Raw genomic sequence first — 57671 nt, forward strand, 5'->3', positions numbered from 1 at the left:
GGTAATTATGATCATCCAAACTACACTTATTCTTTAAATATAACTAATCATACTGGTGAAGAAATTAAGGGAGGATGGACTGTATCCTTTGATTTGCCAAAGTCTGCTTTATATAAGTCTTCATGGGGAGGTACTTATACTGTAGAAGATAATGGTGACTTTGCTAGAGTAACATTAACCTCAGGAGCATGGCAAAATATTTCTTCAGGGGCAACAGTTACAATACAAGGTATGATTGGATTATGTTTCTCAGGAGTAAGAAATATTACATTTAATGGAATGAACCCAATAGGTAATAATGAAGCACCAGTTATTTCAGGTGCTGAGGATATTACTATTAACTTAGGGGATACTTTTAATCCTTTAAATGGAGTTAAAGCATTAGATAGTGAAGATGGTGATTTAACAAGTAAAATTTCTATTAATGGTAAAGTAGATAATACTAAGGCAGGAGAGTATACTTTAACATACTCAGTTTCAGATAGCAAAGGTGCAGTAACTACAGTTACAAGAATTGTTACTGTTTTTGATAAGAATGCACCTATAGCAAACACAAATCCAGAAATTACTGGAGTTAAGGATCAAACTATAAAAGTTGGAGGCACCTTTAATCCATTAAGTGGAATAAAGGCAACAGATAAGGAAGATGGAGATTTAACTAGTGCTATTAAAGTAGTAGGTACTGTAGATACTTCAAAAGCAGGAGTATATAAATTAACCTACACTGTTGTGGATAAAGATGGTGGTAAAGCGGAAGCTTCCTGCAATATAACTGTTGAAGAACAAAAATATCCAACTTACGACTCTAATACAATTTATAACGGTGGAGACATAGTTATTTATAATGGAGAAACTTATAAATGTAAGTGGTGGACTCAAGGACAAGCACCAGGTGCTCAATGGGGACCATGGGAAAAAATATCATAATATAGGAGGATGATAATATGGCAAAGAGAAAGTTAAAAAAGAACTTAAAAACTTTTGTTGCATTTAGTGCTATTACTGCTTTATTGTTAACTAATGGTATTCCAATTAGTGCTTTAACTCAGTCTTCCAATACAACTGAGATTACTTCACAAGCTACTACAGGGTTACGTAATGTAATGTATTATGGTGACTGGTCTATTTGGGGAGGACAAGGTAATTTCTATCCAAAGGATATACCAGCAGATAAATTAACACATTTAAATTTTGCTTTTATGGATTTTAATGCTTCAGGTGAGTTGATTTATTGTGATAAAGATGCAGCTACAGGACATCCATTAGGAAACGCAGGTGTAACTTATGGTGATGTTAATGGTGGTATCTTAAATGCATTCCAAGTGTTAAAAGCAGAAAATCCTAACTTAAAGATAGGTGTATCTTTAGGTGGATGGTCTAAGTCTGGAGACTTCTCAACAATAGCTGCAAATGCTTCAACAAGAGCTAAGTTTGTAGAAAACGTTATGAAGTTTATTAAATATACAAATATGGATTTTGTTGATTTAGACTGGGAGTATCCTGGTGACTATAGAGAGCCTGATAAGACTGATAATACAAACGATGAAGGAACACCAAATGCAAGTCCACAAGACAAGGATAATTACATCTTGTTATTACAAGATTTAAAGAATGCCTTAAATAAACAAGGTAAAGAGCTTGGAAAAACTTATGAATTATCTGTAGCATTACCAGCAGGAGTATCTAAAATAGAGGCTGGTATAGATGTTGATAAGTTATTTGATATAGTAGATTTTGCTAATATAATGACTTATGATATGGCAGGAGCTTGGAGTACAACAAGCGGTCATCAAACTGCATTATATACAAATCCTAATGCTCCAGAAGAATATAAAGGGCTTTCAGTAGATGAAAGTATTAAGTATTATATATCTCAAGGTGCAGAAAGACAAAAAATAGTTATTGGAGCAGCATACTATACACGTGGATGGGAAAAAGTTTCAGATAAAGGCGTTGACCCAAAAAATCCAGGACTATTTGGAGAAGCTGCAGTAGTTAATAAGAATGCAGACCTTACACCAACACCAGGAGCACTTAATGAAGCTCCAATGAAGAATGGTGAAGGCGGAAGAGCTGGTGGAGTATGGGGATACAATGCCCTAGATAAGTTAAAGGCTAAGTACACTGGATTAAAAGAGTACTGGGATGATAGCGCTAAGGCTCCATATTTATACAACCCAGAAACAGGTGCATTCTTTACTTACGATAATGTAAGGTCAATTCAAGAAAAGGCTAAGTATGTTAAAGAAAATAATCTTGGTGGTATGATTGCTTGGATGGCATCACAAGATGCAACTACAACTTCTACTAAGAGAGATGAATTAACAAATGCTACTAAAGAAGCATTATTTGGTTCAGGTGAATTACCTAAGTACGATGTAAAATATACAAATCCTAATTTAACTTGTACAGTAACTCCAGTAACTCAAGCATGGGGAACTGGTGGAGTACTAAATGTATCAATAAAAAATAATGAAAAATTAAGTGAGTCTGGTGAAGTGTTATCAACAGTTGAAACCGCAGCTAAAACTGTTAAAAATATGAAGGTTTATATTAAGACTAATGGTGTAGCAATTACAGGTTCACAATATCCAGCAGGTCCAGTTTCAAAGGTAGGAGATTACTACGTTATAGACTTTGGCGGCATGTCAGATGGTAAGTTAATGAAACCAGGAACAGAATTTACTTTTGATTTAAATCTTGATAAAGCTATTGAAGATACTAGCAGTATTATAAGTGTTGAAGTATCACAAAGAATGTATCAAACATCTCCTGAAATTATGAAACAAACAATTTGGGGTGATACAAACTCAGCACCAGTTATATCTGGAGCTAATAATATTACTATAAACTTAGGTGATAAGTTTAATGCTTTAAGTGGTGTTACAGCTACTGATAAGGAAGATGGAGATTTAACTAGTGCCATTAAAGTAGCAGGAACTGTAGATACTTCAAAGGCAGGAGAATATACTTTAACTTATTCTGTTAAAGACAGTAGTGGTAAAGAAACAATAGTTACAAGAGTTGTTACTGTTTTTGATAAGGATGCTCCTGTAGTAAATACAAATCCTGAAATTACTGGAGTTAAAGATCAAACTATAAAGCTTGGCTCAACTTTCAATCCGTTAAGTGGGGTAAAGGCAACAGACAAGGAAGATGGAGATTTAACTAATGCTATTAAAGTGGCAGGAACTGTAGATACTTCTAAAACAGGAGTATATAAATTAACTTACACTGTTGTAGACAAAGATGGTGGTAAGGCAGAAGTTTCATGTAATATAACCGTTGAAGATCAAAAATATCCAACCTATGATTCTAAGACAGTATATAATGGTGGAGATATAGTTGTTTATAACGGAGAAACTTATAGATGTAAATGGTGGACACAAGGTGAAATACCGGGATCATCAGAATGGGGAGCATGGGAAAAAATTAGTTAGTATTTTATTAGGGGTAAATCAATTTGATTTACCCCTTTTTGTATAAAAAAATTCTTAAGTGTTTATTAATAATATTTAAGAATAAGTATTTGACATGAAATAAGTTATCTACTATAATCTATTCATAGTAAAATAGTATGAATTAAATTATTAGTTACAAAAGATAAGTGGAGGAAGTTTAAATGACGTTTAATATTGAATTAGTAGCAGCTATTGTATTTGCTATATTAGCCTTAGGTTTACTTTGGTACCTTAATAAAAGAAAAGTTTCATTTTCAGTAAGAACTTTAATTGGGTTAGGATTAGGACTTATTTTTGGATTAACTTTAAAGGAGAATTCACTAATTGTAGAACCTATAGGAAAGATATATATTTCATTAATTAGAATGGTTGTAATTCCTTTAGTTATGGTATCTATAATTAATAGTATATCTAATTTTGAGGATAGCAGTAAACTAAAATCTTTAGGAATTAGAGCTATGGGGATGCTTTTAGGAACAACAGCTATAGCTGGAATTGTTGGTATTATATTTGGAAACATTTTTTCTGTTGGTAAAGGTATAGTATTTGAAGGAGCAGAAAATTTTGTTCCTAAGGAAATTCCAAGCTTTATGGATGTATTTAATGATATGCTTCCAACAAACCCTATAAAATCAATGGCTGAAGGACAAATTATACCAGTTATAATTTTTGCATTATTTATAGCTTTTGCAATTATTATGGAAGATAAAAAGAATAAGGAAAAGGTAGTACCTTTTAAGGCTTTCATAAATTCATTTAGTACAATATTAATGAGAATAACTAGAATTGTACTAAGATTAACACCATTTGGAGTATTTGGTCTTATGACAGCTGTAGGAGCAAAAAATGGTGTAAGTACATTAATGCCACTTTTAACTTTTGTAGTAGCAATTTATTTAGCCCTAGCTTTTCAAATTCTTATAATACATAGCTTGTTTATATTAATTTTTAAAAGAAGAAGTCCTATTAAATTCTTTAAAGGAATATGGCCAGCACAAGTTGTTGCATTTACAACTCAAAGTAGTTTTGGAACACTTCCAGTAACTATAGAATCCTTAGAAAATAATATTGGGGTATCAAGTAGTACAGCAAGTTTTGTTGCTTCCTTAGGTTCCACAGTTGGTATGAATGGATGTGGAGGAGTATTCCCAGCTATAGTAGCTATATTTGTTGCAAATGTATTTGGAATTGAACTTACATTAACTCATTATATTTTAATGATTTTAACTATAGTTGTTGGTTCCGTAGGAATTGCAGGAGTTCCAGGTGCAGCTACAATGTCTACAACACTTATTTTAACAACATTAGGACTTCCAATAGAAGGTATGGCTATTATTTTAGGCGTAGATGCAATAATAGATATGGCAAGAACTCTTACGAATGTAACAGGAGCTGGACTTGCAGCTTACATAGTGGATAAAGAATGTAAATAGATTAAATTTAAGAACTATAACCAAGGTTTATAAATTGGTTGTAGTTCTTTTTTTAGTGAAGCTACAAGTTTGATGAAATAAACAGAGTATAGTAAAATATTACTAGTAAAAGGAGGGAAGATTATGTTAGAGGTAAAGGAATTAAGTAAAAAATTTAAAGACGCCGTGGTTGTAGACAAGCTTTCTTTTAATGTAAATAAAGGGGAGATAGTTGGTCTTCTTGGAGAGAATGGAGCAGGAAAGACAACTACTCTTAGAATGATATCAACAATGCTAAAAATTACTTCTGGAGAAGTTAAAGTAAATGACTATGATGCTTCAAAGGAACCTGAAAAGGTAAGAAGAGAAATTGGAATACTTTTTGGTGGTGATATTGGACTTTATGATAGACTTACAGGAAGAGAGAATATAAGATATTTTGCTAACCTTTTTGGAATTAAAAATGATGAGGCAAACAAAAGGATAGATGAACTTTCTAAGGATTTTGGTATGGAAGATTATATTGATAAAAAGGTTGGTAAATTTTCAAGAGGGATGAAACAAAAAGTATCTATATCTCGTTCAATAGTTCATAATCCATCAGTTATGTTATTTGATGAACCAAGTACAGGGTTAGATGTAAGAGCTACTAGGGTTGTTCACCAGTTTATAAAGAAGTGTAAAGAAGAAAATAAAACTATTCTATTTTCTAGCCATTCCATGGCTGAGGTAGAGAAACTATGTGATAGAGTTATTATTATTCATAAGGGCAAGCTTGTAGAGCAGGGGAGAATAAATGAACTTAAGGAAAAGTATAATACAGAGGATTTAGAAGAAGTTTTTGTATCTTTAATTGGAGGTGATAAGGATGAGTAATTTCTTAACAGTTTTAAAGAAAGAATTAACTGACATTATTAGAGATAGAAAAACCTTAGCCTTTACAATAATTCTACCTATTCTTATATATCCTTTAATGTTTAAGGTTATGTCAACAGCCATGACTAGTTCAACAACTGAAGCACAGAAGGAAAGTAGAATTGTACTTCAAGGTGACAAGGATTCAAGTATAGCAGCTCTATTAAAAAGTCAAGAAGGTATAATAATTGAAGAGGTGGAAAACCCATCAGAAGCCTTAAAAAGTGGGGATATACAATTAATAATTAATATACCTAATAATTTTGATGCAAATATAGCTAGTGGTAAAGTTACTAATGTAGAAATGTTAATGGATGACGAATCCAATAAATCAACAGCTGCAGCAGGAATTGTATCCTCTATTTATGAGGCATATAGCAAGCAAATAGTAACCTCAAGATTACAAGAACAAGGTATAGAAGAAGAAATTTTAATGCCTTTTAATCTTGAAATAAAATCTGGAGTAAGTAAAGATGGTAATATGAATCAATTAGGAAATTATATGACAGGAATGCTACCAAGCATGGTTGTATTACTTCTTTTATCTTTAACACTTGGACTTGCATCTGAACTTGGATCAGGAGAAAAAGAGAAAAATACTTTTGAACCTCTTTTATCTACATCAGGAAATAGAAGTTCAATACTTTGGGGGAAAATAGGTAGCCTTTGTATAATGGGAGTAATTACATTATGCTTTAGCATGATATCTTTATGGATTTCATTTAAACAATATATTTCTGAATTGTCAGGAGGAGGAGAGATAGCTCTTTCACTAAGTGGAAAGTCTATAGCCTTAACAATAGTTTTCTCATTATTACTTATAGTTATAATTTGTGCACTACAAATATGTATAAGCTTATTTGCTAGAAGTACGAAGGAAGCTAATACTTATCTTTCTGGATTAATGATGCCTATGATGATACTTTCATTTATTCCAATGTTTTTAGATGCAAAAAGTATTAATGAAGTTTTCTTTCACATACCAATAATAAATTCTGTATGTGTTATAAAGGAAGCTATGGTTGGAATTTTTAATACTCAGCATATTCTTTTTGTGTTAGGATGGCAAATAGTATATGTTATTGCTGCTGTTGTAGGTGCTAAAATAATGTTCTCAAGGGAAGAGGTTGTATTTAGAAGTTAGGATAAATAAAAGAATATAAAAACATATAAATATAAGAATATATAAATATTTAAATAGGAAAAACAGGAAGGTATCATCTTCCTGTTTTAAATTATTTACAGTAAATTTTCTTCAAGTAGCCATCTAATTCTTTCTTTTCATCATCATTTAAACAATCTTTTTTAGATTTCTTTAGTAGCTCTTTAAATTTTTCGTAATCTTTATCTCCTAACTTACATTTAGCTATTTTATTTTTTAATGATATTAATTTCTTAATTTGATCCTTTGAAAGATCATTATTTTCTTGTAAACACTTATTGATTTCTCCAAGTGCTTTTTTATCATCATCAGATAATAATTTTAGGTTTTCAGCTTTAGATAGCATCTTAATATCTTCAGCAGCACGTTCTTTTCCAAGCTTATGCTTATGATGTCTGCTTTCATCTTCCTTTTTTTCAGCATCCTTCTTTTCAGATTCTGTAGCTGTAACTGTTGTAGTTTCATTTGGATATTCTACAGCACTTGCTATTATAGCAGAAGATCCACTAACTAAAGCAAGAGATAATGCTATAGCACTTACATATCTTTTTATCATTTGTATTCACCTCTATATATAATTTTGAACAAAATTAGTATGTGACAAACAATTAATGAGTATTCACAGAGTTGTTGTACTTATTTCGTATATAAGCAATTTGAATACAAGAAGGCATTATTTGTTTGTATATTTCAGATTGAAAATCCGAGTATACTATTGAGTTTTTCTTAATTTCATCTAACAAACAGCTTTCTATTTTTTCTGTTGAATAATTAGAATTAAAATTTATCTTAAGTTTCTTACATATATCAATAAGCATATCTTTATAATAAACAGAGCCATTTAAGAAGTAATCTTGCAGGGAAGTTTCACCTAACCTTTGTATATCTTCAGCTATATAGATCCAAGGGGTATTCTTGTTTTTGTAATCTTTTAAGTTAAGATAGTTAGCTAGTTTTTCTAAGTCATCATTAGAACAATTTTGTAAAAATTCTAAATCAGGATCATATCTATAACTCATTTATATCCTCCTAAAAATACTTATAGTAATGTCTATAATATTATTTCCATTTTTATGATAAGTATAACTTTAGTTATATTGTAAAAAATATAATAAATAATTGAAACATAAGGAAAGATGATATTTATGACTAGATTTAAATGGAATGATATTTTAAATAAAAATAGAATTAAAGAATATAAATCGGCTAAAAAGAATTTTGATGGCAGAGATGAATTTGAAAATGACTATGATAGGATTCTTTTTAGTGCATCTTTTAGAAGACTTCAAGATAAGGCTCAAGTTTTTCCTCTTGAGAAATTAGATTTTGTTAGAACTAGGTTAACTCACTCCTTAGAGGTGTCTTCAATTGGAAAGTCCTTAGGAATGATTATAGGACTACAGTTAATTCCTCTAACTAAAGGAACAGATGACGAAATAAACTTTCAAATGGTAGAAGAAATAGGAAATGTGTTGTCCTGTGCAGGACTTATACATGATTTGGGAAATCCACCTTTTGGACATTTTGGGGAGGTTGCCATTAGAGAATGGTTTGCTTCTAAGTTAAAAAAAAATAAGGATGGAAGCTTCTATTTTAAATTTGAGGAATATGAATTTAAATTAGAAAGGCAAGAAGCCTTAGACCTTTTGAACTTTGAGGGGAATGCTCAAGGTCTTAGAATTTTGACTAAGTTACATTTTGTTATAGATAGATATGGAATGAATTTAACTACTGGAGTGCTAAATTCAATTATAAAGTATCCTATATCATCCTTGGAACTTGGGAATAAGAAGTTTGGTGGAAAGAAGATTGGATATTTTAAAGCAGAGGAGAATACCTTTAATTATATAGTTAATAGTACAAAGATAGGTAAAAATAGAAATCCATTAGTATATATATTAGAGGCTGCTGATGATATTGCATATCTCTTAGGTGATTTAGAAGATGCATTTAGCAAGAAAATATTCTCACATGAATTATTTAAAAATAAATATAGGGAGTTTATAAAGGAAGAAGGATATGAAGAGAAAACCCTTGAGGAAAGCTTATCTTTCTATCTTTCTAAGAACTATGATATTGCAAAAGAGGAATATGGATATGAAGATCCAGGGGAATATGCCCTAAAGTCATTTATAATAAAGTTAAATAGATATTTTAAAGACTGTGTTTCGGAAGAATTTATATCCTCTTATGATGAGATTATGAGGGGGGAATATAAGGGGAATCTTATAGAAAATTCTAAAGCTAATAAGGTATCATCATTTTTAAGAAGAATATCTAATGAATATGTATATAATAATGATAGAATTGTATCTAATGAAATTGTAGGGTATAAAATAATAGAATTTTTGTTAGATACCTTTATACCTGTTGCATTAAACAAGGATGTAAAACCCTATGAGGGGTATGATGGAAAACTATATTCACTTATTTCTAAAAATTATAGATTTGTATGTGAACATAGTATTGAACAAAAGGATTGTAGTGAAGAGTATTGTAGATTATTATTAGTTACTGACTTTATATGTGGAATGACAGATTCATATGCTGCTCATATTTATCATGAATTGTTGGGTATGAGAATTTAAAATATTAAATTTTTATTTTTATTCTAACAAAATACAAAATACATGGAAAAATACATAGAAAATTAAGTATATGATATGAAAAATTAAAAAGTAATAGTAATTTAATAATGAATTGTGGTATTATATTATTTATTGAGGAGGGATAATATGGAATTAAATTGGAGCTTGAAGGAAATATATCCTTCATTTGAAAGTGAAGAATTTAAAAATGATTTAGAAAAGTTAGACCAAAGTATAAAGTCCTTAAATACTTGGGCTGATGAAGTGGTTTGTGAGGAAGGCAATGTAAGGCCAAAGCTTGAAGAATATATAAAGAGATCTTCAAAATTATCTGAGCTAATTGGTAGGCTTGAGGCTTTTATTTCTCTTACATTAAGTGCAGATACTAAAAATTCAGAAGGGTTAAGATATTCTGATATATTAGATAGTAAACTCACTGAGATTGTTGAAGCAACTACAAAGCTTGAAAGATGGATTAGTAATATAAAAGATATCGATATCGTTATTAAGGGATCAGAAGTTTTAAAAGAGCATGAATTTTACATTAAAGAAATAATAGAAAAGAGTAAATATCTTCTTTCAGATAGGGAAGAATCTATAATTTCTAAAATGAAGAATACAGGATCAAATGCTTGGCTAAAATTAAAGGATAATTTAATATCTAACTTAAAGGTGGACATAGAAATAGATGGTGAAATGAAAGAACTACCTTTAACAGTAGTATTAAATATGGCTTATGATCCAAATGGAGAATTAAGAAGAAAAGCTTATTTTGCTGAAATTGAATCATATAAAAAAGTTGAAGAGGGTGTAGCAGCAGCCTTAAATGGAATTAAAGGTGAGGTTTTAACAGTATGTGATTTAAGAGGATATAAATCACCTCTTGATATGACTCTTGTTAATTCTAGAATGGATGAAGAATCATTAGATGCAATGCTTGAAGCTATGAAGGAAAGTATGCCTTTATTTAGAAAGTATTTAAGAAGAAAAGGTGAACTTTTAGGATACAAAAATGGATTACCATTCTATGAAATGTATGCACCTGTTTCAGAAGCTGAAATGAAATTCACTTATGAAGAAGCTGCAAAGTATGTAGAAAAGAACTTTAGAACTTTCAGTGACCATTTAGCTGATTTTGCTAAAACTGCAGTTGAAAAAAGCTGGATAGATGTATTCCCTAAAGAAGGTAAGGTTGGGGGAGCATTCTGTCATAACCTTCATTTCTTAGGTGAAAGTAGATTTTTACTAAACTATGGAGAACAGTTTGGTGATGTTGTAACTATGGCACATGAGCTTGGACATGGATTCCATGGAGAGTGTTTAAAGAATGAAAAGATATTAAACTCTGATTATCCAATGCCAATTGCAGAAACAGCTTCTACATTCTGTGAAACTATTATTAAAAAAGCTGCTATAAAAGATGCAACTAAGGAAGAGGCTTTAGCTATTCTAGAAAATGAAATATCAGATTGTACACAAGTTATTGTAGATATATATTCTAGATTTTTATTTGAGAAGGCTTTCTTTGAAAAGAGAAGAGAAAGTGCTTTATCAGTAGAAGAGATAAAAGAATTAATGTTAAATGCTCAAAGAGAAGCATATGGTGATGGATTAGACCCAGAATACTTACATCCATATATGTGGACATGGAAGCCACACTACTATTATGCAGACTCTAACTTCTATAACTTCCCATATGCATTTGGATTATTATTTGCTAAGGGATTATATGCTGAATATTTAAAGAAGGGTAAGGAATTTACTACTGAATATGAAAATCTTCTTTCAATTACAGGTAAAAATGCTATAGCCGATATAACTAAGGTTGTAGGAATTGATATTCATAATAAGGAATTCTGGAAGAATTCTCTAAAGACTATAGAAGAAGATATAGAGCAATTTATAGAGTTAACTAAATAGATAGAAAAGGGATGTATCAAAAAATACTTATGATACATCTCTTTCTTTTTTTGGAAGAAGTATTATTAACTTGTTAGTTATAACTATTTGACTTATAATACTTAGATAAAGGATAGATTTTACTATATAGATAGGATGATATAAATGAAGTATGATGAAGCAATGGATTATATACATAAGGTAGGTAATTTTGGCTCTAATTATGGCCTTGAAAGAACCTATAGACTACTAGAAATCCTTGGTAATCCCCAAGAAGGATTAAAATTAATACACATAGCAGGAACAAATGGTAAAGGTTCAACCACATCTATAATAACTTCTTTACTTATGGAGAAGGGGTTTAAGGTTGGCATGTATACATCTCCTTTTTTAGAGGAGTTTGAAGAAAGAATACAAATTAATAGAAATAATATTCCTAAGGATACTTTAGGTAGACTAATGGATGTTTTAAAAGTTTCTGTTAACCAGGTTATTTTAGAGGGATATAATCATCCAACAGAGTTTGAAATAATTACTTGTTTAATGCTTTTATATTTTAAAGAGGAAAATATAGATTATGGAGTTATTGAAGTAGGTTTAGGTGGAAGGCTTGATTCTACCAATGTTATAACTCCAATACTTAGTATAATTACCTCTATAAGCTTAGATCATACTAACCTTTTGGGAAGTACTTTAGAGGAGATTGCAGGTGAAAAGGCTGGTATTATAAAAAAAGCTATACCTGTAATAAGTTATCCTCAGGAAGAGGAAGCAAAGGTGGTTATTGAAAAGGTATGTAAGGAAAATAACTCTTCTTTATATATAGTAGATAAAAGCAAAGGTCACTTTTTAAGTGTTGTTAATAAGGATAAGATATATCAAAAAGTAGAAGTAGAATTTAAGAATAAAAAAATAGATTTAGATTTTGCTCTTCTTGGAGAACATCAAATTACTAACTTATTAGTAGCATTAAATGGAATAAGTGTACTTGAGGAAATTGAAAATATTAAGTTTACCATAGATGATATAAAAGAGGGGGTAAAAAAGGTACAATGGAAAGGTAGACTAGAGGTTATGAAAAATAACCCTTTAGTTGTTATTGATGGGGCTCATAATATTCAAGGTATAAAAACATTAAATGAAAATGTACATAAGTATTTTACTTATAAGAATATATATTTATTATTAGGGATATTAGCTGATAAACAAGTTGAAGATATGGTGAAAGTTATTACACCAGAGGCTAAAAAGGTGTATGCGCTAACACCTCATAGCAATAGAGCAGAATTATCAAAAGATTTAAAGAAGGTTATAGACAAGTACAATTCAAATTGTGTTGCTCTAGATAGCTACGAAGAAGGATTAGCTTTAGCTTTATCAGAGGCAAATGAAGAAGATTTGATTTTAATAAGTGGGTCACTATATATGATAGGTGATATGAGAGGCATTATTAGAAGGAAATTCAATAAATAAAATATGCTAGAGGGTGGGGATTTTATGACCTGTGAAGAAAAGGATATATGCTACAAGGACTTAAAAACATTTTATGAGGAAAATAAGGGCCAGGTATACACAAACCAAAACTTTGAAGAAGCAGGAAAAGATGAGATAAACTCAATTTTTATGGGTAATGATTTACCTACCTTTGATATGATTGGAAATTCAAAAAGGTTATTAAGAATTATTGACTTAATAATTGAAGATGAATCTAATATTAGTGAAGCAATATCTTTCATAGAAGAACATCCTTTAATAAAGTATTATGGGGAGTTTATAGAATTAATTAATGGAAGAATTGAATCTAATATTATTAACAAAAGGGATATAATAAAGGTTGGAAGATTAATGGCTTTTAAAGGTAACTCAAAAGAAGAAATAAAGCTTGGATTAACTCTTTTGTTTTTTGATGAAATTGAAGAAATAAAGGAAAAGCTTTTAGTTTTAGCTTTATATAATGAGTATTCTTTTTATGTTGCTAAATTATTTTTAAAGTTAAAGGGTTCTGATGAGATATTATTTGATTTAGCTAAAGTATCTCAGGCAGCAGGAAGGGTGATTTATGCAAATTATATAGATGTACTTAATAAAGATATGAAAGAGTGGATGGTCTGTGAAGGCTGGAAAGGGGAATATTTCAAGAATTTTCTTTGGAATACCACTATAATTAAGGTGGGGTATGATTACTTTCTAAATAATGACAATATTAATGAGAAGACTTTTAAAGCTTTTGGAGAAGTAGTAAGCAATATATTTGTATACTATAATTATGAAAAGTTATCTATATTTAAAAGGTTAGTAAAAAGATATATTGATTTATTTGAGAAGTATGATAAAGATGTTAAAAGTTGTTTAACCTTAGGAAATGTGTATAGATATATAGTTGATGAATCAGTCATGGAAGATGAATATTATAAAAAAACTCAAAAGCTCTATTTAAAAATAGATTGGACAAGAGTATTTAATGATGCTATAAAAGATGAAACTGTTGATTCACCATTATTATTTCAATTAGCTGTTGAAATGGATGAAGATTTAACTGTAGAGGAGTTAAATATGCTCTTAAAAAGGAATCCTAGAGATTATGTTTGGTATAAGTATATAGAAATGTTAAATGAAACATCATACTCCGATCTATTAATAAGTACAGTTAAGAAATCTCTAAATTTAAAGGAAATATTTATAGGTCCAAAGGATTTGTCAAAGGAAGTTTATGTTGAGGATAGTAGTGATTATTCATTACTTTTAATAGCTTTAGAGTCACTAACAAGAGAGAGCATAATTAAAAATCAAGATTTCCTTGTAGAATGCTTAAATGCTGATTTAATAGATATAAGATTATCAGCAATTGAAAAGCTATGGTCTATAGAAGATCGATGGACAAGAAAAACCCTATCTTCACTTGAGGAGGCAATTAAAAATGAAGTTGTTGATTGGATAAGAAAAAAAATAATTTTCATTATATATGAAAATAACAATAATTTTATAATTACTGATATTAACAATCCAGAAGAGGAGATTGATGGGGAAGATATATTTTTAACTAATATAATTATACCTACAGTTACTGTCAACAAGCTTAAATATAACAATGAGCTAGTAAAAGAAGGAGATGTATTGACTCTTTTAAATGGTCTAGATGGTTATAAAGAGGATAGAATATTTATTACTACTAGCTTTGGGTTAGTTATTGGAGAGTTAAGCAGTAGGGAAGGAGAAATTATTAGAAATCTTATTATGGCAGGAGAAAGAATTGCAGGTAAGATTGAGAAATATGATGATAATATAGATTTTATGTATATAAGTCTATATAAAAAGGGAGATTACTTAATTAAAGAGTTAAGTAATATAATAAATGAAAAATTCAAATTTCTTATAGAAGATTAAAAATTCAAGTATTTAAACAGCCCCTTGTCAAGTAGACAAGGGGCTTTCTTTCTATTTATTTTCTTTCCACTCTTTAAGAGCTTTAGCAAGTTGGTCTGGGCAAGAAGTACCTTTCCCTCTGCAGTCTATACCTTGTAATTTATTTATTGCATCTTCAATATTCATGCCTTCTACTAATCTAGATATACCTTGAAGGTTACCTTCACAACCTCTTAAGAAGTTAACCTCTTTAATAATATCATTTTCTATTGAAAAAGTAATTTCTGTAGAACATGTCCCCTTTGTCTTGTATGAATACATGAACATACCTCCCTGTAATTTTATTTATAACAAATTATATTATATATGGTAAGGGCGTAGAAATAAAGGAAAAAATATGGTGAAAGTTGTCCCATTAGAGATAAAGACACATATATTATAAGTACAATAAGGTTTCCTAAAGGGGTTGTTTTTAATGAATTCTATAGCAATTTGCAATACATCCAGTGATAATTTAAGCTTAATAGATATAGAGAGTTATTCAGTAGATCATATCCCCTTAGATTTAGGAGAAAAACCTGTTGGACCTCATGGTATAGAGTATGAAAATAATACTATAATCACATCAAATAATTATAGCAATAGCATATCTTTAATAGATATGCATTCAAAGAAAGAGGTAAACAATCTATATGTTGGAGCACATCCTAATGATGTTAAGCTTTATGAAAATAAGGCTTATATTGCCTGTGGAGAAAGTAATTCATTATTAGTAATGGATATGGCAAGTAAGAAAATAGCATTTGATATAAAACTTGAATCATATCCCCATAGCATTGCATTAGATAAAGATAAGGGAATAATGTACATTAGTAATATGGATGGACACTCTGTATCTATTATAGATTGTTTGAATAATAAGGTGATTGGAAGAATTAAAGCACCAGAGTATCCAACAAAGATTTTACTATCTAAGGATGAAAAAAAGATTTACCTATGTGAAAGTTATTTAGGTTATGACATTGAAGGTTATATAGATATAATTTCTACAGAAAATTATAAAAGTATTGGAAGAATAAAGGTAGGTATTACACCAGTTGATATGTATGAATATGGAGAAGAATTATATGTATCTAATTTTACTGAAGGATCTATTAGTGTTGTAGATATAAAAAGATTAAGAGAGACTAGAAAAATATACGTAGGTGGAATGCCAAGAGGAATTATAAAACAAAAAGATTATATATATATAGGAGATTATATGGGGGGAAAATTAAGAATTATAGACTTTAGTGAACAAAAGGTAAAGACCATACCTATAGGTAATGAACCTAACGGTATGATCCTTATTAATTAGTTTCTTCAAATAAAATATTAATTATTTTATTATAAATTTCAGAAGGGTTTTCTTGCCACTTACTACAAAGCAAGGAAGCTTGTTTTTTAGTAGGAACAGATACTTTTAAATCAATTAAAGGTAATTTATCCTCGATTGCTGTTAGTTCTACTAAGAAGTTATCATTTTTAGCTAAAGTGTAATCACTTTGAATAGTTAATTCTTTTTTTATTAACTCTATTTTTTCGTTAATATAATTGTTTATTATAGATATTTTTGAAGGGGAAATTCTGTCCTTAAAAAAGGATAGAACATTTTCTCCTTTTTTTGTTAGTACTATTAACTTTTTTTCATTTATGTCTTCATATCTTATGAACTCGCTAGAATCAAGTTCACTTATATATTGTTGAAGTGTAAAGTAGTTAATAAGATTGTTTTCCAGCACTATTTCTGTAAGCTGAGTATTTGATATAGGCCTGTTTAATTCTTTTAAAATATGTAAAAGTAATAGCTTATTTTCAGCTAATTCTGCTGTATTTTCAAACATAATAAAACCTCCATCTCCACTGAAAGTATAGATTTATTATATCATAAATTATTATTAAGTGAATATAAATTTAGAGATAGAAATGATAGGGGTAAGAAGTTTGGAGTGGAAAAAGGTTAGAATTGGTTTATCCTTGTTACTAATAGTTATTTTAATAGGTGGATCTTTTTTGCTTAATGGAAAGACTAAAAGTACTTTTGGGGAAGTGGTAGAAGTACCAATTTATTCAGTAGATAAGGAAGAAAAAGAAATAGCACTAACTTTCGATATCAATTGGGCGGAAAATGATTACATTTATAGCATATTAGATACATTGGATAAATATAATGTAAAGGGAACATTCTTCGTAATGGGGGGATGGGTAAATTATAGTGATGAAAATGTGGAAAAGTTAAAGAAGATTAACGAGAGGGGGCATGAGATAGGGAATCATAGTTATAAGCACCCTATCTTTAGCAAGATAGGAGAAGAAAGAATTAAAGAGGAACTTAGAAAAACAGATGAGGTTGTTGAAAAATACACAGGAAAAAAGCCAATGGTTTTTAGATTTCCAAGTGGAGATTATAATGCACAATCATATAGGACTGTAACATCTTTAGGATATAAATGTATTCAATGGGATGCAGATTCTGTAGATTGGAAGGAACAAGGTGAAGAAGTAGAATATAACAAAGTCATGAAGAAGGTAAAAGCAGGATCTATTCTTTTATATCACAATAATGCAAAATATACTCCAAATAATTTGAATAGGATAATACCTGAACTACAAAAGCAAGGGTATAAATTTGTCACTGTAGGAGAATTAATTTATAAAGAAGATGCTTATGTTGACAAAGATGGAGTACAACATAGAAAATAATTCTATTTAATATTGAAAATGGAATGTGGAATGTATTATAATGGAAATAGGTGCTTGTGGGATCTTCTTTATTTACAATTTTATTACTAAGGGAGAGAGGGGTTACAATGGATAATTTAATGTTAAATAACAAAATCTATCTTGAAGGTAAGATAGTATCTGAGCTAGAATTCAGTCATGAAATGTATGGGGAAGGGTTCTATAGTTTTAATTTGGAGGTTATGAGACTTAGTGATTCAGTAGACATGTTAAATATTACTGTATCAGAAAGACTTTTAACTGGGATAGATATTACTATAGGAAAAGATATAATTGTTGAAGGTCAACTAAGATCCTACAATAAATTTATGGATGGTACTAATAAATTAATATTAACTGTTTTTGCTAGAAATATAGAGCCTTGTATAGAAAGAAGTAAGAATCCAAATGAAATTTTCTTAGATGGATATATATGCAAGGAACCTGTATATAGAACAACACCATTTGGAAGAGAAATAGCTGATGTTTTATTAGCTGTAAATAGAGCTTACAATAAGTCAGATTATATTCCAACTATAGCTTGGGGAAGAAATTCTAGATTTTGTCAAACTTTAAGTGTTGGTGACAATATTAGGGTGTGGGGAAGATTACAAAGTAGAGAATATCAAAAGAAGATAACAGAAACAGAAGCAATAAAGAAAATAGCATATGAAGTTTCTATTTCTAAGATGGAGAAGGTAAGTAAAGAAGAAAGTGCTTCACAAGATGAAGAAGGAGCAGTGTAAATTAAGATTTTAACATATTTAGATAAATATAAGAAAAACCACAAGAAAATTATAAAGTAAGATATAAAGCAGTCTATGAAAGACTGCTTTTTTAATGTATATGAAAATATAATATGTATCACTTTCTTAAATCATCAAGTAACTTAGTTTTATATCTTGTTTGTTCATCAACATTTTTTATAATCTTAGCAGGAGAACCAGCTACAACAACACCTTCTGGAACATCAGTTGTAACTACTGAACCAGCTGCTACAACGGACCCAGAGCCTATCTTTACTCCTTCTAAAATAACTGAATTGGCTCCAATCATTACATCATCCTCTATAACACAAGGAGACATACTAGGTGGTTCTAAGACACCAGCAATAATTGCACCTGCACCTACATGAACCCTTTTGCCAATCTTTCCACGTGCTCCAATAACTGAGTTCATATCTATCATAGAGGCTTCTCCTATTTCAGCACCTATATTTATAACAGCACCCATCATTATAACAGCATTTCTGCCTATCTTAACCTTGCTTCTAATTATAGCGCCAGGTTCAATTCTTGCATCTTGTTCTAGTAAGTTCAGCATAGGTACTGCAGAATTTCTTCTATCATTTTCTATTCTAAAATGTTTAATTATATCTTTGTTATCAAGAATTATATTAGTAATTATATTTGACTCTCCAAATAATATATAAAAATTATTAAATCCATACCATTCAGTTTGTTCAAGGTCCACCTTAGAAAGGTCACCATTAACATATACTTGTACAGGTGTGGATTTTTTTGATTGTTTGATAAATCTGGCTAATTCGTAGGGATCAGTAAAATTATATTCCATATTTAAGCTCCTAAAATTACTCTTAGTATTATAATTATGATTAAGAGTAGTAATATTTGCAGAAATTATAAAATTTTTTGGTTATAATATATATGAATTAGAAATGAGGTGGATGTATGATACAAATATATACAGGTAATGGAAAAGGGAAAACAACTGCTTCTATAGGCCAAGGAGTTAGAGCAGCTGGTAGAGGATTTAAGGTATATATGGTGCAATTTCTTAAGGGTACCCCTACAGGAGAGTTAGAGTCTTTAAGGAAAATAGATAACTTTAAAGTTTTTAGATTTGAAGAGAAAAGGGATTTTGTTTGGAATTTAAATGCAGAAGAAATTGAAGAACTAAAAAAAGAAGTTATTAAAGCATATAATTTTATTTTAGAAGTTGTGGAAAATAAAGAATGTGATCTTTTAATAATGGATGAAATTATGGGAGTATTAAAGAATGGTTTTTTATCAGTAGAAGATATTGTAGAAATAATTAATAGAAATAACCATGATATAGAAATTATTATGACAGGAAGAGATGTGCCTAAGGAACTGGCAGATAGGGCAGATTTAATTACAGAGATGAAAATGGTAAAACATTATTATGAAAAAGGTGTACCTGCTAGAGAGGGAATAGAGTATTAAAAAAACATGTGGCTAGTAATAGTCACATGTTTTTCTATGTCAAAAATGCGTAAGGAGATATATTCAATATCACAAGGATATCTTTTGTAAAAAACAAAGAAAATATACTTGCTAATTTATATGATCGCTTTGGAAGCCTTCTCTTTTTACGGAATGTTTCTTTCGAGTTCTATTATTATTCTTTCCTTCTTCACTAGTTATTGGAGTTTGGTAGTTACATTTCTCCATTCTAGCGTGTTTATTATCAGGTTGGCTATCTTTTGTCAAGTTAATCACTCCTTGTTACTTTTATCTACTAATTTAGTATGTATAACTAATATTACTCTTATACCGTGAAATTTAATAATTATTAAAAATATAAAAGAAGCTATTATAGATAGAAATTTTCTACCTATAATAGCTTAATTTACTGTTATTTATTTTCTATAACATTTTCCATATTATATAAGCCTGCCTCAGTTACTTTGCTCATATATTGGCAAGCCTTTAAAGCGCCAACAGCAAAAACTTCTCTAGAGATTGCTTTGTGAGTTAATTCTATAACTTCGCCAGTTCCAACAAAAATTACATCATGATCCCCAACAATGGAGCCACCTCTAACAGCATGTATACCTATTTCATTATCTTTTCTCTTTGAATTTCCTTCTCTTCCATAAATATATTCTGTTTCATATGGAATAGAATCTTTTATTGTATCTGCTAGTAGAATAGCTGTTCCACTAGGAGCATCTACTTTTTGGTTATGATGTTTTTCTATAATTTCAATATCATAGTTTTCATATAATAATGGAACTACCTTCTTTAATAGAGAATTTATTAGATTAATTCCAAGAGACATATTAGCTGATTTAAATAATGGAAGAGTTTTACTCTTTTCATTTATTAAATCTAAATCTTCTTTAGAATATCCAGTTGAGCATAAAACTAAAGGTTTTTTAGTTTTTTCTGTTAACTCAAGAAGATTTGATAAAGCATCAGCTCTTGAAAAATCTAAAAGTACATCATAATCTATATTTACATCATGAACATTCTTGAAAATAGGAAAGCTAGTTTCAGAAGGAAATTTATCTATTCCAGCTACAATTTCAATATCATCGAAATTTTTAGCAGATTCAATAACCATTTTTCCCATTTTTCCTGAGCATCCATTTAAAATTACTTTTGTCATATGGTCACTCCCTAAAGTAAATTATATTCTTTTAATGTGTCCTTTAATTTCATTAAGTTACTATCACTCATTTCATAAAGTGGTAGTCTTAAAGGACCAACATCCTTACCTATTAAATTTAAGGCAGTTTTAATAGGAATAGGATTTGTTTCTATAAATAAGGTGCTAGATAGTTTTAGATTTTCTAATTGAAGGTCTAAAGCTTTTTTTACATCTCCATTTAAATAAGACTTTATCATGGTGTGCACAGCATTAGGAATAATATTGGCTAGCACTGATATAACTCCCTTGCCACCTAAAGATAATATAGGTATAGCTTGGTCATCATTTCCTGAATAAATATCTATTTTATCACCACATAAAGCTTTCATTTGTACTACTTGACCAATATTCCCACTAGCTTCTTTAATAGCAACTACATTTGAAAGGGTAGATAGTTCCTTTAAGTTTTCAGGAGTAATGTTAACTCCAGTTCTACTAGGAACATTATATAAAATAATTGGTGTATTTACAGAATTATTTATTGCCTCAAAATGTTTTATTAAACCTCTTGAATTTGTCTTGTTATAATAAGGTGTAATTACTAAAAGTCCGTCTACACCAACACTTTCAGCATATTTGCTCATTTCTATAGATGATAGAGTGTTATTTGAACCTGTACCTGCTATAACTGGGATTCTTTTATTTACAACATCAACGGTAAATTTTATTGTAAGTTTTTTTTCTTCCTCGCTCATAGTTGTAGCTTCACCGGTTGTTCCACAAATAATAATGGCATCAGTACCTTCTTTGATGTGCCACTCTAATAATTCTTTAAGCTTTTTATAATTTACTCCATTATCATTAAAAGGAGTAACTATAGCAACACCAGAACCTTCAAAAATTGACATTAGAAATCCTCCAATCTTACTTTTTATCGATCATAAGCTCTGCAATTTGAATTGCATTTAATGCAGCACCCTTTCTAATGTTATCAGCAACCACCCATAAATTTAAACCGTTGTCCACACTAAAGTCTCTTCTAATTCTTCCTACATAGATATCATCTTTTCCTGTTACAAATAAAGGTGTAGGGTACTTCAATTCTTTAGTATTATCATATACAACTACGCCTTCAGTGTTGCTTAATAAGTTAACTATATCATCTAATTCAAATTCATTTTGAAGTTCTAAGTTGATGCTTTCACTATGAGAATTTAAAACAGCAACTCTAGCAGTTGTAGCAGTTATTTTTAATGTGTCATCATGAAGAATTTTTCTTGTTTCATTAATCATCTTCATTTCTTCCTTAGTGTATCCATTTTCTTCGAATACATCAATGTGTGGTAATACATTACCTGTTATTGGATAAGGGAATTTCTTAGGTTCAATTCCTTTATAACCATCCTCTAAGTCTTTTATTCCTTGAATTCCAGCCCCTGATACCGCTTGGTAAGTTGAATATACAATTCTCTTGATTCCATACTTCTTATGAATAGCGTTTAGTACAGGCATAGCTTGAATAGTAGAACAATTTGGATTCGCTATTATTCCATTATGCCACTTTATATCTTCAGGATTAACTTCAGGTACTACTAGTGGTACCTTCGGGTCCATTCTCCAAGCACTACTATTATCAATAGCAACAGCACCGATTTTAGCAAACTTAGGTGCAAACTCTAAACTTACACCTCCCCCTGCTGAAAATAAAGCAAAATCAATTTTCTTATTTACTATATTTTCATCGCAAGTCTCCTCAACAATGAAGTCCTTTCCTTTAAATTGTAATGTTGTACCTGCGGATCTTTTAGATGCGAAAAGATACAAATTCTTTACTGGAAAATCTCTTTGCTCCAATATTTCTAAAAATTTTCTACCTACATTTCCAGTAGCCCCAACAATTGCAACGTTATACAAAAGTATCCCTCCTAAATATTATTAATATAATTTCTTATATACAATTAATATAGTTAAAGTATTGGGAAATATCAATAGTATTGGTAAAAATAATACAAATTTCTTGTATTTACAAGAGGGAATAAATATAAGCTATGGGGGAATAATAAGGTTGAAATTTAAGAGGGAGTGAAAGTTTTGAGTAAGACACCATTAAAAAAAGTGATAAAAGCAAAATTAAAAGGAAATAAAGAATTAACACCTGAAGAGGAGTTAAGAGAAAAAATAAAATACGAAATAGCAGAGGAACTTGGATTAAAGGATAAGGTGGATGCCTTTGGTTGGGGTGGACTAACAGCAGAAGAAACTGGTAGAATTGGAGGAATTATGACAAAAAGAAAAAAAGATCTTCATATACCTACCAATAATGAAATTCTTGGTAGAAAATAAATTGACTTAATGAAGGAATAGCTTTAATATATTTGTAGTAATTATAAAACTACTGGGGGAAAAGTTATGGCCTATGGCGAATTTGCAAAGATTTATGATGAGTTAATAAATGAAGATATTAACTATGATTCAATGGTAGTAAGATTGAAAGAAATAATTGATAAATATCAAAGTAATCCAGTTGATTATTTAGATTTAGCCTGTGGAACAGGTAATATTGGCGTAAGAATGGCTAAATATTTTAAGTCTACATATGCAGTTGATTTATCTGAAGATATGTTAAGAGAGGCTTTTGATAAATTTAAAGCTGAGAGGATTAAAGCTAAAATTATATGTCAAGATATGAGAGAGCTTTCCTTAAATCATAAATTTGATGTAATAACATGTGTATTAGATTCAACTAATTATCTTATAGAAGATGGCGATTTAGAAAAATACTTCACAGGAGTATATGAACATCTTAAAGATGGAGGATTATTTATTTTTGATATCAATTCTTTTTATAAATTAACCAATATTTTAGGAAACAATATTTACACATACAGTTCTGAGGATGTTTTTTATACATGGGAAAATACAATTGAAGATAATGTTGTAAATATGTTTTTAACTTTTTTTGTTAAAGAGAAAAATGAACTTTATGAAAGATTTGAAGAAGAGCATTTTGAGAGAGCTTATGAAGAAAGTGAAATTGAAGAAGTTTTAAATCAAGTAGGATTTACTTTGTTAGGTAAATTTGATGGATACAATATAGATGAAGTACAACAAGAAAGTGAAAGAATTTTATATGTTGTAGGAAAGAATATGGAGGTATAGTATGAAAGATAAAGTTATAAGAGCAACTGCTAAGGATGGTATGGTTAGAATACTTGGTGGTATCACAACTAATATGGTTAATGATGGAACTAGCGTTCATGAATGTACACCTTTAGCATCTGCAGCATTAGGTAGAATGTTAACGGCAGCAGCTTTAATGGGAAGAACATTAAAATCAGATGATGAAGTTGTAACTATAAAGATAAATGGCGGAGGAATAGCTAAGGGAGTAACAGTTACAGGATATCAAAATGCATCAGTTAAAGGATTTATAGGTAATCCATATATAGAATTGCCGCTAAATGCTAAGGGTAAATTAGATGTAGGTGGAGCAATAGGTAAGGATGGCTTATTATATGTAATAAAGGACTTAGGGTTAAAAGAACCATATGTAGGTCAAGTTCCAATACAAACTGGAGAAATCGCTGAAGATTTAACATATTATTTTACTGTTTCTGAGCAAACTCCTTCAGCAGTATCTTTAGGGGTGCTTGTAGATAAGGACTATTCAATAAAAGCTGCAGGTGGATTTGTAATTCAAATGATGCCAGGTGCAGATCCATTATTAGCAGATTTATTAATGTATAGATTAGAAGAGGTACCTTCAATAACAACAATGATAAGTGAAGGTAAAACAATTGAAGAAATATTAGAGTTCATTTTTGATGGAATGGATTTAAAGATATTAGATGAAGTTGAACCTAAGTATGTTTGTGATTGTTCAAGAGAAAGAATAGAAAAGGCCCTAATTAGTATAGGTGAAAAAGATTTAAGAGAAATATATGAAGATGGTAAAGAAGAAGAAGTTGTTTGTCACTTCTGTAATAGAAAATATAAGTTTACTAATGAAGATATAAAAGATTTATTAGAAAAAGCTACGAATAAATAAGGAACCTTATTTTCTATTGCCAGGACTATATTCTATATTCAAAAAAATATAAGTTCTTAAGTTTTTAAAAACTTAAGAACTTAAGAAGCTATAGTAAAAATGCCATGGTTAAAAAAACTGCTACAGAATAAAAATATTTTGTAGCAGTCTTTTTTTTATGGAGGCGCCGCCCAGATTTGAACTGGGGAATAAAGGTTTTGCAGACCTCTGCCTTACCACTTGGCTACAGCGCCAAAGCTTATATTAATAATGTATACATTAACCTTAGATTTGATACTACTTTTATAAAGATTGATTTATAATAAAGTGGACAAAAGGAAATACTAGTTGTAATAGGAGGTGATACTTGTGAAATTACAAGAGAAATTTAATGAAATTGAAAAACATTTATTAGAAGATGAGAAGCCTTCCATATATTTAAATGAATTAAAAACTTCAGGAGAACTATCTGTTGAACCTTTTAAGTGGTTAATAAGTCTAGAAAAAATAGAACAATCACCTAAACATCATCCAGAAGGAGATGTATGGATTCATACTATGATGGTTGTTGATAAAGGGAGTTCTTATAGAGAGTATGTAGAAGATAAAAAGGTCTTTATGTGGGCGTTATTATTGCATGACTTAGGGAAGAGAAGTACAACTAAGCTAAGAAAAGGAAGATGGACTTCATATGATCATGATAAGGTTGGAAGAAAAGATTCCTATGATTTTTTAAGTTATTTTAAATTGGATGAAGAATTTAAAAGTAAGGTTTCTATATTGGTGAGATATCACATGCATTTGTTATTTATAATGAATAAATTGCCTTATGGAGATATAAAGGGAATGAAAAAAGAAGCTAATCTACATGATTTATCATATGTATTTTTAAGTGATAGGTTAGGTAGAGGAGGAATGGATAAAGAAGAGATAGAGAAGGTAGAAAAGGAAGTAGAGTCATTTAGAAATAAGTTTTTGAAACAATAAAAAATGTGGAATGGATATTTATTTTTGCTTGTTCCGTTGCAAACTCCAAGTCACAGAAAAATAAATATCTATTCCCTTAGTATTTAAGGTAAGGAAACTATAAAATTATTATTCTTGATTTTATAGTTTTTTAATATGAAAATGTAACAATACCTTTGATTTATAGCAAATTAAAACTTTATATTTTCTTATATAAATAGGATTAAGCTTTAAAACTTAATCCTATTTTTAATTATTTAAAGGTAAATAATTTTCATAGAAACATTTTTATAACTCCTACGTAATATATATGGAAAGCTAGATGTATAAGAGACTTCCGCGGTCTATGAGCTTTCCTTTTTTTAATGCTATTGGCTCTATATCATGCTTATAAAGAAATTTATAAACTTCTTTACCATAAGCATAACAATTTAATTCGCCAAATAAGGCTAATCTATTTTCAGATATCATTCCGCCAACTCCTCCTATGAATCCATAATTCAAAGAGGGTAATAGTATGTCCCCAGGGGGAATAAGAAGTACGTCTAAGTCTTCTTGAATTAGTTTTTTATAAATTCCTTTATCACTTGTAATGTATGCATTTTTTCCTGTTGGTAATACGGAACATTTGGTATATCCTTGTTTAACATTAATTGTCTTTTTGCTATCCTGAAATTTAAGGAGGTTTGGATCTGTATAATTTAAGTTGTGTACAAAAAGATTGTCAGTAATTAGTGCGTTTATAATTATATTTTCTGGGTAATTAGTTCCTAATGAATTCTCAGAGAGTATATAATTAATTCCTTTAGAGGATAATAAGTTTAAAAAATCCTTAGAAATATCCTTTTGTACAATAACTTTCTTATTCCTTTTATCAAGGATGTTAAGTTGGATATCAACATGTCCATTTATAGCTTCATAAACCTTTGGACATTTTGGTATTAAAATAGGTTCTATATTTAAATTTATTATATTATTTAATTCTTCATTACTAATTTTGTAGTCTAAAAAACAATACATGATAAAAACTCCTAATTATTTATATAAGAATACATTACTATATCGTGTAAACAAAAATCAATATGTACAAAGGGGTAAAAATAAATTCCGTATATTGAAGAGGTTTTAATACATACTATTACTATGGAAGGGAGTGAAACCCATGCTTGTACTACAGTTAGCTTATTCGGGTGAACTAGATTTTGTTGAAGAACTTCAAGAGCTAAAGGAACTATTGAAAAAGAAGCACATAATAATAGGTGTGGTTGAAAGTTTAGAAGGGAAGACACATGTAATAAAAGTTATGTGTGATGATTCGAATTATAGTGATAGAACAGGTAATATAATTAATTTATATATTAGTAATATCCTTTATAAAATTGTTATTACAAAGTATAAAGAAAAAGAACTTTTTGAGTATTTGACAGACACATACTTTTTCTTGAAGCGAGATGAAATGTTAGAAGTAGAAGAAGAAATAATGAAGGTTCTATATTGTGAGGAAGGCGTTCATGACTCTAATTTTATATTCTATTCTAATAAAACAAACGCAATTATAGATAAAATAAAAGAATGTATTGAAGAAAATAATGAGATTAATATTAATGGATTCATTACTTTTAGGATGCGAGAGTTAAGAAAAGATATTGAAGATGTTGTAGATAAAGTAGTTGAAAGATATATGGTTGAAAAAGAATATAAAGAATTTATACGACTGTTAAAATACTTTGTTGAAATTCAAGAGTGTAGAGTTGAGGAAATTAACTTGACAGCCTTACCATCAGGAGGATATATAGTGACAGATGGATATGGAGAAGATATATTTCCTACATTTTTAAATGAATTATCAGACTGTAAAATAGGAATTGATGCCAATGTTGAAGATATAGTTATAAGTGGCTTGATAACTAATGCTCCTCAAAAGATAGTAATACACAAAAGAGAGGAATGTAAAAATAAAGAGTTTATAGAAACTATAATAAATGTCTTTGGTGAAAGAGTAGTATTTTGTGATGGATGTAAATTATGTTCAAAAACTAATATAAAAATGTAAAAAGATGTTGACAATGTATATAAGCAATGATAAAATAACATTTGTTAAGAAGAAACAGCCGTTTCTCACCATGCAACAATTGAGTTAGCTTGGTTATTTATCTAGATTATTTATGTGAAGTAATTACGATAATAGAAAACGGCGTTCAACGCCGTTTTTTTTATATTATAAAGTTTGCTTTAATTTTTTCGGAGGTGAAAACTATTAATAAAAATTATATAGTGAATGAGGATATTAGAGACAAGGAAATCAGAGCTATTGGTGCTGATGGTTCTCAATTAGGTATCTTACAAACAAAAGAAGTCCTTAAGATGGCTGAAGAAGCGGAGTTAGATTTAGTGATGATATCACCAAATGCTAAGCCTCCAGTTTGTAAAATAATGGACTTAGGAAAGTTCATTTATGAGCAATCAAAAAAGGAAAAAGAAGCTAAGAAGAAGCAAAAAGTTGTTAGTATTAAAGAGGTAAGAGTTAGTCTTACAATAGAAGAGCACGATATCGAAATTAAAGCTAAAAATGCTAGAAAGTTCTTATTAGACGGAGACAAAGTTAAAATCACTGTTAGATTCAGAGGAAGAGAAATGGAACTTAGTCACTTAGGTGCAAAGATTCTTGAAAACTTCGCTAACAAATTGGCTGATGTAGGTAATATAGAAAAGCCAATTAAAAAAGAAGGAAGAAATATGACAGTGGTTATTGGCCCTAAAAAGGCATAAACTGAGAGGAGGAAATTTATCATGCCAAAAATGAAAACTCATAGAGGTGCAGCAAAAAGATTCAAGAAGACAGGTACAGGAAAGCTAAAGAGAGCTAAGGCTTTCAAGAGCCATATCTTAACTAAGAAGAGCTCAAAAAGAAAGAGAAATCTTAGAAAGACAGGATATGTTTCAACTACTCAAGAAAAAGCAATGAAGAAATTATTACCATATCTATAAGAATTGGTACAGGAGGTTTAAAGAATGGCAAGAGTAAAAAGAGCGGTTAATTCTCGTAAGAATCATAAAAAAGTTTTAAAGCTTGCAAAAGGATACTACGGTGGAAAGAGCAAGTTATTTAAGACTGCTAACGAATCAGTTATTAGAGCATTAAGAAATGCTTATGTTGGAAGAAGATTAAAGAAGAGAGATTTCAGAAGATTATGGATAGCTAGAATAAATGCTGCTACAAGAATGAATGGTCTTTCTTATTCAAAGTTCATGAATGGAATCAAGTTAGCTGGAGTTGACATAAACAGAAAGATGTTATCTGAAATAGCTATCAACGATCCAAAAGCATTTGCAGATTTAGTTGAATTAGCTAAGAAGCAATTAAACGCTTAATATAAGAATGCGGCCTAAGGTCGCATTTTCTTTTAATATTAATAAAGTAGGAAAATGCTTTACTATCTAAAGAAAAAAGTTACTTAGGGTATATTATATCTTGTTCAGTTTGATAATACTATTAGGCAAGATATTATATACTCTTACTTTTATATAAATATAGAAACAAAAAATGGTATATAAAGAGATATAATAAAGCATGAACTTTTGGAGTGATTTTATGCAAAAATTAAAGAGGATTAATAAATATAAATTAAATGGTGTACAGACGCTAGCCCTTGGTTTCATTGCTGTAATTATTATTGGAGGCTTGATACTTAGTTTACCTATATCTTCTGCAAGTGGAGAGAGTACTAACTTATTAGATGCTTTATTTACTTCTACTTCTGCTGTATGCGTTACTGGTTTAGTAACATTAGATACAGGGACTCATTGGAATGCATTTGGGCAAACAGTAATAATACTATTAATAGAAATTGGTGGCTTAGGGTTCATGTCATTTACTACTTTTGTAGCAATATTATTAGGTAAAAAAATAACCCTTAGAGATAGATTAATGGTACAAGAAGCTTTAAATACATTTAGTATACAAGGTCTTGTAAGAATGGTTAAATATGTACTTGGGTTTACTTTTGCAGTTCAATTCTTTGGAGCAATGCTGTTATCAACACAGTTTATACCTGAGTTTGGATTGAAAAAGGGATTCTTTTATAGTATTTTTCATTCAATATCTGCTTTTTGTAATGCTGGTTTTGATTTATTTGGTAATTTTTCAAGTCTTACTGGATTTTCAAGTAATATAGCAGTAATTTTAACAATAAGTGCACTTATTATTATTGGAGGGTTAGGCTTTACAGTATGGCTTGAAATATATAGCTATAAGTATAAAGGAATAAGAAAGTTATCTGTACATGCTAAAATAGTTTTATTGATTACAGGTGTTTTATTAATAGGTGGATTTGTAGCTATGTTTTTTATAGAGTATAGCAATCCAGAAACTATTGGTGGCATGGGATTAAAAGATAAGTTGTTAAATTCCTTCTTTGCATCTGTTAGTCCAAGAACAGCAGGGTTTAATAGTATATCTACAGATGGAATGACAACAGCTGGTAAGTTTTTGACAATAATATTAATGTTTATTGGAGGATCACCAGGATCAACAGCTGGAGGTCTTAAAACAGCAACTTTTGGTTTGATAATACTTACAGTTATAAGTGTAATTAAAGGTAGAGAAGATACAGAAGCCTTTGGAAAAAGATTTGCCAAGGAATTAGTATATAAGGCTTTTGCATTATTGATAATAGCAGTGGGATTAATAATAGTAGTTACAATGTTATTATCAGTAACTGAAAAAGGAATAGAATTTATAGATTTACTATATGAAGCAACTTCGGCCTTTGCTACAGTAGGGTTAACTACAGGTGTAACCCAAAAATTAAGTACAGTAGGTAGAATTATTATAATGATAATGATGTACTTTGGTAGAGTTGGTCCACTAACTGTTGCTCTTGCACTTACTAATAGAAAGAAAAAAGTTGATTATAAATACCCAGAAGGAAAGATATTAATAGGTTAGGGGATGATTTTATGGCTAATAAACAATTTGTTGTAATAGGACTTGGAAGATTTGGTGCATCAGTAGCTAAAACATTATATTCTTTAGGAAATGATGTTTTGGTTATAGATAAAGATGAGGATTTAATTCAAGATATATCAGATAGTGTTACTCATGCAGTACAAATGGATGCAACTGATGAAAATGCATTAAGAACATTAGGTCTTAGAAATTTTGATGTTGCAGTAGTTACAATAGGTGCTAATATCCAATCAAGCGTAATGGTAACACTATTAGTAAAAGAATTAGGTGTAAAATATATAATTGCTAAAGGAAATAGTGATTTGCATGCAAAAGTATTATATAAAATTGGTGCTGATAGGGTAATTCTACCAGAAAAAGATATGGGAGTTAGAGTTGCTCATAATTTGGTTTCATCAAGTATACTTGATTATATAGAATTATCACCTGATTACAGTATAATGGAAATTGAAGCTTTAGATGAATGGCAAGATAAAACATTAAGAGAGCTTAAGCTTAGAAGTAAGTACGGAATAAATGTAATGGCTATTAAGAAAGGTGATGAAATTAATCTTACTCCTTCAGCAGATGATACTGTTGAATCTAAAGATATTATTGTTGCTATAGGGTCAGCTCAAGATTTAGCAAATCTTGAAGGTGTAATAGTTAAATTTAAATAATTGAGGTGTAAACTTTGGTTCTTATAGAAAGTAAAGATAACAATTTATTTAAAGAAACCAAAAAGCTTAAAGAGAGAAAAGGAAGAAATAAGAGCTCTAAGTATTTAATAGAGGGATTTAGGTTAATAGAAGAAGCTTGTAAAGCAAATCTGCCTATAGAATATATTTTTATAAGCCATAGGCTAGAAGAAAACAAGTTTGAAGAGTATTTAGGGAAATATATAACAAATAGTATGAAACTTTATACATTGAAAGATAGCTTGTTAAGAGAGTTATGCTCAACTGAAGAACCTCAAGGGGTTGTTGCAGTTGTTAGGATGAATGAAGTTGACTTAAACAAAGAAGGTAGTTTTTATATTCTATGTGATAAGGTTCAAGATCCTGGTAATTTAGGTACTATCATTAGAACTGCTCATGCAGCAGGTGTGGATGGTGTAATTCTAACTAAGGGAACTGTTGATATATATAATGAAAAGACTATACGTTCTACAATGGGATCTATGTTTTATATTCCAATAATCTTAGAGGATAGTGATTTTACTATTACTAAATCCTTAATAAATAAGGGGTTTTCTCTTTTAGCTACATCCTTAGAAGGGAATAAGGATTTCTTTAAAGAAGATTTAAGCGGGAAGATTATTATCTCCGTAGGCAATGAAGGTAATGGTGTAAGTGAAGAAGTATATAGCCTTTCTGATAAGAAAGTTAAAATACCAATGCCTGGAGGAGCAGAGTCATTAAATGTAGCAATAGCTACCTCGATAGTGATTTATGAAAAAGTTAGGCAGAATCAGTTGAATTTTTAGAAAAACATTTGTATAATAGGAAAGTAATAGAATATTAAATAAACTATGATTGAGAGAGTAAATATAAGGAACTTTTTCAGGGAGAAGAGGACATAGACTGAAAGCCTCTTTATAGAGAATTATATTGAAGTTCGCTCAGGAGTTCTAACTATGAAATAATAGTAGTAGTTAGCGGGGAACCGTTAAATTAACTAGAGTTGGGTATCTATTTTTATAGAACCAATTAGGGTGGTAACGCGGATATTCCGTCCCTTTTTTAGGGACGGTTTTTTATTTTATAGAGAATTTTCTATGAAGTATTCAATGGCCCTAGAGGTAAAGAAGAAAGGAGAATAAAAATGCAAGAAAAGTTAATGCAAATTCAAGAAGTTGCTTTAAAAGAAATTGAAGAAGCAAGTAACAGTACAGCTCTTAGTGATATAAGAGTTAAGTATTTAGGTAAAAAAGGTGAACTTACAACTATTTTAAAAAGTATGGGTGGTTTATCAAAAGAAGAAAGACCTATAGTTGGTAAGATGGTTAATGATGTTAAGAAGGTTGTTGAAGAAAAACTAGATGCAGCTATTAACGCTATAAAAGAAAAGGAAAAGAATGAAAAACTTCAAAATGAAATTATAGATATTACTCTTCCAGGAAAGAAGAATGTATTAGGAAAGAGACACCCACTAGAATTAACTCTTGAAAGAATTAAGGATATATTTATATCTATGGGATTCTCAATTGAAGATGGTCCAGAAGTAGAATTAGACCACTATAACTTCGAAGCTTTAAATATTCCTAAAAACCATCCAGCTAGAAGTGAACAAGATACATTCTACATTAATGATAATATAGTTTTAAGAACTCAAACTTCACCAGTTCAAATAAGAACTATGGAGAATCAAGAACCACCAATAAAGATGATATCTCCAGGTAAGGTTTATAGATCAGATGCAGTAGACCCTACACACTCACCAATATTCTATCAAATGGAAGGGTTAGTTGTAGCTAAGGGAGTAACATTTGCAGATCTTAAGGGAACTTTAGAACTATTTGCAAAGAAGATGTTTGGAGATAAGGTTCAAACTAAGTTTAGACCTCACCATTTCCCATTTACAGAACCATCAGCTGAAATGGATGCTTCATGTTATGTATGTGGAGGAAAAGGATGTAATGTATGTAAGGGATCAGGTTGGATAGAATTACTTGGTTGTGGAATGGTTCATCCAAATGTATTAAGAAACTGTGGTATAGACCCAGAAGTGTATAGCGGATTTGCTTTTGGCTTTGGTATAGATAGAATGGTAATGCTTAGCTATGGCTTAGATGATATCAGATTATTATATGAAAGTGATATGAGATTCTTAAATCAATTCTAGAGGAGGATAAGGGAATGAAAGTACCATATAATTGGCTAAATGATTATGTTGATATAAATGTAGATGCAAAAGAATTAGGTGATATTCTGACTTTAACAGGTTCTCAACTTGAAGAAGTAGAAATACAAGGTGACAATATAAAGAATGTAGTTGTATGTCATATTTTAAAGATAGAAAAACACCCTGATGCTGATAGATTAAATGTTTGTCAAGTAAATATAGGAACAGAAGAAATTCAAATAGTTACAGCTGCTACAAACATGAAGGAAGGGGATAAGGTTCCAGTAGCTCTTCATAAATCTATTTTAGCAGATGGAACTGAAATTAAGAAAGGTAAGATGAGAGGGGTCGTATCTAACGGTATGTTCTGCTCAGAAGAAGAGCTTGGAATTGCTGGAGATGAACCAGTTCATGGATTAATGATTTTACCTGAAGATGCTCCTGTAGGAATGGATATTAAAGAGTATCTTAAGCTTAATAAAGCAATATTAGATTTTGATATAACTTCTAATAGACCAGATTGTTTAAGCATGGTTGGTATGGCTAGGGAAACAGCAGCAGCTTTAGGAACTACTTACAAAATGCCAAACATGAGCTTTGAAACAAAATCTTCAAAGAATATAAATGATGAGTTAGAAGTGGAAATAAAGAGTAGCCTTTGCAACAGATATATGGCAAGAGGAGTAAAAAATGTAAAGATAGCTCCTTCTCCAGGTTGGATGCAAGAAAGACTTCTTGAAGCAGGTATTAGACCTATAAACAATATAGTAGATATTACAAACTTTGTTATGCTTGAAATTGGAGAACCAATGCATGCCTTTGATGCTAGACAAATAACATCAAAGAAGATTGTTGTAGATACTGCTAAGGATGGAGAAAAGTTCACTACTTTAGATGAGCAAGAGAGAGAATTAAATTCAACTGTTCTTTGCATTAAGGATGGAGACAGAACAATATGTCTTGCAGGTATAATGGGAGGATTAAACTCTGAAATAGAAGAAGGTACTACAGAAGTAGTATTTGAATGTGCTAATTTCGATGGAACTAATATAAGAGTTAACTCAAAAGCACTAGGAATAAGAACTGAAAGCTCAGCAAGATTTGAAAAGGATATAGATCCAAACCTAGCTGAATTAGCTATTAATAGAGCATGTGCACTTGTATGTGAATTAGGTGCTGGAGATGTAATGGAAGGAACTATAGACCTATATCCAAATAAGAAAGAAGAAGGTCATTTAACTGTTTCTGCTAGTTGGATTAATAAGTTCTTAGGTACAGAAATACCTGTAGAGGATATGAAGAAATACTTAGATTCTTTAGATATGCCTACAACAATAAATGGTGATGATTTAGAAATTACATCTCCTACATTTAGAGTTGATATAGCTATAAAAGAAGATATAGCTGAAGAGGTAGCAAGAATCTACGGATATGATAAAATACCTACTACTGTATTTGATGAAACACCAACAAGGGAAAACAAACACAAAAATGAAGTATTAAGAGGTATTGTAGTTGATGCTTTAATAGCTTCAGGAATAAATCAATCTATATCTTATTCATTTGTATCACCAAAGGTATTTGATAAAATTAGATTGCCAGAAGATTCACCATTAAGAGATGTAGTTAAAATTAAGAATCCTTTAGGAGAAGATTACTCTGTAATGAGAACTTCAACTATACCATCAATGATGGATTCTTTAGGAAGAAATTATTCTAGAAGCAATGAATATGCGAGATTATTTGAAATAGGAAAAGTATATCTTAAGAATGAAGATGACAACAAGTTACCAACAGAAAAGAATGTTTTAACAATTGGTATGTATGGAAACTGTGATTTCTTAGACCTTAAGGGTGTTGTAGAAAATGTACTTGATAGATTAGGAATAACTAAGGCAAGATTTGTACGTGAAAGTGAAAATCCAAGCTTCCATCCAGGTAAAACTGCTGGAATTCAATTAAGAGGTAAGTCTGCAGGTGTGTTTGGAGAAATACATCCAGATGTACAAGAAGCTTATGGACTAGATGTTGCAGCCTACATTGCTGAATTAGATTTAGATTTACTATATGAAGCTTCTGAAACAGTTAAGAAGTATACACCTATTCCTAAGTTCCCAGCAGCAACAAGAGATATAGCTATATTAGTAGACGATTCTGTTCTTGTTGGTGACATTGAAGAGGCTATAAGAAAAGCAGGAGGTCCTTTAGTAGAAAAGATAACTCTATTTGATATATATAAGGGAGCTCAAATTGAAGAAGGAAAGAAGAGCATAGCTTATGCAATAGTTTATAGAGATCCTAAGAAATCATTAACTGATAATGATGTAAATAAGGTTCATGATAAGATATTAAAAGCATTAGAGCATAAATTAGGAGCTCAATTAAGATAATTTAAAAGGTTAGATGGATATTTATTCTGCATGTTCCGTAGCTACGTTCCAAGTGACATAAATAATATCCACCCAACTCATAGATATTTAAAAAGCAGTATATTTGTTTAGAGCAAATATACTGCTTTAATTTAACTATTTATAATTTCGTTAGTAGACTTATTTGAATCTTTAACTCTGTTAAAGACATCTTCACTAAGGCCTTCTATATCATTTGATTTTAGAATTTTATTTGTAGGTAATATATTATAGACTGTCTTTCCAGAAGCATTAACATATTTATATACCCAAGTTGGTTCTGTCTCATAAGAAGTTAACTTTAATTTGTTATTAGAATCTTTAGTAATAAACAGTTTAACCATTAACCCATCTTCTGATTTTATATTTCCCATTGTTTCAAATCTTTGATTAGATATAAAATTTCCTAGAGAATAGCAAACCAATGTTTCATTTCCGTTGGTATCATTTTTTAGCGTTCTTATAGGTTGAACCACATGAGGATGACTTCCAAAGATAACATTTACCCCAATAGAATTTAGCATACCTGCCAATTTTTCTTGTTGAGCACTTGGTTGTAGCTGATATTCATTTCCCCAGTGTATATAGAAAATGGTAAATTCAGCTCCATCTTTAATCATATTATCATAAGTAGACTTCATATTATTTATGTCATTCTCTATATTAGAATCACTAAATAAGTTTATTTTAGGCTCCATTTCCTTAGATAAGGGAAGTCCATTTATATATCTATAACCATTTTTATCTATTGTTGAATAAGTATAATTAGTTATTCCAATCTTAACACCTTTTATATCTTTTACTATATAGTTCTTATCCTTAACTGTATTCTTTATTCCAAGAAGGTCTAAACCAGCTTCTTTTATTAATTTAGCAGTACTCTCAATACCCTTATCTCCCATATCATTAATATGATTATGAGTAGAACAGACCATGTCAAAACCTGCATTTTTTATAGAGTTTAATATTTCTTTAGGGCTATTAAACTTTGGATAGCCACTAAAATTATGTCCTTTACCTAAATAAGTGGTTTCAGAGTTACATATGGCTAAGTCAGAAGTGGATACGTAATTTTTTACATAAGTGAAAAAGTTATCATAATTATAAGTATTTGTTTTTGAATCGTATCCTGAATAAACTTGTTCCATATGCATAAGAACATCTCCTGCACCAAGTACAGAGATGGTTGTATCTTCCTTTTCAGCTATGGTAGGGGTAGTTGGTTCATTGCAGCTATTACAAGATATAATTGTAAATGATAAAATTAAAGTTAATAATATTGAAAGAATTACTTTTTTATTTTTCATATAAGCACCTCACTAGAAAAATAATATCATAAAGTAAAATTTTTGTAAATTTATTACAAAAACCATGAGGCATAAAATATATTACATTTGAGTGAAAATTTGTTTTCTGTAATTTGAAGTTTTGCAATGAAAGAAGCAAAATAAATATTTTCTTTACTTTTTGTAAATAAGTAAGGTACTTTTTGTAAAACATAATTGTTTTATGTAATAATTTCACCTATAATTAAATATATAAGGTTTCGAGAGGTGTTTAGTATGATAAAGGTTACCGTTAAAATAAATGGAATTGAATATAGTCTAAAGGGTAGGGAAGATGAAAACTATCTAAAGGAAGTAGCTGAATATGTAAACAGTAAAATGAATGAGATAAAAACTAAAAATCCATTATTAAGTACTGTTGATTCAGGTGTGCTTGCAGCTTTAAATATTGCAGATGAATTATATAAAGCTGATATTGAGATAGAAGAGTTTAAAAAGAAGAAGGAATCTCTAGAAGAAAGAAATTCAGGACTTAGAGAAGGCATAAAGGAACTAAGAGAAGAAAATGATAAATTAAAGGCAGACAAAGAAAAAGCAGTAAAAGATCTAGAAGGTAAGATTAAGGTACTACAAGATGAAATAAAAGTGCTTATGGAGGAAAAGAATGTTTTGGCTATAGAAAATAATGATATAAAGAAAGATAATAACATTCTAACAAACCTTAATAACAAGCTTAATGAAGAAATTGTACAAGTTAATAATTTAAGTGAAATACTTAATAAAGAAATAGTTGATATAAAAGATAAGAATGCAACCTTAAAGAGTAATATAGATAAATATGTAGAGGGTGAAAAGGGTTATAAAGCACAAATAGAAAACTTGAACAAGGAAATTAAAAATTTAAATGATAAGGTTGAGGGAAATAAAAAGAAGGAAGATGTTTTAAAAGAAGAAATTAGCAATCTTAAAAAACAAAATTCTAAGTTAGATGAAGATGTTAATAGAGCTTTAAATTCTAAATCTTTATTAGAAGAGGAGTTAGACTTAACTAAAGCTAAGAACCAAGAAGTAAAGGAACAACTAAATTCATTAAACTATAACTTAAGTGATTTAGAATATAAGTATGAAGATAATAAGAAAGAATTAGTGAAGGAAAAAGAATTGAATAGGTCTTTAGTAGAAGAGTTAAATTCAATTCATAAGAATATGAAATCTCTAGAAGATGATAATTTACAAAATAACGAAAATGTTGAATTATTAAATAAGGAAATCATTGAATTAAAAGATGAACTTGAAGTGAAAAATAATGAATTAATTGAAGCTAGAGATAAGGCTGAAAAACTATCATATGAAAAGCAAAAAATAATGGAAAATGGTAAAGATTCTAGACAAGAGTTAAAGACTAGCAAATATAAAGTTTTAGATCTGGAAAAGAAATTAATGGATGCTCAAATAGAAATAGCAAAATTAAAAAAGGAAAGAAATCCTTTAATGAAATAAGTTGTTAAGAGACAAGTGAGTAACATCATTGTCTCTTTAATTTTGTATAAAATTATAAATTAGCATAAAAAGATGTTTTATGATATAACTTTATATAGCATACTAAAGATATAGTTAAATTAATTAGGAGAGAATTAAGATGGAAAAGATAGAATTATTAGCACCTGTTGGTAACATGGAAAGTCTTTATGCTGCTGTAAATAATGGTGCAGATGCAATATATTTAGGTGGACCTAAGTTTTCAGCTAGAGCTAAGGCCATAGAATTTGATAATGAAAAAATGAAAGTAGCAGCTGACTATTGTCATAGCTATGGAGTAAAAATATATGTAACTATGAATACAATTCTAAAGGAAAAAGAGTTAAAGGATGCTATTAAATATGCTGGCTACCTTTATGAGATAGGAATTGATGCCTTAATTATTCAGGATTTAGGATTTTTAAAATTAATAAAAGAAAAATATCCTGATTTTGAGGTTCATGCTTCAACTCAAATGACAATTCATAATGGAGAAGGAGCAGTTTATTTCACTGAAAAAGGCTTTAAAAGAGTTGTTTTATCTAGGGAGTTAAGCTTAGAAGAAATTGAATATATATCTAAGGACTTGGGTATAGAGACAGAAATATTTGTGCATGGAGCATTATGTGTTTCATATTCAGGACAATGTTTGATGAGTTCTATGATTGGTGGAAGAAGTGGTAATAGAGGAAAGTGCGCTCAACCATGTAGGCAAGAGTATAAGTTGATTTCTGCCTCAGGTGGAGAGAAGAAGGGGCATCTTTTAAGCACTAAAGATACATGTACTATTGATGATATGAAAGATATTATAGAGAGTGGTGCATTGTCTTTAAAGGTTGAAGGAAGAATGAAAAGACCAGAATATGTAGCTGGAGTTATAGAGACATATAGGAAGGCAATAGATAAAGAGTTAGAAAACAGGGAATTTAATGTTGAAGAAGGAAAGAAAACTTTACTTCAATTATTTAATAGAGGTGGATTTGCCAATGCTTATCTAAAAAAGGACTCTGGTAAAGATATGATGAGCTTTGTAATTCCTAAGAATACTGGTTTAGAACTTGGAAAATCAGATGATAAAGGAGAGATTATTCTACAAGAAGATATAACCATAGGTGATGGTGTAGGATATGGAAGTAAAGGCTTTACTGTAAGTAAGATACTTCTAAATGGAAAAGAGGTATTAGAAGCTGATAAGGGAGACAAGGTAAAGTTATTCCCAAAAGGATATAAAAAGGGAGATTTATTATATAAAACTTCTAGCAAAACATTATTTGATGAACTCTCAGAGAAAATAAAACCTTATTATAGAAAGATATCACTAATTGGTGAAGTTAGATTTAAGGTTGGAGAAGAGATGGTTCTTAAGGCATCTTATAAAGGCATTGACTATGTAGTTAAGGGTGATTTAGTAGAAAAAGCTGAGAAGAGGCCTTTAGATAAAGAAAGAGTTATTGAAGCGTTAACTAAGTCAGGTGGATATCCATATAAATTAGATGAGGTTATTTTTGAAGACTTCCAGGATGGATTTATTAGAGTAGCTTCATTAAATAACCTAAGAAGAGAATTGTTTGAAAAAATAATGAAAAGTGAAACTTCAAAATATAGAAGAAGAAGATATTTAATTAATGAAGTACATGAATTTAAAGCTCCTAAAAAGCCTTTGGATTTAGAATTATTAGTAACATGTACAACTAAAGAACAACTTAACACTCTTATTGAATTTGGAGTTAAGAATATTGGTGTTGATATATATAGTAGAGAAAAAGATTCAATAACAATAAGTGATATAAAAGCTATAAGTGGTATTAATTTCTTTATACTAACACCAGAAATTATTAAGAGTGAATTTAAAGGTGTTGTAAATGTTATTGAAAAGGCAAAGGGGAATGTAAAAGGGCTAATAACTGCTAATGCAGGTATAATCAATATCTATAAAGATAAAATGAATATAATAGGTGATTATAAGTTAAATGTATTTAATAGTTATGCCATAGATTTTTATAGAGAAGATATAGGAAATATTTCATTAAGTCTTGAATTAAATAAAAGAGAAATTAAAGAAGTAATGAAGAATATGCCATCAGGAGTTGCATACCAATTGTATGGAAAAACAGAGCTTATGGTTAGTGAATATTGCCCTATAGGAAGTACATATGGAGGTAAGAATAAAGATAAGAAGTGTAACTTAGCATGTACAAGAGATAGGTTTACTTTAGTTGATGAAGTTAATGAAAAATTTAGAGTTATGACGGATGTATTCTGTAGAAGTCATATTTTGAATAGTGTTGCTTTAAATCTTATAGGAGAAAAGGATGAGTTAAAAGCCATGGGGATAGAGTCCTTTAGAATAGATTTTAAAGATGAATCTAGGGAAGATGTTATAAAAGTGTTTAAAATGTTAAATGGAGAATTAGATATAGAAAGCAAGTATTATACAAAGGGATGTTATAGAAGAGGTGTAGATTAAACAATGAATGAAAGATCGATTAGAGTATTAGAGTTTTATAAAATAAAAGAAAAGCTAAGGAAATATGCTGTAACAAGTGGGGGCAAGGAGCTTGTAGATAAATTAGCTCCTTACTCTTCAGCTTATGAAGTTAGGGAAGCTCTAGAAGAAAGTAGGGAAGCCTTAGAGCTATTAATAAAAAAGGGGAATCCTCCTTTTGAGGGACTTCATGATGTTAGAGAAGGAATTGAAAGAGCTAAAAAAGGTGGATGTTTAAATCCAGCACAATTACTTTATATAGGTACTATGCTTAGATGTACTAGTAGAATTCAAGAATATTTAACTAGAAAAGAGGAAGAGGAAAGTTTTCTGAAGTTAGAGGATTTAGCTTATATACTTACTCCTATAAAAAATCTAGAAAATGAAATAGAGAATGCAATTGTTTCTGAAGAGGAGATTAGTGATAGAGCTAGTTCTACTCTTCACAATATTAGAAGAAGTTTAAAAGAAAAGAATTCTTCTGTTAGGGAGAAGATAAATTCTATTGTTAGAAGTAATGCGAAATATTTACAAGATGCCATTTACACAATGAGAGGAGATAGATATGTTTTACCTGTAAAAGCTGAATATAAAGGAGCTGTTCCAGGTTTAGTACATGATCAAAGTTCCACAGGTGCTACATTGTTTATTGAACCTATGAGCCTTGTAAATTTAAATAATGAGATAAAAGAGCTTAAGCTAAAAGAACAAGCTGAAATTGAAAGAATTCTATGGGCGTTATCCAAAAAGGTTAAAGATAATTCAGATGTATGTAGTAGTAATATGAAAATTCTTTTACAAATAGATTTTATATTTGCTAAAGGTAAATATGCATCTTCGATTGATGGAATGATGCCAAAGGTAAATGAGGATGGTTCATTTAATCTTGTAGGTGCAAAGCATCCTTTAATTGATAGGGATAAGGTGGTTCCTTCAGATATATATTTAGGAAAAAACTTCTCAGTACTTATGGTTACTGGTCCTAATACTGGAGGAAAAACTGTTACTATTAAAACAGTAGGTTTATTACATTTAATGGGGATGAGTGGACTGTTAATTCCAACTAGGGATGATTCTTCAATAAGTTTCTATAGAGAAGTATTTGCAGATATAGGTGATGAACAAAGTATAGAGCAAAGCTTATCAACATTCTCATCTCATTTAACTAATATTGTTGGAATAATGAGAGAAGCTGATAGAGATTCCTTAGTTTTATTTGATGAATTAGGAGCAGGAACAGACCCTACAGAAGGAGCAGCTCTTGCTACAGCTATAATAGAAACCCTAAAAGAAAGAGGTACTAAGATAATTGGTACCACTCACTATAGTGAATTAAAGGGATATGCACTAAAGACTCCTGGAGTAGAAAATGCATCAGTTGAGTTTGATGTTGAAACACTAAGACCTACGTATAGATTACTTATAGGGGTGCCAGGTAAATCAAATGCTTTTGAAATTAGTAAAAGATTAGGTTTAGATGATTTTGTAATAGAAAAAGCTAAGGGATTTGTATCTGAAGAGAATATGCAATTTGAAGATTTAATTAGGGATCTTCAAGAAAAGAGCATTATTGCTAATAGAGATGCAAGAGAAGCAGAAAGAATAAAAATTGAGACTGAAAAAATAAAGAGAACGTATGAAGAAAAGTTAAAGAGATTAGAGACTACTAGAGACAAAGCTTATAATGAAGCAAGAAGAGAAGCTAAAGAAATAATATCAGCTGCAAAGGATGAGGCAGATGAAATTCTTAAGGCCATGAGAGAGCTTGAGAAGTTTGGTATATCAGGTGGAGGAAGAAAACGCCTTGAAGAGGAAAGAAAAAAATTAAAGGATTCCTTAGAAGATAGGGAAAAAGCTCTAATAAAAGAAAGAGAAAATGCTGGAGAAGCCATAGAAAAGGTTACATTAGGAATGGAGGCTTTCTTACCTTCTTTAAATCAGAAAGTAATTATAATATCAATGCCTGATAATAAAGGAGAAGTTCAAGTTGAAGCTGGTATAATGAAAATAAATGTAAAACTAAAAGATTTGAGAAAAGCTGAAAAGACTAAGGAAGAAAAGGTTAGAAAGAAGAGAGAAGTAAAATTAAATTTAAGATCAGTAGAAAGTAGATTGGATCTAAGAGGGCTTGATGCTGAAGAAGCTTGCTATAGAACTGATAAATATTTAGATGAAGCTTATATGGCAAACTTAGGAGAGGTTACTATAGTCCATGGAAAAGGAACTGGTATTTTAAGAAAAGCAATAAACGATATGTTAAAAAGACATCCTCATGTAAAAAGCTATAGATTAGGTGCATATGGTGAAGGTGGAGATGGAGTAACAATGGTAGAATTAAAATAATGAACAAAATTCGACAAAGTATCTTTATTTTTTGATTTAATTCTAATATAATAAGTTTATTGTTATGTACAAAAGAGTAGGGAGCTGGAAAAGTAATATGAAAAGTGATAATGCATACGTGTTAGTGTTAGGGGCATCTATAGTAGATATTTTAGGATTTAGTCAAAATACTTATAAGCAAAAAGATTCAATACCAGGAAAGATAAAGATATCTTTAGGTGGTGTTTGTAGAAATATTGCTGAAAACATGGCAAGGGTTGGAGTAAATACAAAATTTATTTCAATACTTGGTGATGATGAGCAAGGAAGAAATATTTTAGAACACTCTAAAATAATGGGCTATAATATGGAGCATTCTTTACTTCTTGAAAATAGAAGAACACCAACATACATGGCGGTATTAGATGAAAACGGAGAAATGGTATCTGCTATTGTAGATATGCACTGTTTGGATGAAATGGATGAAGATTTTATAGATTCTAAGAAGGAAATTATATGCAATGCAGAGTATACATTTTTAGATGCAGATAATCCTAAACTAATGGAGCACATATTAACTACTTATAGTGAAAAAACTAAATTTGTTTTAGACCCTGTTTCTGCTGTAAAAGCTGAAAAAATAAAACATTTAATAAAGTATTTCCATACGATAAAGCCTAATAGATATGAAACAGAAATTCTTTGTGGTTTTAAAATAAACAATGATGAAGATTTAATAAGGGCTGGGGAACATTTCTTATCATTAGGAATTAAAAATGTATTCATAAGTTTAGACGAAGATGGTATATTCTATACCAATGGAACGGAGCAAGGAAGAGTTAAGGCTAGTGCTGTAAAAGTTAAAAATACTACTGGAGCAGGAGATTCATTTGTTGCTGGTGTAGGATATGGATATATGAATAACCTTTCTTTAAAGGATACAGCTAAATATGCTATTGCTATGTCAGTTATAACTATAACTCATGAAGATACTATTAATCCAAAGATGAATAAGGATTATGTTGAATACTATATGGATAAAATTCAATGGGATGAAAAAGAAATATAAATTAATAATATCCTTATAAGAAAAAAGAGAATCTTAGTGAAAACTAAGGTTCTTATTTTTTGCAAAGAAATTTTATAATATGGTATAATCTAGAAGCAGATTATATATAAGGAGCAGTTGTGTTATGTATTTAATAAGCGCATGTTTATGTGGAGTAAATTGTAAATATAATGGTAAAAACAATTTGAATAATAGATGTTTGGAGTTATTAAGGGAGGAAAAAGCTATATTAGTTTGTCCTGAACAGTTAGGAGGGCTTTCTACCCCAAGAGAGCCTGCAGAATTAATAGGAAATACTAGGGAAGTTTTGGAAGGAATAGATGGGAAGATTATAAGCATATCTGGGAAAGATGTAACAGAAGAATTTTTAAAGGGTGCAAAAGAAACATTAAAAATTGCTAAAGCTATAGGTGCAAAAAAGGCCATATTAAAAGAAGGAAGTCCATCATGTGGATGTAATTTTATATATGATGGGAGTTTTTCAGGTAATAAAATAAGAGGAAAAGGTCTTACTGCATATATGTTAGAAAGGGAAGGAATAAAAGTTATTTCAGAAAAGGAAGAATTTTAACTATAAGAGGAAATGAGGCATATGAGAGAGGACATAAGAGATAAATTACTAAATATTTTTTATATACTGTTTATAAGTATATTTATTTTTGTTGTATGGACTGCAATATTTAATAGTGTTGATTTATTTTATAGAATGAGTCCAATAATTAATATTATATTATCTCTGATATTTTTTATATTTCTTTATTTAGCCTATGTTACTTTAAAGAAATTAGCTAAAGATAAACTTAAAAGAGTTAAAATTATAAGTTTTGGTGTATTGATAAGTTTACAAATAATTTTTTTATTTTTCTTTTTAGTGAATCCTGGTTGGGATTTTGGGATTGTGACACGTAATGCAAAACAGTTAGCACTATATGGAGAAAAATTACCTGTTTATTTTTATAATAGTTACCCCAATAATATTCCAATTACACTAGTTCTTTCATATATATTTAAAGCAGTAGCTTTATTTACAAAGAATAATAATATATTAATGGAAGTTGGATATATAATTAATTTGCTTTTAATAAATTTAGCTGTCTATATCCTTTATAAATTAGTAAAAGAAACAATTAATGAAGTTATGGCAGCATTAACTATAATATTTTGTATATTTGTAACTCCTTTATATACATATTCTCAAATTATATATACAGATACTTTTTCTATGATTTTTCCTATTGGAATGTTTTATTGTTTTTATAAATATTTAAATTCTAATGATGAAAAAAGAAATGTATATTTAGTTTTAGTTTCTGTTTTGGGAGGAATAGGTACTATAATAAAATCCAATGTAATAATTGCTTTTATTGCAATTATTATATTTCAGTTTATTAGCTCAGCTAAAAGAAATAAAATAAAAATCTTTACGTTGTTATTAATTCCTTTTCTAATTATAACAACTATAAATAGGGTTATTGTTTCTAGAAATATACCAATTCCCTATAATGAAGCTGGGTTGCCAGCAACTCATTGGGTTATGATGGGCCTTAAAGGAAATGGTGGATATAATGCAGAAGATGTTATTTTTACGCAAAGTATAAGGGTTAGTGATGGGAAAGAAGCAGCAGAAAAGGCTAATTTGAAAGAAATAAAAAATAGGTTGAAAAACTATGGATTAAAAGGATATTGTAAATTTTTAATAGGTAAGATTTCATTCACCTGGGGTGATGGTTCATATTATGCCCCTGCAATATTATCTGATAAACCTATCAGTCATAATAAATTGCAAGAGTTTGTTATTGGAAATAAAAATGATGGCTTTATATATTTTAGCCAAGTATCTCATATTGTAATATTAGTATCTATACTTATAAGTGGAATTTTTGCATTTAAAAAAAGAGAAGTGTTAATTAATTCATTTCATATATGTATATTGGGATTAATATTATTTCTTATTTTATGGGAAACAAGATCTAGGTATTTAATTTGCATGCTTCCTGAAATGATTTACTCTGCAATTTATGGAATGGAAAACTTATTTAAATTAATAGATAAAAAAAGATGTGCCTTAAAAAAGTAGGCACATCTTTTTTATTCTTTAACAATTTTTATATATTTAACTTCTGAATCTTCAGTTCCTTGTACATAAAGATTAGCTCTTTTTAAATCATGTACATATTCTATTATTTCCTTTGTTATAACTTCACCAGGACATAATATCGGAATACCTGGAGGATATGCTAATAGGAACTCAGCAGATATCTTCCCTTCACTTTTTTCTAATAAAATATCTTCCTTTTTAGAATTAAATGCTTCCCTTGGATTTAATATTCTATTAGGAATGTGGGGGATATCCAAGAAATCTTTAGTAGCAGGTTTTTTTCCATAATACTCATTAGAGATTTCTTTTAATGCAGATATAAGTTTATCCATTCCCTCCTTTGTATCACCAAAAGAACCAACTGCTAATACATTATAAAAATCTGATAATTCCATTTGAATATGATATTTATCAGCAAGAATAGTGTCAAGCTCATAGCCAGTAATTCCCAAACCTCTACAAGAGATTGTAAGTTTTGTAGGGTCAAAAGCAAAGGAACCTGGAACACCTAGAACTTCTTTTCCAAAGCAATGGAACCCAGGAATTTTATTTATTTCACTTCGAGTATAATTGCATAAATCTATAGCTTTTGATAATAATTCTTTTCCCTCTAAGGCAATTTGTCTTCTAGCACAATCTAGAGATGCCATTAAAATATATGATGGCGATGTTGTTTGCATTAAATTAAGTACTTGTTGTACTCTTTTTGGATTAACTAATTTACTTTTTACATGTAATAGAGAACCTTGAGTTAAAGCTCCTATTATTTTATGAGTACTTTGAGCACAAATATCAGCACCAGCTTCTAAAGCAGAAGTTGGTAATTTATCAGAAAAAGCTAGATGTGGGCCGTGGGCTTCATCTACTATAAGAGGGATATTGTATTCGTGAACTATATCCGCAATTTTTTTTATGTCTGTAGCAACCCCATAATAAGTAGGATTTATTATTAAAACGGCTTTAGCATCTGGATTTACTTCTAAAGTTTGTTTAACTGTTTCTGGAGCAACACCATGAGCAATTCCTAGTTTTTTATCTAATTCAGGTTCCATGTATACTGGAACAGCACCACTTAAGATTATTCCAGCAGTGACAGATTTGTGAACATTTCTTGGGACTATTATTTTATCTCCATCAGATACAACAGACATTATCATAGCTTGGATAGCACCTGATGTACCGTGTATTGAAAAGAAAGTTGCATCTGCGCCATAGGCGTCAGCAGCTAATTCTTGAGCTTCTTTTATAGGACCTTTAGGGTGATGAAGACTGTCTACTAATTTAAATACTGTTACATCTATTTTAAAAGGATTCTCACCAATAAAGTTTTTAAATTCATCATCCATTCCGATTCCTTTTTTATGACCTGGAACATGGAAAGGTAAAGTATCTCTATTAACATATTCTTTAAGTGCATCAAATAAAGGAGTTCTAGTTTGATCTAAATGATTCATTACAGCACCTTCTTTCATTATCTAGTGTTTGATTTTTTTATAAATTTATAAGTATAAATAATATTAAATTAAGACAAATCTACTATATTATATTTGATAAGTTCCATATGTTCAATAATTTATTTTTATATAAACAAAAAAATAATAAATTTGAATATTTTGGACGTATATAAGGAATAATGTAAAAGGAGTTTGAGAATTTACTTGATAAGAAGGGTGGTAGAACTTTGAATAATTTAAATTTAATAAAAAGAGAAAATAAAACATCTCACTGGGCAAAGAAAGAGAGAAGAGCAGGAAAAGTTCCAGGAGTATTATATGGAAAAGGTGTTTCAAACCTTTTATTTGAAATTGGAGAATTAGAATTATGTAGGGAAATTTCATCAACAGGTGAACATGGAATAATAAATTATAATATTGAAGGGGAAGAACATAAAGCTTTATTAAGGGAAGTACAAAGAGACCCTGTTACACATAAGATTATTCATGTTGACTTAGAAGAAATTGCAGGAAATAATACAATTCAATCTGAAGTGCCAATTCAATTTGTTGGGGAAGAGTGGATAAGTAAAAGAGGTGCAATACTTCAAAAGGAACAAGAATTAGTTAAGGTATCATGTAAGCCAGATGAGTTACCTAAATCTATAAAGTTTGATGTATCTAAAGGTGGATTAGGTTCAGTATTTAGATATTCTGATTTAGAAGTAGGAGAAGAAATTTCTATTTTAGATGATATAAAAGGAGTAATTGCATCTATTAGCAATGAAAAGAGATTAACTTCTGCATTGGGAGAAGAAGAGAAGGAAGATAATTAAAAGACATGTTTTCATGTCTTTTTTTATTTAGGTATTAGTGGGCAGAAAGTAAATTTATTATAATTCGTTGTAAACTTAATCATATATTTGTATAATATACCTGTACAGAATTTAAGGAGGGATAGCTTTGTATAAAGAAAAATACAATGAATGGATCAACTCAGATATAATCAATGAAGAAATAAAAAATGAACTTAGAAATATTAAGGATGAAAAAGAAATCGAAGATAGATTTTATAAGGATTTAGATTTTGGTACAGGTGGTTTAAGAGGGATTATAGGTGCTGGAAGTAATAGAATGAACGTATATACAGTTTCAAAGGCTACACAAGGATTTGCTAATTACTTAAATGAAAGTTTTGAAAATCCATCAGTTGCAGTTGCTTATGATTCAAGAAATATGTCAAAGGAATTTGCTACAGCAGCTGCATTAACTTTATGTGCAAATGGTGTTAAGGTATTTTTATATGAAAGTTTAAGACCAACACCTGTATTATCTTTTGCAGTTAGACATTTAAATTGTAAAGGTGGAATTGTTGTTACTGCTTCGCATAATCCAAAGCAATATAATGGATATAAGGTTTATGATGAATTTGGTGGGCAAGTAACAGACGAAAAGGCTAATAAAATAATCTCATTAGTAAATGATGTTAAAGATTTTTCAATGATTAAGAATATGTCTGAAGAAGAAGCTTTAAATAAAGATTTACTAGTATATATTGGAGAAGATGTTGATAAGGCATATATTGATGAGGTTAAGAACTTAACAATAAGAAAAGAATTAGTTAAAGAAAAAGCAAAAGATTTAAAAATAATATATACTCCAATTCACGGAAGTGGAAATATTCCTGTAAGAAGAGTATTATCTGAACTTGGATATTCAAACGTAAAGGTTGTTAAAGAACAAGAAGAGCCTAATGGAAACTTTCCAACAGCACCATATCCAAATCCAGAAATGCCGCAAGTATTTGAATTAGCATTAGAAATGGCAAAACAAGAATCACCTGATATTATTTTTGGAACAGATCCAGATTGCGATAGAATAGGTGTAGTTGTTAAGGAAAGCAATGGAGAGTTTAAAGTATTAACTGGTAACCAAACAGGATTACTATTAACTCATTATGTGTTAAGCGCATTAAAAGAAACTAATAGTCTTCCAGAGAATGGAGTTGTGATAAAGACTATTGTTACAACAGAAGGAGCTAGAAAGATAGCAGAAGACTTTGGAATAGAACTTATGGATGTACTTACTGGATTTAAGTATATAGGTGAAAAGATTCGTGAATTCAGAGAAAGTGGAGATAAGAAGTACTTATTTGGATTTGAAGAAAGCTATGGATATTTAGCTGGTGAATTTGTAAGAGATAAGGATGCTGTTATTGCTTCAATGTTAATAGCAGAAATGACTTTATACTATAAAGAACAAGGCATGAGTTTATATGAAGCTCTAATAAAGCTATATGAGAAGTATGGTTTCTATAAAGAAACATTGATATCTATAGAATTAGAAGGTAAAGAAGGGCAAGAAAAGATTGCTTCTTGTATTGATGCTTTAAGAAATTCTTCTATAGAATCAGTAGATGGGGTTAAAGTTTCTACTAAATTAGATTATAAATTAAGCCTAGAAGAATCTAATGGAGTAAAATCAGAAATAAAACTTCCAAAGTCTAATGTATTAAAATATATATTAGAAGATGGATCATCTTTTGTTGTAAGACCTTCAGGTACAGAACCAAAGATGAAAATCTATTTAGCAGTTAAGGGAAGTAGCCTAGAAAATGCTGAATCAGAAATTGAAAGATTTAAATCAAAAGTTATGGAAATAATAAACGAAAAGTTAAAATAGTGAGAAAAATGCTATCATTTATTAAATGATAGCATTTTTTTGGTTTTGGGGTATAATTATAAGAGACATAATGTGTTTAATGGAGGAAGAGATGGATTACAAAGCAGTATTTAAAGAAAAGTTAGGAAAATTATTATTTTTAGAATTGAATTGGGATGGTTTCAAAAAAAGTGTCGGTATTCCAGAGGGGGTATCCCTAAAGACTAAAGATTTATATATGCCAATAAGCTCAAGTTATGTAGCTAGTCATGCAAATGATACATATAAAATAAACAATTTACCTATTTATTATTTTATTGAGGGAATGCTCTTATCATTAGGAGCAGATGAGAATCTTAGCTATTGTGAAGACTATATAATTATTTTTAATAATTTAAAGGATAGCGAAGAGTGTGGTAAGGCATTAGTAGCAAATAAGATTAAAAGTGATGAGTTAATTGACGCTTATTTATTACTTAAAGGTCTTTATTTAGCAACAGGAAATAAAGAGTATTATAAGAGACTTTTATTAGTTGGAGAGGCTCAAAGGGAGAAGGATAGTGCATTCTCTGAGATTATTTTAATTGATATAGAAGAAGGTAAGAGTGAATTTATTGATTTACCAGATCCTTATCTTTATAAGGCTATAATATTAAAGTCTAAAGGTGACTTTAAGGGAGCTAAGGTAGAGATAAATGAATATGTAAATAAAGGTGGAGAAGTAACTTCTGAAATAAAAACTATAATTAATGATATAGATAATGTTTCTTCTTATGAAAAAGCTATAGAGTTATTGGATGAAAGTCCTGAAAAATCAATAGGATTATTACTTTCACTAGTTGATGTTTTTGATAGTAATCCATTATTGTATTACTATTTAGGAGTAGCCTATAGAAAGCTTGACAACTTTGAAAAAGCTATTTATTACTTAAATGAAAGCTTGAATATTGAATCGGGAATATTAGAAGTAATTAATGAATTAGGTGTAAACTATGCTTGCTTAGGAGACTTTGAAACTGCAATTAAATACTTTAAGAAGGGATTTGAAGCTTCTAAAGATGTTGAAATTTGTACTAATATAGTAATGTGTTATTTAAACTTAGGAGATAAGGAAAATGCAAAACTACATTTAGATATAGCTAAGAAGTTAAATTCAGAGGATGAGGTTGTTGTAGAACTTGATAGAATATTAGCCAAGTAAAGGAGCTATTTATGTATACGAATATTTTAGGATATAAGGTGTTTAATAAAAATAAGAGTGAATTGTTAAAAAAAATAGAGAATATGGATAAGGTTAATATTGTTTCAGGAAACCCAGAAGTGCTATATAGCGGATTAAATAATGAAATGCTTAACCATAGTTTTAATTCAGAGTATTCTATAATTATTCCAGATGGAGTAGGAACTGTTATAGCATCTAAAATAGTTAAAGAACCAGTAGAAGAAAAAATAGCTGGTATTGAGATTATGCATGAAATGCTTCATAAGTGTGCAAAGGAAGGAAAAGGTGTTTATCTTTTAGGTGCACAAGAGGAAGTATTACAGGAATGTAGAAAGAATCTTGAAAAAACTATTGAAGGATTAAAAATAGTTGGATATCATAATGGATTCTTTGATTTAGATAATTGTAAAGACATAGTAGATGATATAAAGAAAAGTAATCCATGGGCTTTATTTGTTGCTATGGGGTGTCCAAGACAAGAAAAGTTTATAGAGGAGCATATGGATGAATTACCTTGTACATTTTACATGGGTGTTGGAGGTAGCTTTGATGTATTTGCAGGAAATACTACTAGAGCACCTAAATGGATGATATCTCTAGGGCTTGAATGGTTACATAGAGTGTTAAAAGAGCCATGGAGAATTAAGAGACTTACCTCTATACCTAAGTTCTTATGGAGAGTAACAATAAAGAAATAGATATTTTGAGAGGAGATTATTAATGGTAAATGAATTAATAAAATGGGGATTTCTTATATATTTAGGTATAACTCCATTAATACCGGATACTATAAATTCAAAATATAGAATAATGGACATATATCTTGTTTTACTAGTTTTTGTTTATCTTATACATATGTTAGTGAGTTATGATAGAAGAAATAAGTTGTGCAATGACTTAAAAAAGTTTTTTAAGGACTCAATAGTAATATTTATGCTAATTGTTATTGTACTTATGGGAGTGTCCACGGTTTATTCTGTAGATAGAGGTTTAGCATTACAAGAGACTATTAGATTTGGTACTTATATTGCAATATTATATTACTTTGTTAGTGAGATTAATATAAAAAAGGATTTAGGAAAAGTAGTTAGATTTATTTATTATCCAGCCTTCATTATTGGAGTATTAGGAGTGATTCAATTTATTACAGGTAAAGGAATAACAAGATATGCTAATGGAGTAGCAAGAATTGTAGTGACATTAGACAACCCTAACACTCTAGGAATGTATTTTGTTGTACTATTATTTCCTTTAGTAATGATTGCATTTTATGAAAAGCGTACAGTGAAAAAAGTAATACTAGGGCTAGTGTGTCTTTTATTTATATTAAACATTGCTTTTAGTTTTTCTAGAAACGCTTGGCTTGCATTAGTTGTTGGAATATGTATTTTAACTATTATATATAACTGGAAATTTATTATTGGATTATTTATAGCAGGGGCTGGAGTTTTATTATATCCACCACTAAGTGTAAGAATAGTAGGACTAGGTAAGGCGGTAATGAATGATGGAAGATTAAAGCATTGGGGAATAGCATTAGAAATGTTTAAGGATAAACCATTAACAGGGGTTGGAAATGGAAACTATGTTACATTACATTCACAATATGTGAAGCTTTTTCCTAAATTTATTGTTCCAGGAGAAGAAAATTATCCTACGCATAATTCTTATTTTAAAATATTATCTGAACTTGGAATTTTAGGTTTTATTCCATTTATGCTTTTACATACTATGATATTTATAAGATCTATAAAGATATGTAAATTATATTCTGAAAAGTATAAAGGACTTATAAAGGGATTAATAGTAGCATTATTGATTTTCTTCCAAGCAAATTTATTGGATAATATGTGGTTTGTTCCTAAAGTAACATTTTTATATTGGATTATAGTTGGTATATTAATTTTATTATATAGAAATAAAAAGGCAGCAAAATAATATGATAAGTCAGGTAGCTGAATATTATTTTAATTTAAATTGAAGCATTTTATAGGTGATTTATGAATAGGATTTTAAAAAACTTTTTAAGTACATCAGTAGCTAATATAATAGGACAATTGATAGGTTTTGTTAGTATAGCATATTATTCTAATATTTTACTTGAATATAACTATGGAATGATAACTTATGCTCAACAATTTATATTATATTTCACTATGATAGTTCTATTTGGGGTGCAAACCTTTGGAACTAGATTAGTTGTACAAAAGGATAAAGATTATGAGGATTTAGTTAGCGAACTATTTACCTTTAGATTTATTATAGCAGTTATATGTTGTATCATTTGCTTAATTATGTCATCATTTTTATCTGATGATTCAAAGTTTCCTTTAATAATAATATTGTGGAGTATTATATTAATACCGACTTCAATGAATTTTGACTGGTTCTTTTCTGGAATTCAGGACATGAAGCATAATGCTGTATATAATTTGTTAAAAACAATTGTTCCAGCAGTAATAATATTTATTTCAGTTAAATCTAGTAATGATATTTATATTATACCTATAGCTATGGTTATTGGAGTTTTAAGTGGTGCACTTTACTATTATGTTATTTTAAGAAGATACAATATAAAGGTACATTTTAAATTTAGTAATAAAATATTTAAAAGGTATTTTGTTATAGGAATTCCGTTTTTATTATCTGGATTATTAGCTATGGTAAATGGAAATATAGATAAGATAATTTTAGGTGCTAGTAATTCAAGATTTGGAGAGTTAGGTATATATCAAGCAGCATATAATTTTATTAATTTTATCATAACATTCATAGGAGTTTTATTTCTGCCTCTATTTCCATATTTGGTTAGAGCATATAGTGAGGGAAAAGAAAAAATAAAGCGAACTATTAAATTAGTTATGAAGGTTGTCTTAATGATAACAATACCTATTTCTTTTGGTGGTTTTATTTTAGCAGATAAGATAATTTTACTATTTTATAACGAGCAATATTCACCAGCAATTGAACCGCTGAAAATATTAATGATATATATTTTTATAATATCAATAAGAGAAGTATATGCATATTCTTTAAATGCCTTTGGATTGGAAAAGAAATATCTAAAGGTTGTAGGATTATCAGCAACTATTAACCTTTTATTAAATTTAATTTTAATTCCTAAGTATGGATATATGGCTGCAGCTTTAGTTACAACGCTAACTGAAGTTATAAACTTAATTTTAATGAGAGCTTATATAAGAAAAATAGTAAAATTCAATGACATAAAGGAAGTTATTATATTACTAATACCATCTATAGTAATGGGATTAATACTTAGCATTACAAGAATATTTATAAGCAATATATTTGTTCTTATATTAATATCTATAGTTATATATTTTATTACATTGTTTACATTAAAAATAGTAACTATTAATGAACTTAAGGAAGGGTTTAAGGACTAAATACTATGAGTAAGAGATATGGAATGATATATTTAAAATCTACCAATGTTCATTTGGTAAAAGATATGGGAATGATTCCGTTTAAATTATATGAAAAGTATGGATATGATTCATCATTAATAACTTTTAAAAATGGAGAATATACTTTTCAAAATGATGTTGTAAAAGGCTTGAAATTAGAATTTGTTAAAAATAGATTTAATAGCTATGCTTTAGATGGAAGTATATATTTGTTAAAGAATAGTAAAAACTATGATATTCTTCAAATGTTCCACGTTACTCTATCTTCTTTTTGCTATGCATATATTTATAAGTTTTTAAATAAAGAAGGAAAGCTATATTTGAAATTAGATTGTAGTCACTTATTACCGGAAAGAATAAGTAACTTAAACAAAATAGGTAAAGTTTTTCTAAAAAAGTTCTTTAAAAAGTTTGATTTAATTACGGTTGAGCAAGAAAAGATATATAAAGACTTAATTAATCAGCTACCTTATTTAAAGGATAAGCTTGAAATATTACCTAATGGTGTAGATTTCAAATTGTTAGATTCTTTAAATATACGTTATGATTATTCCGTTAAAGAAAATATAATTTTAAGTACAGCTAGAATTGGTGCTGAAGAAAAAAATACTGTGATGCTATTAGAAGCATTTAAAAATATTCCGGTAGAAATAAGAAAAGGGTGGAAGTTAAGGTTAGTTGGTCCTATAGAGGATGGATTTTTAGATTTATATGAAAAATTCTTAAATGAAAACTCTGGGATAGAAGCTTCCATAGAACTTGTTGGGAATCTTGATGATAGGGAAGCATTATTTAATGAATACAAAAAAGCAAAGATATTTTCTTTAACATCTGATTTCGAAAGTTTTGGAATTAGCTTTATAGAAGCAGCTGCTTTAGGGGATATAATCGTTTCAACAGATGTAGGCATTGCTTATGAGATAGTAAATAAAAGTGGTGGAATATTAGTTGAACCTGGAGATGAAAAGGCCTTGACTGAAGGTTTGATTAATTATATGACTTGTGGAGATTTGAAAAAGATTTCGGATAAGACATATAGTGAAGCAGTTAATAAATTTGATTGGGATAATATCATTGATAGACTAAATGAACATTTAAAAAGTATATTATAATAAATTACTTTTATTGGAGTAGAGAATGTTTGAGATATTTAGTAATATTGTTTCTATTTTTTTAATCTTACTTATTGGAGTATATGGAAATAAAAAAAGAATAATAACTGAAGAAACACAAAAGGGACTAATTGAGATTTTATTAAATATAACACTTCCTTTAATGATAGTATCATCTTTTTCTTTTAGCTTTCATGAAAGCATTATGAATAATATAATAAAGGCATTTATTTATAGTTTTATATGCTTTATTATAGCTATACCCCTATGTCATATGTTGTTTAAAAAAGTTAAATCTGAAGGGAAAAGAAGAGTTCTTCAGTTTTCCAGTGTGTTTTCAAATTGTGGTTTTATAGGGTTTCCAATAGTTAATATGGTCTTTGGTTCAGAAGGTGTTATTTATGCATCAATATTTAATTTGTTTTTTACTATATTTTTATGGACCTATGGAGTAATTCTATATTCTGATAGTAAAGAAAAAAATGATATAAAAAGAATATTATTAAATCCATCAATGATTGCAGTATATATTGGATTACCAATACTTATTTTTAATATTAATATTCCACAAATTATATTATATCCTACTAATATGGTGGGTAGTATGACAACCCCAATTTCTATGATAGTTATAGGGGGTGTTTTATCAAAAGTGGACTTTAGGAAAATGTTAAAAGATGGCTCAATTTATTATGGGGCTTTAGTAAAGTTAGCTTTATTGCCTTTAACAGTATTGATACTTGGAAGCATCCTTAAGGATAATACTATAGTTGTAAAAACTCTAGTATTAGTACAAGCTATGCCAGTAGCTACAACAACTACTATTTTTGCAGAAAAATTCAATATGGAAAAGGAATATTCAGCAATTATTGTTCTTGTAACTACATTAATATCTTTACTTACGTTGCCTTTTTGGATAAGTTATCT

Annotated in this window: 51 protein-coding genes, 1 tRNA gene, 1 pseudogene and 2 other annotated features (1 of these 55 running past the window's edge); of the genes and pseudogenes, 40 read left to right on the plus strand and 13 right to left on the minus strand. The window is 29.5% G+C overall.

Annotated elements, in window-relative coordinates; translation table 11 throughout:
* The 5 genes from G594_RS0105110 to G594_RS0105130 all read left to right on the plus strand — a co-directional run.
* Nucleotides 1-927: immunoglobulin-like domain-containing protein (locus G594_RS0105110; protein ID WP_027097592.1), on the plus strand; the 927-nt coding region annotated here is incomplete at its 5' end.
* 17 nt (nt 928-944) lie between these two features.
* A complete protein-coding gene (locus tag G594_RS0105115; protein ID WP_027097593.1) occupies nt 945-3440 on the plus strand; it encodes a glycosyl hydrolase family 18 protein in 2496 nt (831 codons plus the stop codon).
* 182 nt (nt 3441-3622) lie between these two features.
* Complete coding sequence (locus G594_RS18375; protein WP_034865912.1) at nt 3623-4894, plus strand: dicarboxylate/amino acid:cation symporter; 1272 nt, start codon at nt 3623-3625, stop codon at nt 4892-4894.
* Nucleotides 4895-5017: 123 nt separating this feature from the next.
* Complete coding sequence (locus G594_RS0105125) at nt 5018-5749, plus strand: ABC transporter ATP-binding protein (RefSeq protein ID WP_027097594.1); 732 nt, start codon at nt 5018-5020, stop codon at nt 5747-5749.
* Nucleotides 5742-6932: an ABC transporter permease gene (locus tag G594_RS0105130; protein WP_027097595.1), complete on the plus strand. Its 1191-nt coding sequence runs from the start codon at nt 5742-5744 to the stop codon at nt 6930-6932. The genes G594_RS0105125 and G594_RS0105130 overlap by 8 nt, the downstream gene beginning before the upstream one ends.
* A gap of 91 nt (nt 6933-7023) precedes the next feature.
* Here G594_RS0105130 and G594_RS0105135 read toward each other — a convergent pair whose 3' ends face one another.
* On the minus strand, nt 7024-7506 hold the full coding sequence (locus G594_RS0105135) for a hypothetical protein (protein ID WP_027097596.1): 483 nt from the start codon (nt 7504-7506) through the stop codon (nt 7024-7026).
* Between the two features lie 52 nt (nt 7507-7558).
* Nucleotides 7559-7969 carry a DUF3944 domain-containing protein gene (locus G594_RS18380; protein WP_051195910.1) on the minus strand — a complete coding sequence of 137 codons (411 nt, stop codon included), beginning with the start codon at nt 7967-7969 and terminating at the stop codon, nt 7559-7561.
* Between the two features lie 126 nt (nt 7970-8095).
* Here G594_RS18380 and G594_RS0105145 point away from each other — a divergent pair, with 126 nt between their 5' ends.
* The 4 genes from G594_RS0105145 to G594_RS0105160 all read left to right on the plus strand — a co-directional run bounded on the left by G594_RS0105145 (nt 8096) and on the right by G594_RS0105160 (nt 14821).
* The gene (locus G594_RS0105145; RefSeq protein ID WP_034865914.1) at nt 8096-9538 is read left to right on the plus strand and encodes a deoxyguanosinetriphosphate triphosphohydrolase; all 1443 of its coding nucleotides are present in this window, start codon (nt 8096-8098) and stop codon (nt 9536-9538) included.
* Between the two features lie 147 nt (nt 9539-9685).
* The gene (locus G594_RS0105150; protein WP_027097598.1) at nt 9686-11458 is read left to right on the plus strand and encodes a M3 family oligoendopeptidase; all 1773 of its coding nucleotides are present in this window, start codon (nt 9686-9688) and stop codon (nt 11456-11458) included.
* A gap of 144 nt (nt 11459-11602) precedes the next feature.
* Entirely contained in the window at nt 11603-12910 is a 1308-nt protein-coding gene (locus G594_RS0105155) for a bifunctional folylpolyglutamate synthase/dihydrofolate synthase (protein WP_027097599.1), read from the plus strand.
* A 24-nt stretch (nt 12911-12934) separates the two neighbouring features.
* Nucleotides 12935-14821, plus strand: coding sequence for a hypothetical protein (locus tag G594_RS0105160; protein ID WP_027097600.1), 1887 nt, complete (start codon nt 12935-12937; stop codon nt 14819-14821).
* A gap of 51 nt (nt 14822-14872) precedes the next feature.
* On the opposite strand, the gene G594_RS0105165 is transcribed toward G594_RS0105160, so the two are convergent.
* On the minus strand, nt 14873-15121 hold the full coding sequence (locus G594_RS0105165) for a TIGR03905 family TSCPD domain-containing protein (protein ID WP_027097601.1): 249 nt from the start codon (nt 15119-15121) through the stop codon (nt 14873-14875).
* A 154-nt stretch (nt 15122-15275) separates the two neighbouring features.
* On the opposite strand from G594_RS0105165, the gene G594_RS0105170 reads away from it, so the two are divergent.
* Nucleotides 15276-16157: a YncE family protein gene (locus G594_RS0105170; RefSeq protein WP_027097602.1), complete on the plus strand. Its 882-nt coding sequence runs from the start codon at nt 15276-15278 to the stop codon at nt 16155-16157.
* Here the strand turns inward: G594_RS0105170 and G594_RS0105175 are convergent.
* Entirely contained in the window at nt 16150-16683 is a 534-nt protein-coding gene (locus tag G594_RS0105175) for a DUF4364 family protein (RefSeq protein WP_027097603.1), read from the minus strand. The genes G594_RS0105170 and G594_RS0105175 overlap by 8 nt on opposite strands.
* Nucleotides 16684-16783: 100 nt before the next feature.
* On the opposite strand from G594_RS0105175, the gene pdaB reads away from it, so the two are divergent.
* Both pdaB and G594_RS0105185 read left to right on the plus strand, forming a co-directional pair.
* Nucleotides 16784-17542 carry a polysaccharide deacetylase family sporulation protein PdaB gene (pdaB, locus tag G594_RS0105180; RefSeq protein WP_027097604.1) on the plus strand — a complete coding sequence of 253 codons (759 nt, stop codon included), beginning with the start codon at nt 16784-16786 and terminating at the stop codon, nt 17540-17542.
* A 107-nt stretch (nt 17543-17649) separates the two neighbouring features.
* Nucleotides 17650-18306 (plus strand): single-stranded DNA-binding protein, encoded by a 657-nt coding sequence (locus G594_RS0105185; RefSeq protein ID WP_027097605.1) that lies wholly within the window; start codon nt 17650-17652, stop codon nt 18304-18306.
* A gap of 118 nt (nt 18307-18424) precedes the next feature.
* Here G594_RS0105185 and dapD read toward each other — a convergent pair whose 3' ends face one another.
* Nucleotides 18425-19135: a 2,3,4,5-tetrahydropyridine-2,6-dicarboxylate N-acetyltransferase gene (gene dapD, locus G594_RS0105190; RefSeq protein ID WP_027097606.1), complete on the minus strand. Its 711-nt coding sequence runs from the start codon at nt 19133-19135 to the stop codon at nt 18425-18427.
* 116 nt (nt 19136-19251) lie between these two features.
* Between dapD and G594_RS0105195 the strand changes: the two genes are divergently transcribed.
* Nucleotides 19252-19767, plus strand: coding sequence for a cob(I)yrinic acid a,c-diamide adenosyltransferase (locus tag G594_RS0105195; protein ID WP_034865915.1), 516 nt, complete (start codon nt 19252-19254; stop codon nt 19765-19767).
* 111 nt (nt 19768-19878) lie between these two features.
* On the opposite strand, the gene G594_RS20285 is transcribed toward G594_RS0105195, so the two are convergent.
* From G594_RS20285 to G594_RS0105215, 4 genes are all read right to left on the minus strand, one after another.
* A complete protein-coding gene (locus tag G594_RS20285) occupies nt 19879-20034 on the minus strand; it encodes a hypothetical protein (protein ID WP_165438808.1) in 156 nt (51 codons plus the stop codon).
* Nucleotides 20035-20179: 145 nt separating this feature from the next.
* On the minus strand, nt 20180-20935 hold the full coding sequence (dapB, locus tag G594_RS0105205) for a 4-hydroxy-tetrahydrodipicolinate reductase (RefSeq protein ID WP_027097608.1): 756 nt from the start codon (nt 20933-20935) through the stop codon (nt 20180-20182).
* A gap of 11 nt (nt 20936-20946) precedes the next feature.
* Nucleotides 20947-21825, minus strand: coding sequence for a 4-hydroxy-tetrahydrodipicolinate synthase (dapA, locus tag G594_RS0105210; RefSeq protein WP_027097609.1), 879 nt, complete (start codon nt 21823-21825; stop codon nt 20947-20949).
* 16 nt (nt 21826-21841) lie between these two features.
* Complete coding sequence (locus G594_RS0105215; RefSeq protein WP_027097610.1) at nt 21842-22831, minus strand: aspartate-semialdehyde dehydrogenase; 990 nt, start codon at nt 22829-22831, stop codon at nt 21842-21844.
* Nucleotides 22832-23008: 177 nt separating this feature from the next.
* Between G594_RS0105215 and G594_RS0105220 the strand changes: the two genes are divergently transcribed.
* From G594_RS0105220 to hslO, 3 genes are all read left to right on the plus strand, one after another.
* Nucleotides 23009-23260, plus strand: coding sequence for an alpha/beta-type small acid-soluble spore protein (locus tag G594_RS0105220; protein WP_027097611.1), 252 nt, complete (start codon nt 23009-23011; stop codon nt 23258-23260).
* Between the two features lie 66 nt (nt 23261-23326).
* Entirely contained in the window at nt 23327-24076 is a 750-nt protein-coding gene (locus tag G594_RS0105225) for a class I SAM-dependent DNA methyltransferase (protein ID WP_027097612.1), read from the plus strand.
* Nucleotide 24077: 1 nt separating this feature from the next.
* Nucleotides 24078-24965 (plus strand): Hsp33 family molecular chaperone HslO, encoded by an 888-nt coding sequence (gene hslO / locus G594_RS0105230; protein ID WP_027097613.1) that lies wholly within the window; start codon nt 24078-24080, stop codon nt 24963-24965.
* 158 nt (nt 24966-25123) lie between these two features.
* Here the strand turns inward: hslO and G594_RS0105235 are convergent.
* Nucleotides 25124-25198 (minus strand) — tRNA-Cys (locus G594_RS0105235).
* A gap of 115 nt (nt 25199-25313) precedes the next feature.
* Between G594_RS0105235 and G594_RS0105240 the strand changes: the two genes are divergently transcribed.
* Nucleotides 25314-25931, plus strand: a complete 618-nt coding sequence (locus G594_RS0105240; protein ID WP_034865917.1) for an HD domain-containing protein — start codon at nt 25314-25316, stop codon at nt 25929-25931.
* Between the two features lie 297 nt (nt 25932-26228).
* Here the strand turns inward: G594_RS0105240 and G594_RS0105245 are convergent, their stop codons facing one another.
* On the minus strand, nt 26229-26930 hold the full coding sequence (locus G594_RS0105245; RefSeq protein WP_027097615.1) for a DUF6873 family GME fold protein: 702 nt from the start codon (nt 26928-26930) through the stop codon (nt 26229-26231).
* Nucleotides 26931-27072: 142 nt separating this feature from the next.
* Between G594_RS0105245 and ytxC the strand changes: the two genes are divergently transcribed.
* The 9 genes from ytxC (at nt 27073) to pheT (ending at nt 36092) form a co-directional block, all read left to right on the plus strand.
* On the plus strand, nt 27073-27963 hold the full coding sequence (gene ytxC, locus G594_RS0105250; RefSeq protein WP_027097616.1) for a putative sporulation protein YtxC: 891 nt from the start codon (nt 27073-27075) through the stop codon (nt 27961-27963).
* A 40-nt stretch (nt 27964-28003) separates the two neighbouring features.
* Nucleotides 28004-28132, plus strand: a sequence feature (ribosomal protein L20 leader region).
* Between the two features lie 25 nt (nt 28133-28157).
* Nucleotides 28158-28679 (plus strand): translation initiation factor IF-3, encoded by a 522-nt coding sequence (gene infC, locus G594_RS0105255; protein ID WP_027097617.1) that lies wholly within the window; start codon nt 28158-28160, stop codon nt 28677-28679.
* Nucleotides 28680-28700: 21 nt separating this feature from the next.
* Nucleotides 28701-28898: a 50S ribosomal protein L35 gene (gene rpmI, locus G594_RS0105260; protein WP_027097618.1), complete on the plus strand. Its 198-nt coding sequence runs from the start codon at nt 28701-28703 to the stop codon at nt 28896-28898.
* A gap of 24 nt (nt 28899-28922) precedes the next feature.
* The gene (gene rplT, locus G594_RS0105265) at nt 28923-29282 is read left to right on the plus strand and encodes a 50S ribosomal protein L20 (RefSeq protein WP_027097619.1); all 360 of its coding nucleotides are present in this window, start codon (nt 28923-28925) and stop codon (nt 29280-29282) included.
* A gap of 220 nt (nt 29283-29502) precedes the next feature.
* Nucleotides 29503-30858, plus strand: coding sequence for a TrkH family potassium uptake protein (locus G594_RS0105270; RefSeq protein ID WP_027097620.1), 1356 nt, complete (start codon nt 29503-29505; stop codon nt 30856-30858).
* 11 nt (nt 30859-30869) lie between these two features.
* Nucleotides 30870-31538, plus strand: coding sequence for a potassium channel family protein (locus G594_RS0105275; protein ID WP_027097621.1), 669 nt, complete (start codon nt 30870-30872; stop codon nt 31536-31538).
* Between the two features lie 14 nt (nt 31539-31552).
* Entirely contained in the window at nt 31553-32344 is a 792-nt protein-coding gene (locus G594_RS0105280) for a TrmH family RNA methyltransferase (RefSeq protein WP_027097622.1), read from the plus strand.
* Nucleotides 32345-32380: 36 nt separating this feature from the next.
* Nucleotides 32381-32600: a binding site (T-box leader), on the plus strand.
* Between the two features lie 82 nt (nt 32601-32682).
* Complete coding sequence (gene pheS, locus G594_RS0105285) at nt 32683-33702, plus strand: phenylalanine--tRNA ligase subunit alpha (protein WP_027097623.1); 1020 nt, start codon at nt 32683-32685, stop codon at nt 33700-33702.
* Between the two features lie 14 nt (nt 33703-33716).
* The gene (pheT, locus tag G594_RS0105290) at nt 33717-36092 is read left to right on the plus strand and encodes a phenylalanine--tRNA ligase subunit beta (RefSeq protein ID WP_027097624.1); all 2376 of its coding nucleotides are present in this window, start codon (nt 33717-33719) and stop codon (nt 36090-36092) included.
* Between the two features lie 131 nt (nt 36093-36223).
* On the opposite strand, the gene G594_RS18385 is transcribed toward pheT, so the two are convergent.
* Complete coding sequence (locus tag G594_RS18385; protein WP_051195911.1) at nt 36224-37417, minus strand: CapA family protein; 1194 nt, start codon at nt 37415-37417, stop codon at nt 36224-36226.
* A 255-nt stretch (nt 37418-37672) separates the two neighbouring features.
* Here G594_RS18385 and G594_RS0105300 point away from each other — a divergent pair, with 255 nt between their 5' ends.
* The 6 genes and pseudogenes from G594_RS0105300 (at nt 37673) to G594_RS0105325 (ending at nt 46867) form a co-directional block, all read left to right on the plus strand.
* Nucleotides 37673-38896 carry a cell division protein ZapA gene (locus G594_RS0105300; RefSeq protein WP_027097625.1) on the plus strand — a complete coding sequence of 408 codons (1224 nt, stop codon included), beginning with the start codon at nt 37673-37675 and terminating at the stop codon, nt 38894-38896.
* 139 nt (nt 38897-39035) lie between these two features.
* Nucleotides 39036-41381, plus strand: coding sequence for a U32 family peptidase (locus tag G594_RS0105305; RefSeq protein WP_027097626.1), 2346 nt, complete (start codon nt 39036-39038; stop codon nt 41379-41381).
* 3 nt (nt 41382-41384) lie between these two features.
* Nucleotides 41385-43742 (plus strand): endonuclease MutS2, encoded by a 2358-nt coding sequence (locus tag G594_RS0105310; protein WP_027097627.1) that lies wholly within the window; start codon nt 41385-41387, stop codon nt 43740-43742.
* 97 nt (nt 43743-43839) lie between these two features.
* Complete coding sequence (locus tag G594_RS0105315) at nt 43840-44790, plus strand: carbohydrate kinase family protein (RefSeq protein WP_027097628.1); 951 nt, start codon at nt 43840-43842, stop codon at nt 44788-44790.
* Between the two features lie 124 nt (nt 44791-44914).
* A pseudogene (locus G594_RS18390) lies at nt 44915-45352 on the plus strand (2-thiouracil desulfurase family protein); the annotation flags it as partial.
* Nucleotides 45353-45382: 30 nt separating this feature from the next.
* Nucleotides 45383-46867, plus strand: coding sequence for a glycosyltransferase family 39 protein (locus tag G594_RS0105325; protein ID WP_027097629.1), 1485 nt, complete (start codon nt 45383-45385; stop codon nt 46865-46867).
* Nucleotides 46868-46878: 11 nt separating this feature from the next.
* Here G594_RS0105325 and G594_RS0105330 read toward each other — a convergent pair whose 3' ends face one another.
* On the minus strand, nt 46879-48342 hold the full coding sequence (locus tag G594_RS0105330; protein ID WP_027097630.1) for an aminotransferase class I/II-fold pyridoxal phosphate-dependent enzyme: 1464 nt from the start codon (nt 48340-48342) through the stop codon (nt 46879-46881).
* A 227-nt stretch (nt 48343-48569) separates the two neighbouring features.
* On the opposite strand from G594_RS0105330, the gene G594_RS0105335 reads away from it, so the two are divergent.
* The 8 genes from G594_RS0105335 to G594_RS0105370 form a co-directional block, all read left to right on the plus strand.
* On the plus strand, nt 48570-49157 hold the full coding sequence (locus tag G594_RS0105335; RefSeq protein ID WP_027097631.1) for a 50S ribosomal protein L25: 588 nt from the start codon (nt 48570-48572) through the stop codon (nt 49155-49157).
* A 127-nt stretch (nt 49158-49284) separates the two neighbouring features.
* A complete protein-coding gene (locus G594_RS0105340; RefSeq protein WP_027097632.1) occupies nt 49285-51003 on the plus strand; it encodes a phospho-sugar mutase in 1719 nt (572 codons plus the stop codon).
* A 91-nt stretch (nt 51004-51094) separates the two neighbouring features.
* Complete coding sequence (locus G594_RS0105345) at nt 51095-52183, plus strand: tetratricopeptide repeat protein (RefSeq protein WP_027097633.1); 1089 nt, start codon at nt 51095-51097, stop codon at nt 52181-52183.
* Nucleotides 52184-52194: 11 nt separating this feature from the next.
* Complete coding sequence (locus G594_RS0105350; protein ID WP_027097634.1) at nt 52195-52902, plus strand: WecB/TagA/CpsF family glycosyltransferase; 708 nt, start codon at nt 52195-52197, stop codon at nt 52900-52902.
* A 22-nt stretch (nt 52903-52924) separates the two neighbouring features.
* Nucleotides 52925-54142 carry an O-antigen ligase family protein gene (locus tag G594_RS0105355; protein WP_027097635.1) on the plus strand — a complete coding sequence of 406 codons (1218 nt, stop codon included), beginning with the start codon at nt 52925-52927 and terminating at the stop codon, nt 54140-54142.
* A 62-nt stretch (nt 54143-54204) separates the two neighbouring features.
* On the plus strand, nt 54205-55611 hold the full coding sequence (locus G594_RS0105360) for a flippase (RefSeq protein WP_027097636.1): 1407 nt from the start codon (nt 54205-54207) through the stop codon (nt 55609-55611).
* A gap of 5 nt (nt 55612-55616) precedes the next feature.
* On the plus strand, nt 55617-56744 hold the full coding sequence (locus tag G594_RS0105365) for a glycosyltransferase family 4 protein (protein ID WP_027097637.1): 1128 nt from the start codon (nt 55617-55619) through the stop codon (nt 56742-56744).
* A gap of 25 nt (nt 56745-56769) precedes the next feature.
* Nucleotides 56770-57671, plus strand: the 5' portion of a protein-coding gene (locus G594_RS0105370; protein ID WP_027097638.1) for an AEC family transporter. Its footprint extends 7 nt past the window's final position; the window shows 902 of its 909 coding nt (coding positions 1-902); the start codon lies at nt 56770-56772; its stop codon lies off the right edge, out of view.

Origin of the sequence: Clostridium paraputrificum AGR2156 (assembly GCF_000424025.1) — a bacterium.
Classification (GTDB): Bacteria; Bacillota; Clostridia; order Clostridiales; family Clostridiaceae; genus Clostridium; species Clostridium paraputrificum.

What these genes read in the sequence shown, in the direction of transcription:
- G594_RS0105115 (WP_027097593.1), top strand. Translation starts at nt 945, where the DNA reads ATGGCAAAGAGAAAGTTAAAAAAGAACTTAAAAACTTTTGTTGCATTT.
- G594_RS18375 (WP_034865912.1), top strand. Translation starts at nt 3,623, where the DNA reads ATGACGTTTAATATTGAATTAGTAGCAGCTATTGTATTTGCTATATTA.
- G594_RS0105125 (WP_027097594.1), top strand. Translation starts at nt 5,018, where the DNA reads ATGTTAGAGGTAAAGGAATTAAGTAAAAAATTTAAAGACGCCGTGGTT.
- G594_RS0105130 (WP_027097595.1), top strand. Translation starts at nt 5,742, where the DNA reads ATGAGTAATTTCTTAACAGTTTTAAAGAAAGAATTAACTGACATTATT.
- G594_RS0105135 (WP_027097596.1), bottom strand. Translation starts at nt 7,506, where the DNA reads ATGATAAAAAGATATGTAAGTGCTATAGCATTATCTCTTGCTTTAGTT.
- G594_RS18380 (WP_051195910.1), bottom strand. Translation starts at nt 7,969, where the DNA reads ATGAGTTATAGATATGATCCTGATTTAGAATTTTTACAAAATTGTTCT.
- G594_RS0105145 (WP_034865914.1), top strand. Translation starts at nt 8,096, where the DNA reads ATGACTAGATTTAAATGGAATGATATTTTAAATAAAAATAGAATTAAA.
- G594_RS0105150 (WP_027097598.1), top strand. Translation starts at nt 9,686, where the DNA reads ATGGAATTAAATTGGAGCTTGAAGGAAATATATCCTTCATTTGAAAGT.
- G594_RS0105155 (WP_027097599.1), top strand. Translation starts at nt 11,603, where the DNA reads ATGAAGTATGATGAAGCAATGGATTATATACATAAGGTAGGTAATTTT.
- G594_RS0105160 (WP_027097600.1), top strand. Translation starts at nt 12,935, where the DNA reads ATGACCTGTGAAGAAAAGGATATATGCTACAAGGACTTAAAAACATTT.
- G594_RS0105165 (WP_027097601.1), bottom strand. Translation starts at nt 15,121, where the DNA reads ATGTATTCATACAAGACAAAGGGGACATGTTCTACAGAAATTACTTTT.
- G594_RS0105170 (WP_027097602.1), top strand. Translation starts at nt 15,276, where the DNA reads ATGAATTCTATAGCAATTTGCAATACATCCAGTGATAATTTAAGCTTA.
- G594_RS0105175 (WP_027097603.1), bottom strand. Translation starts at nt 16,683, where the DNA reads ATGTTTGAAAATACAGCAGAATTAGCTGAAAATAAGCTATTACTTTTA.
- G594_RS0105185 (WP_027097605.1), top strand. Translation starts at nt 17,650, where the DNA reads ATGGATAATTTAATGTTAAATAACAAAATCTATCTTGAAGGTAAGATA.
- dapD (WP_027097606.1), bottom strand. Translation starts at nt 19,135, where the DNA reads ATGGAATATAATTTTACTGATCCCTACGAATTAGCCAGATTTATCAAA.
- G594_RS0105195 (WP_034865915.1), top strand. Translation starts at nt 19,252, where the DNA reads ATGATACAAATATATACAGGTAATGGAAAAGGGAAAACAACTGCTTCT.
- dapB (WP_027097608.1), bottom strand. Translation starts at nt 20,935, where the DNA reads ATGACAAAAGTAATTTTAAATGGATGCTCAGGAAAAATGGGAAAAATG.
- dapA (WP_027097609.1), bottom strand. Translation starts at nt 21,825, where the DNA reads ATGTCAATTTTTGAAGGTTCTGGTGTTGCTATAGTTACTCCTTTTAAT.
- G594_RS0105225 (WP_027097612.1), top strand. Translation starts at nt 23,327, where the DNA reads ATGGCCTATGGCGAATTTGCAAAGATTTATGATGAGTTAATAAATGAA.
- hslO (WP_027097613.1), top strand. Translation starts at nt 24,078, where the DNA reads ATGAAAGATAAAGTTATAAGAGCAACTGCTAAGGATGGTATGGTTAGA.
- G594_RS0105245 (WP_027097615.1), bottom strand. Translation starts at nt 26,930, where the DNA reads ATGTATTGTTTTTTAGACTACAAAATTAGTAATGAAGAATTAAATAAT.
- ytxC (WP_027097616.1), top strand. Translation starts at nt 27,073, where the DNA reads ATGCTTGTACTACAGTTAGCTTATTCGGGTGAACTAGATTTTGTTGAA.
- rpmI (WP_027097618.1), top strand. Translation starts at nt 28,701, where the DNA reads ATGCCAAAAATGAAAACTCATAGAGGTGCAGCAAAAAGATTCAAGAAG.
- rplT (WP_027097619.1), top strand. Translation starts at nt 28,923, where the DNA reads ATGGCAAGAGTAAAAAGAGCGGTTAATTCTCGTAAGAATCATAAAAAA.
- G594_RS0105270 (WP_027097620.1), top strand. Translation starts at nt 29,503, where the DNA reads ATGCAAAAATTAAAGAGGATTAATAAATATAAATTAAATGGTGTACAG.
- G594_RS0105275 (WP_027097621.1), top strand. Translation starts at nt 30,870, where the DNA reads ATGGCTAATAAACAATTTGTTGTAATAGGACTTGGAAGATTTGGTGCA.
- pheS (WP_027097623.1), top strand. Translation starts at nt 32,683, where the DNA reads ATGCAAGAAAAGTTAATGCAAATTCAAGAAGTTGCTTTAAAAGAAATT.
- pheT (WP_027097624.1), top strand. Translation starts at nt 33,717, where the DNA reads ATGAAAGTACCATATAATTGGCTAAATGATTATGTTGATATAAATGTA.
- G594_RS18385 (WP_051195911.1), bottom strand. Translation starts at nt 37,417, where the DNA reads ATGAAAAATAAAAAAGTAATTCTTTCAATATTATTAACTTTAATTTTA.
- G594_RS0105300 (WP_027097625.1), top strand. Translation starts at nt 37,673, where the DNA reads ATGATAAAGGTTACCGTTAAAATAAATGGAATTGAATATAGTCTAAAG.
- G594_RS0105305 (WP_027097626.1), top strand. Translation starts at nt 39,036, where the DNA reads ATGGAAAAGATAGAATTATTAGCACCTGTTGGTAACATGGAAAGTCTT.
- G594_RS0105310 (WP_027097627.1), top strand. Translation starts at nt 41,385, where the DNA reads ATGAATGAAAGATCGATTAGAGTATTAGAGTTTTATAAAATAAAAGAA.
- G594_RS0105315 (WP_027097628.1), top strand. Translation starts at nt 43,840, where the DNA reads ATGAAAAGTGATAATGCATACGTGTTAGTGTTAGGGGCATCTATAGTA.
- G594_RS0105325 (WP_027097629.1), top strand. Translation starts at nt 45,383, where the DNA reads ATGAGAGAGGACATAAGAGATAAATTACTAAATATTTTTTATATACTG.
- G594_RS0105330 (WP_027097630.1), bottom strand. Translation starts at nt 48,342, where the DNA reads ATGAATCATTTAGATCAAACTAGAACTCCTTTATTTGATGCACTTAAA.
- G594_RS0105345 (WP_027097633.1), top strand. Translation starts at nt 51,095, where the DNA reads ATGGATTACAAAGCAGTATTTAAAGAAAAGTTAGGAAAATTATTATTT.
- G594_RS0105350 (WP_027097634.1), top strand. Translation starts at nt 52,195, where the DNA reads ATGTATACGAATATTTTAGGATATAAGGTGTTTAATAAAAATAAGAGT.
- G594_RS0105355 (WP_027097635.1), top strand. Translation starts at nt 52,925, where the DNA reads ATGGTAAATGAATTAATAAAATGGGGATTTCTTATATATTTAGGTATA.
- G594_RS0105360 (WP_027097636.1), top strand. Translation starts at nt 54,205, where the DNA reads ATGAATAGGATTTTAAAAAACTTTTTAAGTACATCAGTAGCTAATATA.
- G594_RS0105365 (WP_027097637.1), top strand. Translation starts at nt 55,617, where the DNA reads ATGAGTAAGAGATATGGAATGATATATTTAAAATCTACCAATGTTCAT.